Origin of the sequence: Sphingobacterium sp. T2 (assembly GCF_000814685.1) — a bacterium.
In the GTDB taxonomy this organism is placed as follows: Bacteria; Bacteroidota; Bacteroidia; order Sphingobacteriales; family Sphingobacteriaceae; genus Sphingobacterium; species Sphingobacterium thermophilum.
Genome location: NZ_JXAC01000081.1, coordinates 1 through 52,447 on the forward strand (window position 1 = coordinate 1; position 52,447 = coordinate 52,447).

Consider the following 52,447-nt stretch of genomic DNA (forward strand, 5'->3'; position numbering starts at 1 on the left):
GAGATTGTTAAAACTCAAAAGTGTAATCCGAGTTAAGAAATATAAGTCTTATAAGGGAGATGTAGGTATAGCGGCGGCAAATATTCTACAAAGAAATTTTAAAGCTGACAACCCATATGAGAAATGGGTTACCGATGTGACTGAATTTAAAGTTGCTGGAAGCAAATTATATTTATCACCTATTATGGATTTATTTAATGGGGAAATTATAAGTTATAATATATCTACATCTCCTAACTATAAACAGGTTGAAGACATGCTAGATAAAGCGCATCAAAAGAAGAAAAAAAGAAGGACAAAGATCATATAAAGACTATATTACATTCCGATCAAGGAACATTATATAGGCTAAAAATATATCAAAATCTATTAAAAGACAATGAAATTATTCAGAGCATGTCCAGAAAGGGAAACTGTCTAGATAATGCTATTATAGAGAACTTTTTTGGGGTACTAAAATCAGAGTTGTTTTATTTAAAGAAATATAGGTCAATACTGGAATTAACTAAGGATATTATAGAATATATTAAATATTACAACGACAAAAGGATAAGAACTAATTTAAATGGAATGAGCCCGGTAGAATACCGAGCTCATCATATCAAAAATATTGCATAAATTCGTCCAACTTTTTGGGGGCAGTCCATTTAAGGGACCTTTTATTATTTATCCAAATGTTCTTTTCTCAATTTAGAGTTTTTATATCCATACAAGAAATATATAGCCAGCCCTAAAATCAACCATATGATGAAAATTATCCAATTGCTTGCTCCCAGCTCACTCATCAAATAAAGGTTAATCAGAATACCTATAACAGGAAATAAGGAAAAGTTATGTTTAAAAGAGAGTATACTCAACACTAACCAGGTCAACCAGAATACCAAGACCAAAGATTTGTGAAGAATAACCTTACCGGCTCCTAAGGTTTTCCATTCGTTCAGGCTATCCTGTCCGTAGAAATACATCAGCACCAGTCCCACTATAAATCCTAGTCCCACAAGATATTTTCCATTGATGTAGGGCACTTTAAATTTAGACTTTTCAGACAAGCCTGATTTGTCCATATAGAGCACTCCGGCACACACCAAGATAAAAGCAAAGAATGTACCTACCGAAGTAAGATCGACAAAGAAGTCCATCTTAAAAAATAATGCCGGAATAGTCACTACGATTCCTGTCACGATGGTGGCAAAGGATGGTGTTTTGTATTTAGGATGGATGGTAGCAAATCTTTTCCACAACAGTCCGTCACGGCTCATCGTCATCCAGATACGTGGCTGTGCCAGCTGAAACACCAACAAAGCACTGGTAATGGCAATCACCGAAGTAACCGAGATTACACCGGCCATATGATTGAAGCCTACATAGTCAAAAACGTAAGCTAAAGGGTCTTTCACATTCAGTTCAGTGTAGTTGACCATACCGGTAAGCACCAAAGTGATAAGCACATATAATATGGCGCATATCACAAGGCAATAAATCATCGCACGTGGCAGGTCCCGCTGAGGATTCTTACATTCTTCGGCTGTGGTAGAGATGGAGTCGAAGCCAATGAAGGCGAAAAATACTGCTGCTACCCCACTTAGGACGCCTGAAAGACCATTGGGTGCAAAAGGAGTCCAATTCTCCGGCTTAACAAAGAAAGCACCGCCTAAGATTACAGCCACAATGATACCCACCTTGATCAGTACCATGATATTGCTGGCACGCTGTGATTCCTTTATACCTATATAGACTAACCAAGTTACTAAAACAGTGATTAAACCTGCTGGCAAGTCAAATACTATAGGAATATCACCAATACGTGGTGCAGTCTGGTATGCTTCCAAGGCAATGCGGTCTATACCGGTAAGTTGTTCTGCCCCTACCTCCAACATCTTGGCATGTGCATCCAAAGCGTAGCCGGGAGCCATGGTCAGCCACTTAGGTATATGAATACCAAATCCCTCAAGCATGGAGACAAAATACTGAGACCACGATATGGCCACTACCATATTGGATACGGCGTATTCTAACACCAAAGCCCAACCTATTATCCAAGCGAAAAGCTCTCCAAAAGCGACATAGGCATACGTATAGGCTGAACCCGACACAGGGACGGTGCTAGCAAACTGGGCATAAGAAAGGGCGGTAAACACACAGGCGAAAGCTACAAAAACGAACAGCATAGATACCGCAGGACCTCCATTGTAGGCAGCAAGACCTATGGTACTGAAAATACCTGCCCCGACAATTGCAGCGATACCTAAGGATACCAAATCACGCACCCCAAGAATTTTCATCATCCCACTGCCCTTCGCTTCCGAATCCGCAATGATTTGCTCTACACTTTTCTTCCTGAAAAGTTGATTCTTCATATTTGTTAATAATTATTTATCGATCTAACTCTTTAATCTAACTGTTGGGAGATATAATGATATATCTCTCCGAAATCACGTAACTCGTCATGCTGATACTCGTCCAGCTGCACGGCCAAATTTTCTATATGTTCTGCCGTGGGTCTGAAGTCCCATACCCGCCTGCAAATATTAAAAAGAGCATGTGGGATGTTCTCAATCTGAGCGTAGTCAAAAATATATTTTGATTCAACAAATTTATTATAAAAGTTGAGAAATCTATCCACGTCGACGATTTTCAACGTATTTAAGTATTTGGTGAGCATATTGACATCTACACTTTCCAAATGCTCGTACATGCGTCCTACACTCAGCAATTGATGTGCTATGAGCTTGTGGTCCAACAGCAGCTCCAGGCTGATATGCGCCAGAAAACTGGCCCGCACCGGCAAATCTTCTACCGTCTTCTCAATCCTTTTGCGTAGCGCATGGGTATGATCGTAAAAAAATGGAGAGCTGTGAAACAGCCGGTCTACCTCGACATGGTGCACCCACCCTTCCGTAATGGCCTTATAAGTCGATCCAAAAGGAAATTGATCAGCAATCTTATGGATTTGAAAGGAATAATCTTTATCGACATTCTTCAACAAGTCCGGTAATAACCCTCCCAATACCTGCTCGGAAGAAGCAGCATACCGCTCAAAATAATAATGTGATAAAAAGTTCAAACCCTTACTATTTATACAATATTTGTCGTAAGATACATCATAATCTGTTATCTTTGCAATTCTTAATTAAAATTTATATAAATCATATCGCTATGAGTTTTGTAGAAGAATTACGTTGGAGAGGCATGTTACAAGATATCATGCCGGGTACCGAAGAATTACTGAACAAAGAGAAAGTGTCAGGCTACATCGGTTTTGACCCAACAGGCGATTCTTTACACGTAGGTCACTTGACCCAAATCATGACATTAATCCATTTTCAAAATGCAGGCCACAAACCTATAGCCTTGTAGGGGGTGCTACAGGCATGATCGGAGATCCTTCGTTCAAGTCTGCAGAGCGAAATCTTCTGGATGAAGAAACATTGCGTTACAATGTGGAATGTCTGAAAAAACAGCTTTCGAAATTTTTGAACTTCGGCGACAGTGAAAACGATGCCAAAATGGTTAACAACTATGACTGGTTCAAAGATTTCAAATTCTTGGATTTCATTCGTGATGTGGGTAAGCTGATTACGGTCAACTACATGATGGCCAAAGACTCGGTAAAGAAACGTTTGGAAGGCGAAAACGGTCTTTCGTTTACTGAATTTACCTATCAACTCATTCAAGGATATGATTTCTATTATCTCTGGAAACATCATAACTGTAAAATACAGATGGGTGGTTCGGACCAATGGGGCAATATCGTTACCGGTGCCGAGCTTATCCGTCGTCAGGATCAAGGCCAAGCTTACGCCTTGACAACCCAGCTCATCAAAAAAGCGGACGGTCAAAAATTTGGAAAAACAGAATCCGGTGCTGTATGGTTAGACCCTAAGAAAACCTCCCCATTCAAATATTACCAATTCTGGCTGAATACGACCGACGATGATGCAAAAAACTGGATTAAAATCTTTACGCTGAAAACTAAAGAGGAAATCGATGCCATCATTGCCGAACATGAGGCCGCACCTCACCTACGTGTAGTGCAAAAGGCATTGGCTAAAGATATCACCATCCGTACGCACTCCATGGAAGCCTACGAAACAGCCGTAAAAACTTCCGAATTTTTGTTTGGCAACGGCTCTTTAGAGTTCCTAGCAGGCTTAGACCACGAAGGTGTGTTAGAAGTGTTTGACGGTGTCCCTCAATTTACTGTAAGCAAAACAGAACTAGAAGCTGGAATCAACATTCTTGACCTATTGGCCGTAAAGACTCAGGTCTTCCCTTCAAAAGGAGAAGCCAAGAAAATGTTGGTAGGTGGCGGCGTATCGTTGAACAAAGTGAAGTTGAACGATATCGAAAAGACAGTGAACACCTCCGACTTGATCAACAACAGATATCTTGTTGCACAAAAAGGTAAGAAAAACTATTTCTTGATTATAGCTCAATAAGAGTTTAACTTATACCAAAATAGAAAGGCTACAGAAAACTGTAGCCTTTTTTCTTATCTCATAATAATATCATAAGCGCTCTACATTTCTCCAATTCTTTGCTAATTTTGTACCTTTGCAAAATAAAAAGACAAAGGGTAAAAGAGATAGAGATGATAGATAAATCATTATTTGAAGTAATGGCTCCGGCCGGATCTAAGGAAGCTATGGCTGCAGCTATCAAGGCAGGAGCTGATTCAGTATATTTCGGAATCGAGCAGTTAAACATGAGGCACGTCAGACCAACAATTTTTTGATCGACGACCTTCCTGAAATTGCCAAGCTATGCAGTGACAACAACGTTAAGAGCTATATTACTTTAAATACCATTATCTATGATCACGATATCTCTTTGATGCGCCGCATTATAGATAAGGCTAAAGAGGCCGGCATTACAGCTGTCATTGCTTCGGACCTAGCGGTAATGAACTATGCCCGTAAAGTGGGAATGGAAGTACATATCAGTACCCAGTCCAACATTACGAATATTGAGACCGTGGAGTTCTACGCCCAATATGCGGATGTGATGGTGATGGCGCGTGAGCTCACCTTAAAACAGGTTGGTGATATTGTGAAGGCTATTGAGAAAAACGATATCCGCGGTCCTAAAGGTGAACTCGTACAGATAGAAATCTTTGCTCATGGCGCTTTATGTATGGCCGTTTCGGGTAAATGTTATCTGAGCTTACATTCGCATAATGCTTCGGCCAACCGCGGTGCTTGTATCCAAAACTGCCGCCGTACATATACCGTGACGGACGAAGAAGGTATTGAGCTGCAAGTAGACAACGAATACATCATGTCCGCCAAGGACCTCTGTACCATAGACTTTTTGGACAAAATTCTGGAAGCCGGAGTTCGTGTATTGAAAATCGAAGGACGCGGACGTGCGGCAGACTACGTATACACAACGACAAAATGCTACCGTGAAGCAGTAGACGCTTTCGCCGAAGGAACTTATACTCCTGAAAAAATTGAACAATGGAAAGCTAGACTGAGCGCAGTATACAACCGCGGCTTCTGGGACGGCTACTATCTAGGACGTAAGATGGGCGAATGGTCCAACGTTCATGGCTCATTGGCGACAACCCGCAAGATTTACTTAGGAAAAGGGGTAAAATACTTCGACAAAGTAGGTGTGGGTGAATTCTTCATTGAAAGCCAAAGCTTGCAAAAGGGCGACAAGATTATCGTTACGGGGCCTACGACAGGTTATGTAGAAACCGAAGTAGAAGAAATCCGTCTGGATTCAGGAGAAGTAGTTGAAAAAGCCTCTAAAGGACAGACAGTATCCTTCAAAATCGCTGAGAAGATCAGACCTTCGGACAAATTGTACAAAATAGTAGCTGCAAATGCCTAAGTTGATTCACTACAGACAACGTTGTATAGGATGCAATGCTTGTGTAGAGATAGCCTTCAGCCGTTGGCGAATGTCAAAAAAGGACGGCAAAGCCGTATTGCTTGGCGGCATAGAAAAAAAGGGAGTCTACCAAGCGACAATCCGTGAAGAAGAAGTAGAGGACAATCTTCGTGTAGTAGAAGCCTGTCCTGTAAACATTATAAAATTGGATGGAGTCTAAAAAATGTCTTTCTCATCGAGAAAGACATTTTTTACCTTGCCTTGATACATTACTTCTTACCTTTGTTAAATGATTAGTAATAGAGAGCTTTTCCTGAAAAACACAGCTCAAACCTCCGATAGTCCAAGACTTATTGAAATCGAAAAAGCCGAAGGTTCCTATCTCTATGGTCCTCAAGGACAGAAATATCTGGATCTTGTGTCGGGTTTCAATGTCAGCAATATAGGTCACCGTCATCCTAGGGTGATTCAAGCCATCAAAGATCAGCTAGAAAAATATTTGCACGTTACCGTGTACGGTGAGTTTGTACAAGCTCCACAGGTGCAGTTTGCTACCAAGCTTTTGGAAAATCTACCTGATTCTTTCGGTTCGGTATATCTCACCAACTCGGGAGCCGAAGCTGTAGAAGGCTCCATGAAAATTGCAAAGAAATATACGGGAAGAAGACAGATTATAGCAGCAAAAAATGCCTACCACGGCAGCACTCAAGGTGCATTGAGTCTAATAGGCAATGCAGAGTACCATAAAGCTTATGCTCCTCTCCTGCCGGAAATAGATTTTATAGAGTATAACAAGCTTCAGGATCTAGAATGCATCACCGAGAAAACGGCTGCCGTATTTGTGGAAGCAATCCAAGGAGAGGCCGGCGTACGTGTACCATCGGTAGAATATATGCAGGCCCTACGCAACAAATGTAACGAAACCGGAGCTCTGCTCATCTTCGATGAAATTCAAACAGGATTTGGTCGTACAGGCCGATTGTTTGCTTTTGAACATTTCGGTATTGTGCCGGATATCCTCATGCTTGCTAAAGGTATTGGTGGTGGCATGCCATTGGGTGCTTTCGTAGCGCCAAAAGCAATTATGGATGTCATCAAATCTAATCCTATGCTCGGCCATATCACTACTTTTGGCGGGCACCCTGTATCTTGTGCGGCAGCATTGGCTTCGCTGAATGTGATTTTAGAAGAAAAACTTATCGAAAAGGTAGAACAGAAAGCTGCTCTTTTTCGCAAGGAGCTTGCTCATCCCAAAATCAAAGAAATAAGAGGTCTTGGATTGATGATGTGCCTACAAGTTGAAAACTTCGATCAAGTTTATAACATAAGCAAATACTGTGCGGATAACGGCGTAATGATAGACTGGTACCTGCACTGTGAAACAGCCTTACGTGTGGCTCCTCCTCTCACCATCAGTGAAGAGGAAATCATGGAAGCCTGCAGAATAATACGCGCCGCCATTGATAAATTCTGTTAACATCCATATTTTAGGGTTAATAAACCTTAATCTATGAAAGACAGAAGAAGTTTTCTCAAACAGACTTTAGCTGCTGTAGGTGTTGCTGCAGTGGGAAGTAATATGGCTAAAACCGAAGAATTTATCGTTAAAGATACTAAGATAAAATTACAGCAGAATGATATTATCCTCTTTCAAGGAGATTCTATCACAGACCATGGGCGCAATAGAGAACATCTAGGACCCAATGACTTAGAAGGAATGGGAAAAGGATATGCAGCACAGGCTGCCCGAACCCTATTGCACAGATTCGCTTCAAAGAACCTACAGATTTATAATAGAGGTATTGGAGGACATAAAGTTCCGCAGCTGCAAGAAAGATGGCAGAAAGACTGTCTGGACATAAAACCTAACGTGTTGAGTATCCTTATCGGCGTGAACGACTACTGGCATAAGCGTGACGGCAAATACCAAGGCACAGCAGCGGAATATAAGTCCCAATACCGAAAGTTGTTGGACTATACCTTAACACACTTACCTCAGGTGAAGCTTATCATCGGTGAGCCTTTCGGTGTAAAAGACGTAAAATACGTTGACGACTCTTGGTATCCGGAATTTGCAGATTACCAACGTGCGGCAAAAGAAATAGCTAAAGAATACAACGCCATTTTTATCCCTTATCAGAGCATCTTCGACAAAGCACAAAAAGAAGCCGAAGGAAAATACTGGACGTACGATGGTGTTCACACCTCCATGGCCGGCATAAGCCTTATGGCAGAAGCTATTGTAAATTGCTTTAAATAAAGAATTTATTTTGTTCCATAATTAATGATAAGTTAACATTAGCTTCATACTTTTGAATAATTTATCTTAAGTATGGAACATTTTCTTTATTTGGTAATCATTACTTTAGCGGTATTGGCCATCATAGACCTGATGGTCGGCGTGAGCAATGATGCTGTAAACTTCCTGAACTCCGGTTTGGGTTCCAAAGCTCTTTCATTCCGCACCATCATGATCCTAGCAACAGCGGGAATACTATTTGGTGCCGTATTTTCCAGTGGTATGATGGAAATTGCCCGTAGCGGCATTTATGTTCCCAGCATGTTCTCCTTCAATGATGTCATTGTCATCTTTTTAGCGGTGATGATGACAGATATTATCCTGCTGGACATTTTCAACTATTTCGGACTTCCAACCTCTACCACCGTTTCCATAGTGTTTGAGTTATTAGGTGGAGCGGTCAGCCTAGCCGTCTATAAGATCGTTACCAACAATGACAGCTGGACGACCCTGCCCAATTATATAAATACGGAGAAAGCATCGGAAATAGTCGTCAGTATATTGCTGTCGGTAGCCATCTCCTTCACCTTGGGGATGATTATTCAATATCTCTCTCGTGTCATTTTCACCTTTCAATTCGACAAGAGAGATAAAAAAATTCGGTTCTTTTTTCGGGGGGATTGCATTGGCGTTGATTTCTTATTTTATCCTCATCAAAGGATTAAAATCTGTAAGTTTTATTAGCCAGGACGCCCAGGTCTGGATTCATGAGCACGAGCTTATGCTTTTAGGCGGTAGCTTTATATTCTTCATCATACTAAGTTTTGTTTTTATCAAACTTCAATTAAATATCTTCAAAATCATTATCGGCGTCGGCACGTTTGGTTTGGCTCTTTCTTTTGCCGGCAATGACTTGGTGAATTTTATAGGGGTTCCCATAGCAGCCATTCAATCTATAGAAATCTTCAAATCGTCGGGAGGAGATCCGAACACCTTTATGATGACTCCTCTTGCCTCTTCGGATATAGTAGCCCCTATGTGGATACTTTTCATCAGTGGGCTTATAATGGTATTTACTTTGTGGACTTCCAAGAAGGCCAGAACCGTTATCGAGACGGAGATGAGCTTAAGCAGTCAAGATGCTTCTACCGAAAAGTTTGAGCCCAACCTACTGTCTAAATGGATAGTGCGCTTCTTTGTCAATTTGGGAAATCTACTTTCGTACATTGTCCCTCGTTCCTTGCAAGTAAAATTAGACAGACGTTTCGACAAAGTTACCTCCATAGAAAAAACATCTTCTGATGCTCCCATGTTTGACATGGTACGTGCTTCAGTAAATCTTACTGTGGCCAGCAGTCTTATCGCCTTAGGAACCTCTCTTAAGCTTCCTCTGTCAACGACGTATGTAACGTTTATGGTAGCTATGGGTACGGCCTTTGCGGACCGTGCGTGGGACCGTGAGTCCGCCGTTTATAGGGTTTCAGGTGTGTTTCATGTCATCGGTGGATGGTTTGTTACGGCAGGATGTGCTTTCTTAGGCGCTTTCATCATCGCTTATCTTCTCAAGATCGGAGGCATAATAAGTTTTGTCTTGGCATTGATAGCCTTGGCTATTCTATTGCTTCAGAATGCTCGAAGTCATCGCCGTAAGATTGCAGAACAAGCAACAAAAAAGTTGCAGCTGGAAAAATCAGATATCCGTTCGCTGCAACAGGTTACGGAAGCTAGCGCCACGCAAATTGCAGAGGTCATAGCCAAAACCAACCTTTTTTATCAAAGTGTCATTGACGACCTTGTAAAAATGGACCTTACCAACTTGGCAAACCATAAAAAGCTGATCAAGAAATTAAACAAGGAGTTGGACTCTACCAACGACAATCTTTATAAGTTTATCCGTAACCTAGACGATACTTCTGCCAAGGCAAGCCGCTACTACATCATCTCTTTGGGGTACTTACAGGATATTGTGGAAAATCTCTATAACATCGGCAGCAATGCCCACAATCATGTGGACAACAATCACAAACCACTCCGTGAATCCAAAGGAAAACACTTGTTTCTCGTGGGCGCACAGCTCAGTGATTGGTATGCTGAGATATACAACATGTATAAGCGTTTAGATTTTACCAATATAGACACCGTCATCAAAAAAACGCGACAAGATACAGCAGACGATAAATACCCTTATGGATCAGGAAATAGAATATATACGCACTAGCGACACAAGTCCTAAAAATACCAAACTCTATTTCGCCATATTGCTGGAAACAAACGAAATGATAAGCTCTACCTTCAAACTTTTGCGCTTGCATAAGGAATTCCTAGAATTCAAAAGAGCCAACAGCAACTGATAATCCATACACATACACTATCGAACCGCATTATTTCAGAGAGAAATAATGCGGTTTTTCTTTTTCGTTAAGTCTTAAGTTACATCTTGACAATATTTATTTAGATTATTAATTTGGAGACTTGTTAATCAAATTTAGACTTAACAACATTTTTTAAACGGTATTAGTTTGGACTATTAATTCAGTTTAGATTATGTTAACCCAGTTATCAAACTTAAAGAACTATCGAATCATTAGAGCTTTATTCGTCTTAGTATGTCTTGTTTTGGGTGTTTCGGCACACACCTTAGCTCAGAATCAAAACAAAAAGAAAAGTGCTTTTACATCACGCTTACTCAATGTTGCCGGTACGACCAATGAAACTTTCCGGTATAATAGCACATTGACCAACGGTAAGCCTTTTACGCAAAACTACAGCCTCTCGGCGAAGCTTCCGGCAGGATGGCAGGTTATATTCCGTGCGGAAGGTGTTTCCGTTACAGCACTACAGGTAGATTCAAACGCTACCAAAGATATCACAATAGAAATTACATGCCCTGCCACTACTAAACCGGACACATACAAAATCCCGGTACAGGCTATTTCTTCTGCCGACACATTAACCTTGGACTTAGAAGCTGTGGTGCGCGGTTCTTATGGATTGGAAATCACCACACCTACAGGTCGTCTTAGCGACCAAATCGTAGCTGGGGGCAGCAAAGAAATATTATTGGAAGTAAAAAATACCGGAACACTTCCTCTAAACACATTGGAGCTTTCTTCACAACTACCTACAAAATGGGAAACAAGCTTCTCGCCTAGCAATATTGAGCAGCTGCAGCCAGGACAAAAAGCAGACGTAAAGGTTACTTTGAAAGTTCCTGATAAGACCATTGCCGGTGACTATGTATCGAAAATGATTGTGAGAACGAGCAATCATGAAACCACAGCAGAAGCAAGCATCCGTATTACGGTAAAAACTTCTATCCTTTCAGGATGGATTGGTATTCTGATCATCCTAGCTGCTGCAGGTTTAATTTATTATCTCATCCGCAAATACGGAAGAAGATAATATAAAACACATAGTCAAACTTAAAACCATATATCGCATGAACAATCCTATCATTGAGTTGACGGATTTAACGAAGTGTTATGGGAAAAAGACCGCGGTCGACAGACTGAACCTTAAAATATATTCCGGAGAAATATTTGGATTGCTGGGTCCTAACGGGGCGGGAAAGACAACCAGCATCTTGATGATGTTGGGGCTTACGGAGCCCACCTCTGGCACGGCCACCATTTGTGGTTACAATGCTACGCGCAATCCTTTGCAGGTTAAGAAGCTCGTAGGCTATCTACCAGACAATGTGGGGTTCTATCCAGACATGACCGCTGTAGAGAATCTATGCTTCATAGCTCAGCTGAACGGGTTAGCGGAAGAAGAAGCTAAAAAGTCTGCCAAGGAGCTTTTGGAAGTGGTAGGACTGGAAGCTAACAGCGACAGCAAAACTGGAACTTTCTCACGCGGGATGAAGCAACGATTAGGACTTGCGGAAGTGCTTATCAAGAAGCCTAAAGTGATAATTCTGGATGAGCCTACACTAGGAATAGACCCTAGCGGTGTCAACGAATTCTTGGAGCTTATCCAACGCCTAAGCCGTGAGCAAAAACTTACCGTATTGATGTCTTCACATCATCTCCATCAGGTGCAGCGCGTATGCGACCGCGTAGGGATATTCGTAGACGGCAAGATGATCGTGGAAGGACCGATAGACTCGTTGGCACAAAAGCTACAGATGCACGAAGGTTTCAAAACCGTAATTCAGCTTGCTAGTGAGATCGAAAACCCTACCGTACTTGAAAAAGCACTTCAGGATATTGAAGGATATAAATCTTTATCGGTAAAGCAAGATACCCTGCATGTACTGGCATCTAAAGATATCACCGCGGAAGCAGTACGCGCTTTAGTATATCAAAATGCCAACATCGTTTCGGTACAAAGAAACGGATATTCCTTAGATGATATCTACAGCAAATATTTCGAAAGTAGTAATCAGAGAGAAGTGAAACATGAAAGAAAACGTAAATAATTTTTTTAAAAATATCTTCAACCCTGATGGGAGCTCTACGGGAAAATCGGCATTCCCTCCTACCCCCATGAAGGTGCTTATTCGCAAGGAAATAGGATCTCATATCCGTAGCTGGCGCTTTATTATCCTCATCGCACTTATCGTGCTTACCTTCGGTGCCTCCCTCTTCGTGTCCTTTTCGGGGCTAAGAGAAACTATCAACAATGCCCAAGATCCGGATAGTGCTTTTGTATACCTAAAGCTCTTGACTACCAGCGATAACTCTATTCCTCCCTTTCATATATTCCTCAACTTCTTAGCTCCCTTACTGGGTATAGCCTTAGGATTTGATGCTATCAATTCTGAGCAGAATGGGGGGACGCTGACACGTCTTGTGGCACAACCGCTTTATCGTGACAACCTCATTCTTAGTAAGTTCTTCGCTCCTCTTATTATCGTAAGTGTGCTTTTTACTTCACTATGTATGCTTATGATAGGAGCCGGAATTATTACAACAGGAATTAATATAGAATGGCAGGAAGTGGTCCGTATTAGTGGATTCATTATCATCAGCATCATCTATGTAGCTTTTTGGTTGAGTCTGTCGATACTGTTGTCCATAGTTTTCCGTTCAGGGAGCCACCTCTGCACTGACAGCGATAGGAATATGGTTATTCTTCACCGTATTCTTTCCTATAGTAATCAACCTTATCATACGACCTTTCATCCCAAATCCGAATTATATTTCGGAACAGGAATATTTAGCGTGGAATAACCTTATCTTGAATCTATTGCGTCTGTCGCCAAGCCAACTGTATACGGATGCTACGACGACAATTCTGATGCCTTCCGTACGAAGCCTTGGCCCTGTATCAATAGAACAAATGATAGGTGCTATACCTTCACCGCTTTCGTTCAAAGACAGCCTGATGATTATATGGCCTCAGCTGACAGGAATTACAGCAGCCATGATGGTGTGCTTTGCGCTGTCCTACTTCGTATTTATGCGAAGAGAAATACGTTGTTAAGCAACTTTTCCTTTGGAAAATACTGTAAATAAAAAAGCGATGAGTAATTCATCGCTTTTTTCATATCTAAAATCATGACTATTAACCATTTGAAAGTGCAGCTGCACCTGAAACGATCTCTGTAAGCTCCGTAGTAATGGCAGCCTGACGAGCTTGGTTGTATGAAAGCTTAAGCTGACGCAATAGATCTCCAGCATTTTCTGTTGCTTTATCCATCGCAGTCATACGAGCACCATGCTCTGAAGCATTAGAATCCAATACGGCTTTATACAGCTGGATTTTAATAGCCTTAGGGATCAATTCTTCAATGATTTTCTCTTTTGAAGGCTCAATGATATAATCCAACTCTACAGTATCTTCTTTCTTCTCTTCCGGCAATAGAGGTAACAGTTGCTCAGAAGTTAAAATCTGTACTGCAGCATTACGGAATTGGTTATAAACAACCTCTACACGGTCGAAAGTACCTTCTTTGAATTCTTGCATGATGAATTCAGTAACCTGAGATACGTTTTCGAAGTTAAGGTTGTTTAACAGATCGTTATGATTACCGATAACGTTGTAATTACGTTTAGCGAAGTAATCGTGACCACGTTTACCAATAGCGATGATGCTAACATCACCTTTTGAAAACTGATCCGCATATTTAGATGCGATCAAATTGTTGGTAGTTTTTATAACGTTGGTATTGAAAGCTCCGGCCAACCCTCTATTGGAAGTAATAACGACCAACAACACCTTGTTTGGTTCTCTATCCTGAGTATATGGAGAATCGTTACCTTCAACAGAAGCCGAAACTTGCGCAAGAATATCTCTTAACTTATTGGCATAAGGGCGCAACTGAATGATAGCATTCGTAGCACGCTTTAGTTTCGCTGCAGACACCATCTTCATGGCTTTAGTAATCTGCTGCGTTGATGTTACCGAGGTAATACGGTTTCTTACTTCTTTTAAATTTGCCATATTTTAATAGAGATTTGAGTAAGGAGTATTGGTATTGAGTAAAAAGCTACTCTTTACTCAATACTCTATACTCTTATCTAATTAATATTTTGAAGCTAATTCTTTAGCTACTTTTTCTAATACTTCAGTTAACTCATCCGAGAATTTACCAGCTTTTAGAGCTGCTAACACTTCAGGATGACGTTGCTCTAATTGCGTTAAGTATTCCTCTTCGAACTGACGTACTTTCTCTACAGGAACGTTACGCAATAAGCCTTTAGTACCAGCGTAGATGATAGCAACTTGCTTTTCTACAGGTACCGGAGAGAATTGACCTTGTTTCAAGATCTCTACGTTACGTACCCCTTTATCCAATACCGCTTTTGTTGCTGCGTCCAAATCCGAACCGAATTTAGCGAACGCTTCCAACTCACGGAATTGCGCTTGGTCAAGTTTCAATGTACCGGCAACTTTCTTCATTGATTTGATTTGTGCGTTACCACCTACACGAGATACCGAGATACCTACGTTGATCGCAGGGCGGATACCGGCATTGAACAAGTTAGACTCTAAGAAGATCTGACCGTCAGTGATGGAAATCACGTTTGTAGGGATATAGGCTGATACGTCTCCCGCCTGAGTTTCGATGATCGGCAACGCTGTCAATGAACCACCACCTTTTACCAAGTGTTTGATAGACTCAGGCAAGTCGTTCATATTGCGAGCAATCTCATCCGATGAGTTGATTTTCGCTGCACGCTCTAATAGACGAGAGTGTAGGTAGAATACGTCACCAGGATAAGCTTCACGGCCAGGAGGACGTCTCAACAACAAAGACACCTCACGGTAAGCTACCGCTTGTTTTGATAAGTCATCATACACGATCAATGCAGGACGACCTGTATCGCGGAAGAACTCACCGATAGCAGCACCTGCCATTGGAGCGTAGAATTGAAGTGGAGCTGGATCAGAAGCTGAAGCAGACACTACAATAGTGTACGCCATAGCCCCTTTTTCTTCAAGGTACGTACGATGTTTGCTACAGTAGAGTTTTTCTGACCTACAGCTACATATATACAATATACTGGATTACCAGCATCGTAGAATTCTTTCTGGTTGATGATAGTGTCGATACATACCGCAGTTTTACCAGTTTGACGGTCACCGATCACTAACTCACGTTGACCACGGCCGATAGGAATCATAGCATCAATCGCTTTGATACCTGTTTGCAAAGGCTCATTTACCGGCTGACGAAAGATTACACCCGGAGCTTTACGCTCAATAGGCATTTCATATGTCTCACCAGTGATAGGTCCTTTACCATCGATTGGTTGACCCAAAGTGTTTACAACACGACCAAGCATACCCTCACCTACCTTAATAGATGCGATACGGTTAGTACGTTTGATGGTATCTCCTTCTTTAATTTCATCAGAAGGACCCAAAAGAACAACACCTACGTTGTCTTCTTCTAAGTTTAATACAATACCTTGCAATCCATTTTCGAATTCAACCAACTCACCTGATTGAACCTTTGTTAAGCCGTAAACGCGAGCGATACCGTCTCCGACTGTAAGCACGGTACCTACTTCCTCTAGTTCGGCCTCTGACTTAAAGCCTGACAATTGCTCTCTAAGAATTGCCGAAACTTCATCTGGTCTTACCTCTATCATTTTACTTCGTATAAGGGGTTTTAGATTCTATTACTTTACTGAAAGTCAGGTTGCTTATATACCTTGACTAATGAAATGTCTTTCTAATTTTCTCAATTTGCCGGCAACGCTTTCATCCAGCTGTCTGTCACCAACTTTAATGATAAAACCACCGATCAAAGAGCTGTCTACCTTATTTGTCAAGACAACACTAGCATTGATTTGTTCGGCAATTTTATTACCTAAAGTTTGGATATTCTCTGAAGACAATGGCTGTGCCGATATTACTTCAGCTTTTACGATACCTTTCAGCTCATTGTACTGACGTACAAACTCCAAAGTGGTATCGAAGATAATGTTACCACGTCCTTTGCGGACCATGATGTTGAAGAAACTGGAAACCTCAGGGCTTACCTTTCCTTCAAATATAGCTTTTAAGATATTTTGCTTCTTGTCTAACTTGATGATAGGATTAGCCAATATAGCTCTCAATTCCGAATTTGACTTGATTACTTTGGCAACCTCCTCCATTTCGGATTTCACCTGCTCTAATATCCCTTTCTCCTGCGCCAAATCCAAAATAGATTTAGCATATCGTGAAGCAACTTTGAATACTGACATATCTGTGCGTTAAATTTGAGTAACCAATTATTAGTTAAGTTTTACATCTTTCAACAAGTCCGCTACATAAGCTTCTTGTTTTGCTTGGTCTTCAAATTCTTTTGTCAAAACTTTACGAGCGATTTCCAAGGACAAGGTAGAAACTTGATTTTTTACCTCTGCCAACGCTTTCAACTTTTGATCTTCGATTTCACGTTTAGCAGCCTCGATCAATTTTGCACCTTCAGCTTGTGCAGTTTCTTTTGCTTCAGCAACGATCTTGTCTTTAAGTACTTTTGCTTCTTTCAAGATAGCGTCACGCTCTTCACGGGCTTCTTTCAATAATTGCTCATTTTCGTTTGTCAAACGTGCCATTTCTAACTTAGCTTTCTCAGCAGAAGCTAAAGCGTCAGAAATACCTTTCTCACGTTCTTCCAAAGCATTCACGATCGGCTTCCAAGCAAATTTTCCTAAGATGAAAATAACAATCAATAAAATGATTAGTTGCCAAAAGAACAAACCGTATGAGAACTGATTAAGTAATGCTTCCATTATATCTACTTATAAAATATGTTTCTATTTTCCTTCTAAATTTTTTGTCGTTTAAAACATGACTTACAACCAACCGTTGCAAGTCATGTTTAGTTCTTCTGATCAATTGGATTATTTACCTAAGATTAGGGCACCAAATGCTAAACCTTCTACCAAGGCACCAATGATGATCATTGCAGTTTGAATTTTACCTGCAGCTTCAGGTTGACGTGCGATAGCTTCCATAGCTGATCCACCGATTTTACCTAAACCTAAACCTGCACCGATTACGATTAAACCTGCTCCAATTAAATTGTACATAGTGATTTATTTATAGAATTTAACAAAAAATTTCCAATTAATGATGATCGTGGGAATGCTCTTCTACCGCCATACCGATAAATAATGATGACAGCATGGTGAAGATGAAAGCTTGCAAAAATGCAACCAACAGCTCCAAGAAGAACAACACTAATGTCAACAACATCGAAACACCGATACTTCCAGGGATTGTCAATTCTCGCTGGAATAAATATACGATAGCGATCAATCCCATAACTACGGAGTGACCTGCCGTAATGTTAGCAAAAAGACGCAACATCAACGAGAATGGCTTAGTAAACATACCTAACACCTCGATAGGCGCCAACACAAATTTGAAAGGCACAGGAACACCCGGCATCCAGAAAATGTGCTTCCAATAATCTTTGTTTGCTTTAATATTAGTGATGATGAAGGTGAATAAAGCCAAACATAGAGTCACTGAAATATTACCTGTAACGTTAAAACCTATAGGAGTCAAGCCCAATAAGTTCAACGTGAAAATCAAGAAAAATACAGATAATAGATAAGGCATAAACTCCTTGTAACGGTGACCGATATTTGGAATAGCCATTTCATCACGCACATATAATACGAGAGGTTCCAACACACGACCTACCCCTTTAGGCAGGTTGTTCGAACCTTTTTTGTAAGTCTTCGCCAATGATGTGAATCCCCAGAACAACAATAATGTTGCTACCATCAATCCTACTACGTTTTTAGTAATGGAGAAGTCCCAAGGTTTGGCATTAGTCGGATGGTGATGTTCATCAAAAGTCAATGAACCATTAGCATCAGTTTTATAAATTTTGCCGTGATAGTTAACATAATATTGTCCATCTACCTCAGCTACACCATTTCCTTCGTGAAATTTACCTGAAGAGAATACTTTAAGACCGTTATCAATCAGAATTACAGGTAATGGGAAACCAACGTATTCTTCTCCTTTTTTGAATAGAGTAAAATAGTGATCGTCTTGTAAGTGGTGTTGAATGTGCTCGTTAACTTTTTCAGCTTCAGTCTTCGGAGCATCGCCATGTCCGTGCGCCTCTTCCGCTCTTGTAGTGAAAGGATTGACAGCAAATAATAATACTGCTAGAATTAAAAGTGCTCTTCTAAGATTCACCATTTTAGATTACTATTGATAATGAAAAATTTTGTGCAAAAATACAACTTTATTTGGCATATAATATGTTTTGTGAAAACTTTTTTTGTGAAAAGTTTAAGCTTCCATATTTCCCTCATTAAGAGCACTCAGCGCCACATAAACCTCGAAAAACAAGAAAAACAAAAAAGGTTGCTAAGAAATTATATTCAATAAAGTCATTTTCAAATTTATTTAAGCCATCCTTGATATAAATATAGCTGGCTATGGCCTGTATCACCACTAGCCCTAAGAATATAAATCCTAGATTTTTGGGCATGGACCACTGCGCCAGCAAGGTCAGCACCACCACAGCCACACTGCTCACAAAGCAAAAGCTATACATCTGAGACAATGTGTAGCCTGTCTGACTCCACAATCCATCAGCATCTATACCTTTAAGAATTAACATATGTGCCCAAAAAGCAGCTATAGCCACCACGGCAAGGCGAAGTAAATACTTGATATAATTATTCATCTTTTCCAATACGGTTAGCTTGTCTTATAAATTGATAAAGTGAAACGACAATTCCTAACATGGTTAGTCCTTTGGTCCACCACCCTCCTTCCACAGCATACTTCACATCCAGCCAATCCCCCAAACGGTAAAACAAATAGATTGTAACCCCCATCTGAAAAGGCATAGAAGTAAATACAATCCATTTGTTGAGCTTGGACTTTTGCTTTCTGTTTTCCAAAGTATCAAAATTTTGTTACAAAGATATTACTATGAAGCTTATCCCGAAAAAAATCTAGGGCTTTATTTCTAAAACTTTCTGACCAATCCGGATTTCGGGATATGAGTACTCTTCCCCTAGCATAAGTTTTATCTCCGAAGCGGATTTACCTGAGTTGCGTTTTAATACATCTACTTATTTTTTTTAGCTTTTCTGGCTCTATCAATTCCTCCGCATCGATATCCGTACCAACAAAATGGATTAAATGACCATAGACCGTGCCTTCTACCAATCCTCTCCTTTTGGCTATTTCAGCGATATCCATGCCATCTTGATACATGTCCAACGTGATACGTTTGGTATCCTTCTCTCCTTCCTCTTCCTTGTCGTTCATCTGCATCGGATTCATTCTTTTACCGTTCCTGTCACGATCATCAAGGGGATAGTCCTGAAGGACTTGATCTTTAGTAAGGGCCTCCGCTATGGTAAGGCAATGTTTAAGAATCTCATACTTCCTTTTGAAATCCAGCAGTAAAGCCTTCAGTTCTTGGATATATTTTTTTGTACGCTTACGCACTTTCCACTCATCGATGTGTTTTTCGGTAGCTTCCAAAAGTTCAGTCTCCATTTTCGGAAGAAACCACTGCACGGCAGCCGTAGTACGCTCACATATTTTCGTATAGTCTAATGCCTCTTTGTCGGCCAGCAGAGCGTGTAGCTGATGCATAAATTTGTGGGCGACGCGTTCCTGCTCTGCTAAAGACTGCCGTAAACACTGAAAAAAGGCTAATATTCCCTCTTTATGGTCTATATTTCTATCGGGTAAGGTTTGGAAAAGCTCGTCAACCGCTTCTGTAAGAGCTGTCCAGCGGAAGCTCTGTAACAATATCTGTCCCAGATATGCTCTCTGACTTTCTTTCAATACGCCATCCATCTCTTCCTCGCGCATCAACTGCTTCATAAAGTCCACCACTTGATAATCCGTACGGATGACATGCGGCGCAATCTTAGAACGCAACACCAGTCCTTCCAATCCCGTAAGCCTACTTAAGGCTACATAAACCTGTCCGGCAGCAAAAGAAGTTCCTGCATCAATAATAGCTTTGTCAAAGGTCAACCCCTGACTTTTATGGATGGTGATGGCCCAGGCCAACCGTAATGGGTATTGTGAAAATGTACCCAACACCTCTTCTTCAATCTTATCTTCTTCTTTATTATACTTATATTTTATATTCTCCCACGTTTCGCGGCGCACCACTACATCTTCCGACCCATCGGCAAAGCCTACCGTAATCTGATGCTTATCTATATTGATTTCTTTTACCGTACCTATCTTGCCGTTAAAATATTTGCGTTCGTCGCCAGTATCGTTTTTTATGAACATGACCTGCGCTCCAACCTTCAGGGTTAGCAACTCTTCTGTAGGATAGGCTCCCTGTTGAAAATCATCCTTAATTATGGCCTTGAGGTTATACATCTTACCGGGAAGCTTAAATAGCTCCTCCTGATTAATTTGTTCGGCCAGCCTATTGTGTGAGGTCAAAGTGATGTACTGTTCTTCGGGCTTAGGGATAAAATTTTCCCTATATCGTGCATTGAGCTCGTCCAAATCTTCTGCCGTCACCCTGTTGTTGCGGATATTATTGAGGATAGAAATAAACTTTTCGTCGCGCTGTCGATAGATATGCTGCAGCTCTATCTTCACCAGCGGTGTAGAGCGCAGTACCTTAGCATCAAAGAAAAAAGGACTGGTATAGTGATGACGCAACACCTGCCACTCCTGATCTTTCACCACGGGAGGCAGCTGATATAAATCTCCTATTAAAAGGACCTGCACCCCACCGAAAGGACGCATATCCCGACGAACAGACTTCAAGATCACATCTATAGCGTCCAACGTATCGGCCCGCACCATAGAAACCTCATCGATAATCAGAAGATCGAGCTCCTGAAGAATGGCTCTTCGCTGCCGCGTCAACTTTATCGTCGAAAACAGCCGATTTTTGTTATAGATATTGTTGTCTTGCTCATCCCACTTTAGCTCATAATCCTCTATAAACACTCCGAAAGGCAGCCAAAAAAAGAGCATGTAAGGTCGTACCTCCGGCATTCATGGCTGCCACTCCTGTAGGGGCTGTGATAGCCATCTTCTTATAGCAGTTTTCTTTAATATATCTAAGGAATGTCGTCTTCCCTGTACCGGCCTTACCCGTCAAGAAGATATTTTGATTCGTCTGATTGACGAAGGCTACAGCTTTCTGAAAGATTGGATGATGATCTAATTTCTTATTATCCATATTTATACAAAGGTACGGCAATATGGATGAAAGAACTATTTTATATTAATATTTAAATTCTCGAAAATATTATAGATATTAGATATATAATAGGTACAAATACGTAAAACTTAAAACGACTACAATATGGCATATCTTGATAAGAGTGAATTGTTCAACCAAATTCAAGGAAAACTTACGGACAAGGGCTTTATCATAGAAGAAATAGATCAGACACGTCCTTGGGGCGGCTTTTTTGTTATCGCCGAAAATCAGGCTCAACAATTTGCCAACGAATTTTTTGACGGCATGGACACACAAGATTTGAAAATATCCGGAAAGCTAAGCCCGAAAATTTTAGTGGTAGCCCCTAACAAGCGCCTTTCATGGCAATATCACCACCGTCGCGCCGAAATCTGGCGTGTAGTACGCGGCGAGGTAGGCGTGGTGACCAGTCCGGACGACGAAGAACATGAATTGAGAATTTTGAAAGAAGGAGATTATATCCGTCTGGCTCAGGGAGAACGTCACCGTCTTGTAGGCCTTGACAACTACGGCGTAGTAGCAGAAATCTGGCAGCACACAGATCAAGAAAATCCTTCCGATGAAAACGATATCGTCCGCGTGCAAGACGACTTCGGAAGATCTATATAAGGCTAATAAACTCTCTGCATAGAAGAGCCGAAACAATTATTGTCCTTCGGCTCTTTTTCTTTCTTCAGTTTATCAAAGGCTTCCCTATGGAAGACACTAAAAGAAATCACAAGTTTTTTATATTTTTGTTACGCATTAATTTTAGGCTAAACCATGACGACATATAACGAAGATAGTATCCGCTCATTAGATTGGAAAGAACACATACGCTTACGTCCGGGAATGTATATCGGAAAGCTGGGAGACGGCTCAGCGTATGATGACGGTATCTATGTATTATTAAAGGAAATTGTCGACAATTCCATCGATGAGTTCGTAATGGGAGCCGGAAAGACGATAGATATAACCGTAACGGAAAATAAAGTTTCGGTACGCGACTATGGCCGTGGTATCCCGTTGGGATCTGTGGTGGACGTAGTATCCAAAATCAATACCGGAGGTAAATACGACAGCAAAGCTTTCCAAAAGTCTGTGGGACTTAACGGTGTGGGTACTAAAGCGGTGAATGCCCTCTCTACGCAGTTTACCGTTCAATCTTACCGTGACGGCAAGACCCGCATAGCTTCCTTCAGCAAAGGAGTATTGGTGTCCGACGAACAAAAGGACACCACACAGCGTAACGGTACTGCCGTAACTTTCTGTCCTGATGAGACCATCTTCAAACACTATAAATATCGTATTGAGTTTGTAGAAAACATGATCTGGAATTATGTTTTCCTCAACTCAGGGCTGACCATCAATTTCAACGGGAAGAAGTTCGTATCCCAGCATGGACTGAAAGACCTTCTCGAAAGGAATATAGACCCGGAAAGCATGCGTTACCCAATCATTCATCTGAAAGGAGACGATATCGAAATTGCCATGACCCACGGTCAGCAATACGGGGAGGAGTATTATTCATTCGTAAATGGTCAGCATACCACACAGGGTGGTACACACCAGGCAGCTTTCCGAGAAGCTGTGGTGAAGACGATTCGCGAATTTTACAAAAAAGATTTTGACGCCTCCGATATACGAGCTTCCATCATCGGTGCTATAGCAATCAAAGTGCAGGAACCGGTATTCGAGTCGCAGACGAAAACAAAACTGGGATCGCAGAGCGTCGGCCCTGAAGGACCTACAGTACGTACCTTCGTCAACGATTTTGTGAAGAAAGCGCTGGACGACTACCTCCACAAAGAACCGGCTACAGCCGAAGCTCTATTAAAACGCATCTTACAGTCCGAAAGAGAACGTAAAGATATCGCCGGCATCAAAAAGCTCGCCAATGAACGAGCTAAAAAAGCGTCACTGCACAACAGAAAGCTACGCGACTGCAAAATACATTTTGGAGATAAGCACGAAAGAGCACTGGAAACCACCCTTTTCATTACGGAGGGGGATTCTGCTTCGGGATCCATCACTAAGTCACGAGATGTGATGACCCAAGCGGTATTCAGCTTAAGAGGTAAACCCCTTAACTGTTTTGGTTTGACAAAAAAAGTGGTTTATGAGAACGAAGAGTTCAACCTACTTCAACACGCTCTGAATATCGAAGACGGACTTGAGGGACTACGTTATAACAATATTGTCATCGCTACGGATGCCGATGTGGACGGTATGCACATTCGACTACTGATGATGACTTTCTTCCTTCAATTCTTCCCCGACCTGGTAAAGGCAGGACACGTTTATATCCTGCAGACACCATTATTCCGTGTTCGCAACAAGAAAGAAACCATTTACTGCTATTCAGATGAAGAACGCGTAAATGCCATCAAAAAGTTGGGAGGAAAGCCGGAAATCACACGATTCAAAGGATTGGGTGAGATATCTCCTTCCGAATTCGGACAGTTTATCGGCGAAGATATGCGTCTTGAACCTGTAATCCTCACCAAAGAGAACAAATTACCTCAGGTGTTGGAATATTACATGGGGAAAAACACACCAGACAGACAGAAACATATTGTCGAAAATCTACGTGTGGAAATAGACCGGGAGGAAGAGCTCATTCAAGCAGCAGTATAAAATTCAAAATAGTGACGAAGCCTCCATTTTTTGGAGGCTTTTTTGGTTATATTCGACATACAACAACCTAAACTACATGACACAGACACTCATCCTTATTCAGTGCCAAGATGCCGTAGGACTCGTGGCAAATGTATCTAATGTATTAGCTAAGCACAAGCTCAACATCGTCACCATGCGTGAGTTTGTGGATATTGAACACGGTAAATTCTTCCTCCGTGTAGAATGCACAGGGAACGTCGAAGAATCCAATGGTCTCTACAGCCACCTCAAAGCAGTCTTGCCTCCCAATGCGGAGATAAAGATTAACCCTTCCCACAAAAAGCGACTGGCGATTCTAGTCACCAAAGAGCATCATTGCTTGGCCGACATCTTAGTACGTCACTATTTCAACACACTCAATGGAGAAGTGTGCGCCGTCATAGGTAACTATGACAACCTCCGTGATTTCACCGAACGCTTCGATATTCCGTTTTTCCATATTTCACATGAAAACAAATCCAAAGAGGAATTTGAACAGGAAATAAGCCTGAAGCTAAGAGAAGTCGCTCCCGACTATATTGTATTGGCCAAATTCATGCGTATCCTCTCACCGAAGTTTGTTTCCGAATTTGAAAATAGGATTATCAACATACACCATTCATTTCTTCCCGCTTTCATTGGCGCCAACCCCTACAAACAGGCTCACGACAGAGGTGTGAAGATCATAGGAGCCACGGCGCATTTTGTTACGAATGACCTCGATGAAGGTCCTATCATCGTGCAGAGCACCAAAAATATAGACCACAGTTATGATGTACAGAAGATGAGAAGAGCAGGGCAGGAAATTGAAAAGGCTGTGCTCGTAAGAGCTATTCAGCTGATTACGGAAGATCGTGTCATGCTCAACGGCAACAAGACCATCATCTTCAAAGCATAAAAAAAAATACCCCTAAGCGTATACTAAGGGGTATTTTGTATTCAGAATATCTTATTTTGCAAATTTTCTAAACTTACCGAACACCCCTAATGGCAGCTTAGGGCCGGCAGTAGCCTGTAGATAAAGTTCCCCTATTTCGAGGTTTTCTACCTGTGGATAAGCCATAGTAATAAGGTTTTCTACGATTACCGAAGAAAAGCCCAAAGAATAGGTGTTCAATATCAAGAAATGCTCTTTAGGATCCAGCAGCTGCACCACATCCTGCATCATCTCCATGATATGGTCTTCCAGTTTCCACTTTTCACCTTTCGGACCGTGGCCATAGGCCGGAGGATCAAGGATAATACCGTTGTATTTATTGCCGCGTTTTACCTCCCGTTTCACAAACTTCAAAGCATCTTCCACCACCCAGCGGATGTCCGATAACCCGGACAGTTCCTGATTTTCGTTGGCCCAAGTTACCACCTGCTTGATAGAATCCACGTGAGTGGTGTCAGCACCGGCAGCACGCGCTATCATGGAAGCTCCCCCTGTATAAGCGAAGAGGTTCAGCACACGGGGCTTAGGTGTTTTGAAGGATTTAATGGATTCTGAGATATAATCCCAGTTTACGGCCTGTTCAGGAAAGATGCCACATGTTTGAAGGATGTCAATCCTAGACGGAACTTTATGGTACATCTTTGTTTTTATATTCTATATGCCAGCGATCTACGGTTTTGGGATTTTTCTTGATCCAATCGCCGCTGGTTGCTGAACGTCCTTTGAATTTGATATGATAACGCTTATTCCATTCGGCATCACCCAAACCTTTCGGCCATACCGCCTGAGGCTCCGGACGAATCAAGATAAGGTTTCCGAAACGTTCTAATTTTTCAAAATCACCACAGTCGATCAATTCATAATCTTTCCAGTGTTGTGGTGTCAATAGCTGAATATTCGTTGGAGTTGACAATGTGCTTTTCTTTTATTTTTGCAAAGGTAAAGAAAAATAGCGAACTAAGCAGGTTGAGACTCTTACTTCATCACATTCCTTGCAGCCTTCATCAACGGGCTGGCAAAGACAAAATCATTCAACTCCTCTACATCCGAATGCAGCATATCCTGGTTGGAGCCTTCCCAGAATTTTTGACCCTTATATAGAAAAAGAATATACTCTCCTATTCCCATTACCGAGTTCATGTCGTGTGTTACCACCACCGTAGTACACTGATATTCTTGGGTGAGCTCTTGTATAAGCTCATCAATTAAGATGGATGTTGCAGGATCCAGTCCCGAGTTAGGCTCATCGCAGAACAGATATTTTGGGTTCATACTTATAGCACGGGCAATGCCTACACGCTTCTTCATACCTCCCGACAACTCCGAAGGATAAAGCTTATTGGTATTCTTCAGGTTCACGCGTTCCAAACAGAAGTTAGCCCTGTCCCTCTTCTCTGACTTACTCATATCCGAAAACATGTCCAGTGTAAAAATGATATTCTGCTCTACGGTCATGGAGTCAAAAAGAGCAGAATTCTGGAAGAGCATGCCTATCTCCTTACGGATGGGTACCTTCTCCTCAAAATTCATGGACGTAAATTCCTTGCCATCAAAAAACAACCTGCCCCTCATCGGGTTTATGAAGACCTACCATACATTTCAGCAAAGTACTTTTTCCGGATCCCGACCCTCCAATGATAAGCGACACCTTCCCCGGCTCAAATACAGCATCAATACCTTGCAATACCGCATTGTCTCCAAAAGATTTATGTATATTCCTAATTTCTATCATGCCTTCGCTACTATAACATTAATGCTGTAATCAAATAATCTGTTGACCAAAATCGTGATACATCCTATTACTACAGACTTGGTTGCCGCGGCTCCCACCTCTAGCGCCCCACCACGCACAAAGAAACCTTTATATGCAGGCACAGATGTGATGATAAAGCCATATACTACGGCCTTGACGAGGGCTACCGCCACGGTATACCCCTTAAAAGCTGTCTGAATTCCGGCAACATATTCTGTAGGAGTTACTGCATCAGTCAAAGCACCTCCGACAAGACCTCCTACCAAGCACAGCCTATAGCAACAATGACTAAGACAGGAATCATCACCACTCCCGCTATAATCTTAGGCAAGATCAGATAGCCGGCAGCATTTATCCCCATAATCTCCAGAGCATCAATCTGCTCGGTAACACGCATAGAGCCGATTTGAGAGGCTATGGAAGACCCTACCTTACCCATAAGCACTAACGCCGAGATTGTAGGCCCCAACTCTAGAATATTGGAATCTCGGTTGATTTGCCCTAATCACCGAATTAGGAATAAAGCCGGAGTCCAGCTGATAAGCAATCTGCATGGTCATTACGGCTCCTATAAAGGTGGAAATAATAAGTATCAACCCCAAAGACCCTACCCCTATATCGTTCATCTCATAAAGAATCTGCTTCCAATATACTCTCCACTTTTCGGGTCTTTTGAAAACCTTCTTAAGTAAAAGTAAGTATTCACCAAAATAATAGAAGATCATATATTCACTTACGGTTTACGCTAAAATACATATTTATCACTGAATTATATAACCGCTGAATGTCATAAATTGTTTATCGAAACTCGCAAATTCATGACATTTACCGAAAGTAATACTTACTTCGCCGAAAAATATTATATATAATATATTTTCTTGTGTAGATTAGCGAAAGAATCAGGATATTAGATTAATTTTTAGGTATGAGAGGGACAATATCGACAGGAATTTGGTTAGTGTTTTTCGGAATTGTGGCTTTACTGCACAATTTTGATGTGGTGCATTTCAACTTTTATGCTATACTCAAATACTGGCCTTTGATCATTATCTCCGTTGGAATAAACTTAATGTTTCAATATAAAAACTTTGGAACCGCGATAATCATTGCTGCCAACGTAGCTATATGTGCATTTTTGGCAGTAATAGGTTACACTTCGGAAGAAAAGTTCAACTGGAAAGATAAGATTAACTTTGAAAGTTCGGTAAAAACCAAGGGGAACTCTCCGAACAGTGTAATCATACCGTTAAAAGATTCTGTATCTAATCCGGAATTTTCCTTTAATATTAGTGCAGCTACCATAACTATAGATAGCACTACCCATCATTTTCTAGAAGCAAAATCTACCAACAAAAGCATAGGTTTCTCTTTGGAGAAGAAAAGAAACAGTATTGAGCTTGATGGTAGCATCACCAATAAAAAGGCCAAAGATAATTTTGTCACCTTGGCTTTTCATAAAGATTTTGTGTGGGACTTATCCTTCAACATTGCTGCGTCTCGCTTCGATGCCGACTTCAGCAGCTGCCAATTCTCCAATTTGGAGTTGAACGGCGCCGCAGCAGATATTCAATTAAAGTTGGGAAATCCCGTTAAGCGAGAAACCACTATAGAAGTCAATACAGCGGCCTCGGCCTGCAAAATTTCCATTCCGAAAGATGCTGCCTGTGCTGTCGAGATGGCTACCATCCTTTCCTCTAACAAACTGGATGGATTTACCAAAGTGGATGACCAGTGGCAGACAGCAAACTTCAACTCCGCTTCCCAAAAATATATTATTGAAATCAATGGGGCTGCCAACTCACTGACCATAGAGAGATATTAAAATAGGTTAGTAATAAACCTATAAATACCTACCTTTGTACTTGTAATGGAAGCACAACAACGTTTGACATTGCCTGGAGGCTATTGTAACTCCAAGCTTATATATTCCCGTTTCAAAACAAGGGAAATCTATATTGGCGATGTACCTATGGGCGCAGATAACCCTATACGTATCCAAAGTATGACAACTATCGATACGATGGACACGCTAGGTACGGTAGAACAAACCATACGCATGGTAGAAGCTGGCTGTGAATATGTGCGTATCACGGCCCCAAGCATCAAAGAAGCTGAAAATCTCGCCAACATTAAAAAGGAATTACGTGCCAGAGGATGCAACGTACCGCTGGTAGCAGATATACACTTTACCCCTAATGCCGCGGAAGTGGCCGCTCGTATCGTAGAAAAGGTACGTATCAATCCCGGCAATTATGCTGACAAAAAACGTTTCGATCAAATAGATTATACAGACGAAGCATATCAGGCTGAACTAGATCGTATCTATAAAAAGTTTGCCCCTTTGGTGGCTATCTGTAAAGAGTACGGAACAGCAATGCGTATAGGTACCAACCACGGTTCCTTATCTGACCGCATCATGAGTAGATATGGAGACACACCGGAAGGCATGGTAGAATCCGCCATGGAATTTATACGCATATGTGAGGACCTAAAATTTCATAACCTCTGCGTGTCGATGAAATCATCCAATCCGCAGGTAATGGTTCAGGCTTACCGCCTCCTGGTAGAAAGAATGGTGGCAGAAAACATGAACTACCCATTACACCTCGGGGTGACAGAAGCAGGAGACGGTGAAGATGGACGCATAAAATCTGCCGTAGGTATTGGAACGCTGTTGGAAGATGGTATTGGAGACACAATACGTGTCTCGCTGACCGAAGAACCGGAAAAGGAAGCACCGGTAGCCATAGCCTTGGTAAATCGCTACAGTACACGTAAGACACAGGCGGCCCAGGAGAACAGAGAAATCCTAGCTTTCAGCGCCGAGCAGAAAACGACCCCTTACCATACAAGAGAAGTCAACGCCTTCATCGGCGGATCCATGGTTCCACGTGTAATCATAGATATTTCATCCCGCAACCTAAAAGATCCTTTTATCCTTTCGGATGTAGGATACAAATATGATGCGCTGAATGACAAATACCACATGGGAGACCAATCGGTGGATTTCGTATATCTTGCCGATGAATTGCCTTCATTCACCATGCCGGGTAACCTTAAACAACTTTATAACTACAAAACTTGGCTCCAACTCTCCAACAAAACGAATATACACCCTATCTACTCTTTGGCTGAATACAATACTGCAGAGATTAAAGATCCGGCATTAAATATAGTACGTCTTCGCAACGATGAGCTAAACAGCGAAGAGTTCAGCAACCTTAGCATTGACCATACACTGGTATTTGTCGCGGAAACCGACCATGTTCATGGCATGGCTGATCAGCGCCAGTTTTTTGCCAATCTGCAGGAAATAGGATTAGATATTCCTGTTATCATCAAACGTTCTTATGCCAGAGAAGAATTTTCAGGACCCGTAGGTGATGCGATGAATCCTGAAGAACCAATCTCAAAGATACAGCTATACGCCGCCACTGACTTTGGCGCCTTGCTTATAGATGGTTTAGGCTCCGGCATATGGATAGACTCTCCTGCTACGCCGACGGACAAGCTTGCCTCTATTTCATTCGGTATTTTGCAGGCTACCCGCTCCCGCATTTCCAAGACAGAATATATTTCCTGTCCGAGCTGCGGACGTACCCTGTTCGACCTACAAGAAACTACCCAGATGATTCGTTCGCGAACCAGTCACCTCAAAGGGCTTAAGATTGGCATCATGGGATGTATAGTGAACGGCCCCGGCGAGATGGCCGATGCAGACTACGGCTATGTAGGTGCCGGACCAGGTAAAGTTACCTTATACAGAGGTCAGCAAGTGGTTAAACGTAATGTAAATTCTGCCGACGCCTTAGATGAACTCATCAACATCATCAAAGCGGACGGCAGATGGATAGACGAAAATTAATTCTACCTATACTAATAAGACCTTAGAAAATTTCTAAGCTTATTAGTATCACTTTCTCCATTGAGGATATTCAATCTTAAATAATTTACGTTGAATATGCAGACGTAGATAAATATAGAAACAAACGGATATCAAAACGCCTATACTTCCCATGATATAAAGCGCATTTTTAAGCCCTACAGCTTCAGCCATAGCACCCGTTAACAAACTTCCTATTGGGAAGATTCCTTGAAAAGCCATCACATAATAAGACATTATACGCGCCCTAAAAGCCGGTAAGGAATGGGTCTGTATATAGGTATTGATACTGGAGTTTTGCATCATCATGGCGAAGGATACCGCTACAGTAGATAAAATGGCAGAAGGTAAGAAATGTGAATAAGCAAGTAACAACAGCGACACGCCCATGATCAATGCCGAAAACATTACTCGATAGCGAAGATTCTCTCCAGACTTGAGACTCGCCATCCGTATAGCTCCAATCATAGCCCCTAATCCAGCCGCCGACTCAAACCACGAAAAGGTTGCTTCATCTCCATGGAATAGATCACGTGCAACAGCCGGCAATAGAGAAGTATAAGGAATGAACAAATAGGACTCGAAAATGTCATGATAATAATCAAAGAAGCAAGATGAGGAGATCGCTTCAGATAATCAAAACCATCCTTCAACCCTTGCATATGAGAGCTGCCCTTGGATAAGATTATTGGCTTCTCCTTCACTTTCATCAACGACAAAGTTGTCAAAACCGGAATAAAACTCAGGAAATTAACAAAGAAACACATCAGTTCACCATAGGCACTCAAAAGAAAACCTCCTATGGCGGGCCCTACCATACGTGCCGCATTAAAGACGGAGGAATTCAACGCAATGGCATTGGGCAAATCCTTTCTATTATCAACCAAGGAAGACAAGAGAGCCTGTCTGCCCAACACATCGAAAGCATTAATCACCCCTTGTGTAAAGCCTAGCACGCACAACCACGTTACTGACTCCCAACCGACAAATACTACTAATGTCAACAGCCCCGCCTGTAACATCAGAAGCACCTGCGTCCATACCACCAGCCTGTATTTAGAGCGCCTGTCTACAAAAGATCCTATAAAAGGCGACAGCACCAACGAAGGCAGAAGAGAAATGAAAGAGACAAAGCCTAACCAAAATACAGAGTTCGTAAGTTCATATACCAGCCAGCTTATGGCTATGCGCTGCATCCATGTACCTAGAAGGGATAATGACTGTCCTATCGTATGCAGCCTAAAATTAGGATAATGCAACGACCTGAAAATTTCCATGCAAGCAATATATCTCTAAATATTGAATAATTAACTACATTTGTAACAGCTAAATTTATAGATAGTTTTAAATTTATTACATTTCAACAGATTAGAGCATGAAGTTTTTTATCGACACAGCCAACCTAGATCAAATCAAAGAGGCACAAGACTTAGGCGTATTGGACGGGGTAACAACCAACCCTAGCTTAATGGCAAAAGAAGGCATAACAGGAGAAGAAAATATTCTAAATCACTACAAAGCTATTTGCGACATCGTAGATGGCGACGTAAGTGCTGAGGTAATCTCTACCGATTACGAAAACATGATTAAAGAAGGTGAAAAATTAGCATCTTTAGACCCTAAGATTGTGGTTAAGGTACCTATGATTAAAGATGGTGTTAAAGCTATCAAATACTTTAGCCAAAAAGGTATCAAAACTAACTGTACGTTGGTATTCTCTGCAGGTCAGGCCTTATTAGCAGCCAAGGCGGGAGCTACCTACGTTTCACCTTTCGTTGGCCGTTTGGACGACATCTCTGTAGATGGCTTAGGCCTTATCGAAGAGATCCGTCTTATCTATGACAACTACGGATTCCAAACACAAATCCTTGCCGCTTCCATCCGTCACAGCGCACATATCTTAAGCTGTGCGAAGATCGGCGCCGATGTGATGACAGGTCCTTTGTCGGCTATCACCGCTCTTCTAAAACATCCTTTAACTGATAGCGGCTTGGCTCAGTTCTTAGCAGACCACGCCAAAGCAGCAGGCAAATAAAACGAAATTACACGCATATTGTGAAACCCTCCAACACTCCATTGGAGGGTTTTCTTTTACCCTTAAAATTTAGTATTTTTACATCATGAAAACTGCAGCACACGAAGTAAATAGGACAGCTACTCAAGCTGATTTTACCCAACTTTTGAAGTCGAACGGACTAAAAGTTACCAAACCGCGCCTTCGTGTTCTGGAAGTAATATCTGACAAAAAGACAGCCATCAAACAACCCGAATTGGAGAAGGTGTTCGGCTCCGAAATAGACCGCGTGACCTTATACCGCATCCTGGCATCTTTCGAAGACAAGGGAATACTCCACAAAATTTTTGACCTGCACGGCACTGCCACCTATGCCATATGCTCATCCAAATGTACCGAACATCACCACCACGATCAGCATGTTCATTTCATTTGTTCAGTATGCAACAGTGTGTACTGCCTTGACGAAATTTCCATTCCAAAGATTAACGTTCCACAAAATTTTTCCCTTCATTCTATAGGCATTAATGCAGTAGGTATCTGCAGCAACTGCCAGGAAGAAATCACCGAAAATAAATAGCTTTCCACTTTTCTTACAACCTGAAGACTGAAAATCTTGCACATTCTTCAATATCGTGCAAAAAAGGTCTTTAATATGAATTTCATGCCTAAAAATCACGCCTTTATTTTAGCTAAATAGAATTATAAATCTTTATTTTATAATTATTTAAATCAGCTAAAATAAAACATTAAATTGACACATATAATTATCCAAAACAACTTGACAAAAAACAAACAACAAACTAAAACACTGACAATCAAGCTATTACAAAATAATATTTTAGCATAAAAACTAAATAAATAACTATTTATCAATACATTATTAAAACTAAAATAAACACTAAATTCATAAACAAAACTTTACCTTCATCCAAAAGCTTAACAAAGGCTTAATATGAATATCTGGTATCAATTTTGTATCTTTAGAACCAACTAGAATAGAATACCTATCTGCCCAAATGAAAGTAGCCCCTCTCCTACTCTTGGTTTAAGATAGAAGAAATGAACAACAGAAAACTTCAATGAAGAACAAAAAAGAAAACCCATATAAAGAAGTCTTAACAAAACTGATTATTGACGTCTTTGAGAAAAACGGTAATCAGCTAATGAACTACAAACAGGTAGCGGCAAAGCTTAACATCACGGATGCAGAGTCAAAAGCCGCTATTGCAGACATCCTCAATGACGCCTCCAAAGAAGGCTTCTTCCAACAACCCGAAAGAGGGAAATTTAAATTACGACAGCTTAACGTTTACATAACAGGAACTGTCGATATGACAGCTGACGGATCAGCCTACATCGTGCCAGACGACGAGCTTGAAAACGACATCTTCGTAGCTCCAAGAAAGCTGCGACAAGCTCTCCATGGAGACTATGTTAAAGTGCACGTTTACGAACGTAAAAAAGGAAAGAAAAGAGAAGGTGAAGTGGTGGAAATTTTGCAGCGTGCAAAAACCGATTTCACCGGAACGATAGAGATCTCGAAGAACTACGCCTTTTTCCTTCCGGATGACAGGAAAATGCTTAATGATATCTTCGTGCCTTTGGCCAACCTCAACGGCGCCAAGGATGGAGAGAAGGTAGTTGTCTCCATCATCGAATGGCCAAAAAATGCCAAGAACCCGATAGGTACGGTAAAGGCTGTACTAGGAAAAAAAGGAGAGAACGACACCGAAATGAATGCCATCCTTACGGATTTCGGTTTTCCACTAAAATTTCCGGATGAGGTAGAAAAGGCAGTCCAAGCTATACCGGACGAAATTCCGACAGAAGAGATAGCAAAACGTCGTGACTTCAGAGACGTCCTCACCTTTACAATAGACCCTTTCGACGCCAAAGATTTTGACGACGCCATCTCCTTCCGTGTGCTGGACAATGGCAATTACGAAATCGGAGTACACATCGCGGACGTGACCTATTACGTCACGCCGGACTCTATCTTAGATAAGGAAGCTTTCAGCAGAGGAACCTCCGTCTATTTGGTTGACCGTGTTATCCCGATGTTGCCAGAGCGCTTGTCCAACGATTTATGTTCATTAAAACCCAATGTGGATAGGCTTACCTTTTCTGCCGTATTCGAGATGGACGATAAGGCCAACGTGTTGAATGAATGGTTCGGCCGCACCATCATCCATTCGGACCGCCGCTTCACTTATGAGGAAGCTCAAGAAATCATCGAAACAAAAGAAGGGGATCACGCCGAAGCTATACTCAAATTAAATGAACTGGCTCACATCTTGCGTGAACGCAAATTTAAAAATGGCGCAATAAGCTTCGAAAGTGAAGAGGTGAAATTTCACTTGGATGAAAACGGAAAACCTTTAGGTGTCTACACCAAGATCCGAAAGGATGCACACAAACTGATAGAAGACTTCATGTTGCTAGCCAACCGCAAGGTGGCAGAATTTATCGGCAAACGCGGAAAAGGAAAGAACAAGCCCGGCTTTGTGTATCGCTTTCACGATGTACCTAATACCGAAACACTGACCAGCTTCTCCACCTTTGCTGCCCGTTTCGGCCATAAGCTCAATCTACGCACTGAAAAGGAAGCAGCAAAATCCCTAAATGCACTGATGACACGTATTGAGGGCACAAAAGAACAAAACCTTTTGACCTCCTTGGCGATTCGGTCCATGGCTAAAGCTATATATACAACCAAGCGTCATTCGCACTACGGACTAGCTTTCGACTACTACACCCATTTCACATCACCTATACGTCGTTATCCAGACGTAATGGTACATAGACTTCTTCAGTTCTACTTAGAAGGAGGCAAAAACATTAATATAGAACAATACGAAAAGATGGCCGAACATTCGTCACAAATGGAAAAGAAAGCAGCCGAAGCCGAAAGAGCGTCCATCAAATACAAACAAGCCGAATTCTTACAAAATCAGATTGGCGTTGAATACATCGGTATTGTTTCTGGTGTCACAGAATGGGGAATGTACGTGGAGATCGAAGAAAATAAATGTGAAGGTATGGTTAGATTGAGGGATATTACAGATGATTTCTACATCCTCGACGAGAAAAATTACGCTATCATAGGACAGCGTAAAGAAAAAAGTATATCAGCTGGGAGACGAAGTACGTATCAAAGTGAAAAAAGTAAGACTTAGAAAAAAGACAGATAGATTTTACGCTTATCAGCTAATAAAGAAATCCTAAGCCGAGGCTTAGGATTTCTTTATTTAGGTCATACACCTATTTTCTCCATTTAAAAACTGTTCCGTTAAATCCAGAAACGGAATCCGGTAAAGTTTCCAAGCTTATATGCGAATGGAAAGCCGGTTCATACCCCGTTATTTCTACCGCCTCTATTCCTTTTCTTTTAGGGAGGGTGATGAGTGCGTATGCTTTCGTCGCCGGAGCCGTATGCCCCAGCAATGGTCTAGGCCCTCCACCAAGACATCCGGCATGCAGCAGCACCAGCTCTTCCTTTGTCGCCGGATAGTAGGCATGCTGATGTCCGGAAATATACATATCCACACCGTGTTTACGGAGAAATTCAAGCGTAGCATCCGCCTCGTTAAGTACCTCCCCTTTCTTATTTTTTGAAGCAACGATAGCATAGAGCGGAAGATGGCCAAGCACGACGCGCGCACGGGCTTGCTTAGCTATAGGCTGTTCCAACTGCACTGCCATCCACTGCTTCACGGACTCAGGAATCACTGCCGAAGAGGCATCCCAGCTTATGAAAAACAACATTATCTTTCATATAGGAGTAATAGTATGGATAGTAAGTGTCATCCACAAAAACAAGATTTGTCTTTTGCTTATTCTTAATCCAAAACGAGGAAGCTGCCGCCCTATCAAGCTTATAGCTAGGAGAAGCATCGTGATTGCCCACAGTAAAACCAAAGGGTATGCGCAACTGAGCAATAGGTTCCAACACATACTGACCGAAAGCCAGCCACATTGAATCCAGACGCGAAGCCGTCAACAAAGCTTTCTGCCCTGCGACCATATCTCCCCCACATAAAATAAGATCCGGCTTAATATCCTTAATACGCGCCACCACATCATGGACCTCCTTACTGTAGGTGACCGAACCATAACTATCGTTCAGATCTGAAATCAAAAGAATTTTCAGTTTACGATTTTTACTTTCTTTGCGTAGGGACTGTGCCACAGCGAAGGTACAGCCCAGACAAAGTATTAGACTTACAAGTATTCTGTGTAGACTCATACTTCAAAAGTAACCATTAACGTCCATATCTTATCTTTCATACAGAATTTTTCAACACTATTTTCCAAAAAAGACAAGTACACCTTAACTTTGCACATCATTTTAACGAGAAAAAAGAACAGACAATCCCTACAGCAGCTAATGCTTGAAAAGTGCGGTTTATGTCTAAAACTTTTTTCTACACAACACTTTACATTTACATTTTTTCTATATATCTTTGCGGACTTAAAAAAGGATTTTAAACAAAAATTTAAAACGAAAGGTAAATGCCTACTATTCAACAATTAGTTAGAAAAGGTAGAGTAGCTCTGGTTGATAAGAGTAAGTCACCAGCGTTGGACTCATGTCCACAGCGAAGAGGTGTGTGTACACGTGTATACACTACTACCCCTAAGAAACCAAACTCAGCAATGCGTAAAGTAGCTCGTGTACGTTTAACAAACGGTAAAGAGGTGAACGCGTACATTCCAGGTGAAGGTCACAACTTACAAGAACACTCGATTGTATTGATCCGTGGTGGTCGTGTGAAAGACTTACCAGGTGTGCGTTACCACATCATCCGTGGTGCACTAGATACTTCAGGTGTAGCAGGTCGTAACCAACGTCGTTCGAAATATGGAACTAAACGTCCTAAACCAGGACAGGCGGCTCCAGCAAAAGGTAAAAAATAATTAAACGGAGGAAAAGAAAATGAGAAAAGCAAAACCAAAAAAGAGAATCATTTTGCCTGATCCAAAGTTTAACGACGTTCAGGTAACGAGATTTGTAAACAATATGATGTATGACGGTAAAAAATCCATCGCATACTCTATTTTTTACAACGCTATAGATTTAGTAGAACAAAAAACTCAAGAAAACGGTTTAGAGGTTTGGAAAAAAGCTCTAAACAACGTTATGCCTTCAGTAGAAGTTAAATCTCGCCGTGTAGGTGGTGCTAACTTCCAAGTTCCTATGGAAGTACGTCCTGAACGTAAAATTTCCTTGGGAATGAAATGGTTAATAACTTACGCTCGTAAACGTGGTGAGAAAAACATGTACGAGAAATTAGCGGGCGAAATCATTTCAGCTTCTAAAGGTGAAGGTGCAGCTGTTAAGAAGAAAGAAGATACGCACAAAATGGCGGAAGCTAACAAAGCGTTCTCACACTTCAGATTCTAATAGTGAAAACAGACATTCAAATATAGGCACACCGACCCTGGATAATAAAGCAAATTTATTATCAAGGTCGGTGTACTTATTTCCAAAAACAGTTTAAAATAAAAGCCCCCTAAGGGAAACTTTAATCATATGGGAAAAGATTTAAAATTAGTTAGAAATATTGGTATCGCTGCCCACATCGATGCTGGTAAAACGACAACTACAGAACGTATTCTTTACTACGCCGGTGTAAACCACAAGTTGGGTGAAACCCACGAAGGTTCTGCTACAACAGACTGGATGGCACAAGAGCAAGAGCGTGGTATCACTATTACTTCTGCGGCTGTAACAGTATTCTGGAACTACCGCGGTAAAAAATACCAAGTGAACATCATCGATACACCAGGACACGTGGACTTTACCGTAGAGGTAAACCGCTCTTTACGTGTATTGGATGGATTGGTATTCTTGTTCTCTGCTGTAGACGGTGTAGAACCTCAATCAGAAACAAACTGGCGTCTTGCAGACAACTACAAAGTACCTCGTATCGGTTTCGTAAACAAAATGGACCGTTCTGGTGCGGACTTCTTGAAAGTTGTTAAGCAAGTAAAAGACATGTTAGGCTCTGAGGCTGTAGCTTTACAGTTGCCTATCGGAGCTGAAGATGACTTCAAAGGTGTAGTTGACTTGATCAACAACCGTGGTATGGTTTGGAATGAGCACGACAAAGGTATGACTTATACAGAAGTGCCTATTCCTGATGACATGAAAGAAGAAGTTGCTATCTACCGCGAAAAATTATTGGAAGCTGTAGCTTCTTACGATGAGTCTTTGATGGAAAAATTCTTCGAAGATCCTGATTCTTTGACAGAACGTGAAATCTTAGACGCATTACGTAAAGCGGTATTAGACAACGCTATCGTACCAATGGTTTGTGGTTCTTCGTTCAAAAACAAAGGGGTACAAACTATGCTTGACTTGGTAATGGAATTATTACCTTCTCCAGCAGACCAAGATGCAGTAAAAGGTACGGACCCTAGAACAGAACAAGAAATCAACCGTAAACCTTCTGAGTCTGAGCCTTTCGCCGCCTTAGCATTCAAAATCGCTACTGACCCATTCGTAGGTCGTTTATGTTTCATCCGTGTGTATTCTGGTGTGCTTGAATCAGGTTCTTACGTATTGAACACTCGTTCGGGCAACAAAGAACGTATCTCACGTATCTTCCAAATGCACGCCAACAAACAAAACCCTATCGAAAGAATCGGTGCTGGTGACATCGGTGCGGTAGTAGGTTTCAAAGATATCAAAACTGGTGATACTCTTTGTGATGAGAAAAACCCTATCGTTCTTGAGTCTATGGTATTCCCTGAGCCGGTTATCGGTTTGGCAATCGAGCCTAAAACTCAAGCTGACGTAGATAAATTGAGTATCGCATTAGGTAAATTAGCAGAAGAAGACCCTACATTCCAAGTATTCTCTGACGAAGAGACTGGTCAAACAGTGATCAAAGGTATGGGAGAGCTTCACCTTGAAATCTTGATCGACCGTCTGAAACGTGAATTCAAAGTAGAGGTTAACCAAGGAGCTCCTCAAGTAGCTTACAAAGAGTCTATCACAGGCTCTACCGAACACCGTGAAGTGTACAAAAAACAAACTGGTGGTCGTGGTAAGTTCGCGGATATCAAAGTGGTTATCTCACCAGTGGACGAAGATTGGGATGTTACAAAGAGCCCTCTTCAATTCGTTAACGAAATCGTGGGTGGTGCTATTCCTAAAGAATACATCCCTTCTGTACAAAAAGGTTTCGAAGCTGCTATGGCAAACGGTGTATTAGCAGGATACCCATTGTCAGGCATGAAAGTTCGTTTGATCGATGGTTCATTCCACCCTGTGGACTCTGACTCATTATCATTCGAATTGGCAGCAAAATTAGCTTACCGTAACGCCTTACCAAAATGTAGCCCAGTGTTGATGGAGCCTATCATGAAAGTGGAAGTGTTGACTCCAGAAGAAAACATGGGTGATGTTATGGGTGACTTGAACCGTCGTCGTGGTCAAATGCAAGGCCTTGACTCTCGTAACGGTTCTCAAGTGATCAAAGCTCACGTACCACTATCAGAAATGTTTGGTTACGTAACTCAATTACGTACTATCACTTCAGGTCGTGCAACTTCTACAATGGAGTTTGATCACTATGCTGAAGCTCCTCTTAACATCCAAGACGAAGTGGTAGCTAAGTCTAAAGGTAAAATAAAAGATATCGAAGACTAATAATCTAGATATTTAAAGGATAACCGACCTCCTATTGCAAATAGCTCTAATAGGAGGTCATTTAAAACAATAAAGTAAAATGAGCCAAAGAATTAGAATCAAATTGAAATCTTACGATTACAATTTAGTTGACAAATCAGCTGAGAAAATCGTAAAAACAGTAAAACCTACAGGTGCAGTAGTATCAGGTCCTATTCCTCTTCCTACTGAAAAGAAAATCTACACTGTATTGCGTTCACCACACGTTAACAAAAAAGCACGTGAGCAATTCCAATTATGTTCTTACAAAAGATTATTGGATATCTACTCATCAAATGCTAAAACTGTTGACGCGTTGATGAAACTTGAATTACCTTCAGGTGTTGAAGTTGAAATTAAAGTGTAATTGAATTAGATTTCAATATCCAAAGAAAAACCTTCTCTTGTGGAGAAGGTTTTTCCATTTCTACACAACCGAACTTAGTCGCAACCTTCAGGCCCACAAGAAGGAGCTTCTTCTGACTGTTCTATTTCAAAAGTACTATTGTTTGCCTTCCACTCTGTTACAGCTTTTTCCAATGTTTTCTCGAAAACCTCTATGGGCTGGGCACCGGAAACTCCAAACCTACGGTTGTACACAAAAAAAGGAACTCCTTGAATTCCAAGTTGCCGCGCCTCGTGGATATCCATCTTCACCTCATCATCCAGACGTCCCTCTTGCAGCGTCTTCTCAAAATCGTCTGCCGACAATCCTACCTTATCCGCAATGTCTTTTAAAACTTCCAAATCGTCTATATTTTTCCCTTCGGTAAAATAACTTCGAAACAGAAACTCTTCGACATCATTCTGCTTACCGAAAGCTTTTGCATAGTGGGTCAGCACATGAGCCCGGAAAGAATTTGCAACTATCGACTTATCGAAATTATAGACAAGACCTTCCTGTGCAGCCATCTGTGTGACCTGTGCATTTAGCGCTTTAGCTTGCGCTAAGTCTATACCTTTATGTTGAGCCAGATATTCGTCAATATTCAAAGAAGGATCCGTTTGTAGGTAAGGATTCAGCTGAAAGCTCTTCCATTCTATTTCCACCATATCCTTGTAAGGAGAATGCTCCAAAGATTTTTCAAATCTTCTTTTACCGATATAACAGAAGGGACACATCACGTCACTCCATATCTCAATCTTCATTTTATGCATAACAAATTCTATATATCCTAAAAATACGAAGAGCAAGAGAATAATCCGTCAGTCTAATGTATAAAAAAAGCCTTACTCCAGCATGAGAAGTTTTCTTAAAATAGATATCCTATTCCGATGCTAAGAGACCTATTCTACAATCTCTCTGTGGCATTAAATCCACATTCATCAGCAAGCTGTTAGCCAGTTTATACCCTCAAAGCAAGTTAATACCTGCTTCAAAAGACTCTTACATCGAATGGTCAAAACTTTCATTCTCTGTCACAGTTCTACTGTCATCAAATTTCGTGTGACATAGCTCTCTATTTTTCTCTTTTTCTACCCTTATTCTGCAGAGAAAGTCTCAACTTCACAGCAATTCCCCCTAAATCCAAATGGATATATCCCGTCACCCAAACGTGTTAATCTCTCCAATGATTTTTTACTAATCTATGGCGCAAAAATGACGTTCTTACTGACCTTTATTGGTAACTTCGTATATGGAAAATTTAAAAGGAAAGTTCGCTCTTATCACGGGCGGAGGAAGAGGATTAGGTAAGGCAACGGCCCTAGCTTTTGCTAAAGAAGGAATCAACGTAGCTATCACAGGAAGAAATCAAGCTTCCTTACAAGAGACCGTCAAAGAAATCGAAGCGTTGGGTGTGAAAGCGGCGTACAAAGCCTTTGATATTAAAAACTTCAATGAGGTATCCAAAGCTGTAGAAGAACTGAACAAAGAGTTTGGCTCATTCGATATCTTGGTAAATAATGCCGGAATTGGCGTATTCGCCTCTGTGATGGATATGGATGTAGATACTTGGACAGATATCATCAACACCAACCTATTGGGCACCTATTTTGTGACAAAAGCCGTATTACCACAGCTTATTGCAAAAAATGAGGGAGACATCATCAACGTTTCATCTACCGCCGGCTTGAACGGTGCTGCCACCACCTCAGCCTACAGTGCTTCAAAATTCGGCGTCATAGGCTTCTCGGATTCTTTGATGCGGGAAGTACGTAAGCACAACATCCGTGTCTGTACTTTGATGCCTTCTACCATCGCTACCGACATGTCTGTAGAACTCAAACTGACCGACGGCAATCCCGAAAAAGTATTGCAGCCGGAAGACTTCGCCGAACTAATTGTCGCTAACCTTAAGCTGCCTCGCAGAGCTATGCTTAAATCGGCTTCCCTTTGGTCAACAAACCCATAGCAAAAAAGACGGTTATCCGTCTTTTTTGTTTTCTACCTCTCTGATCTCCACAATTTCGGGATATAGTTCACTACGTAAGATCTTATACGAATGATCGGAGGAGTCTTCCTCTCCCAATAGAAAGCCCCACGGCTTTAGATCGTAAATCCTGTCAAAGACAATCTTCATAATCGCCAATATCGGTATGGCCAAAAACATTCCCGACACTCCCCAAATCAACTCCCCCATAATGATTGCCAACATCGCAAAAAGAGAATTTACCTTCACCTTGGATCCCACGACTTTAGGAACCACAAAGTTGCTATCTAATAAAATGAACGACAATCAGTGCTATAACCACGAAAAGCACATGGGTCAGAGAAGAGGTTGCAAAGGTAATGAGAGAAATCATCAACATGGCAGCAAAAATCCCTATATAAGGCAATACGTTGATGACACCGGTAATCAACGACAGCATAAGACTATATTTCACACCTATGATACTCAAAGCGATAAAGGTCATGGCCGCCACAATAAGCATCTGCAAAATCAAGCCTATAAGATACTTTTTCACCACATACTGTATCTCATGGGCTATTTCAAGGATAATAGCCTGATGTTGAGGCTTATTCAGCAAGAGAAAGAAACGCAGGATATGTCTTCTATACAAAAGAAGGAAGAAGGTATATAAAAAGGTAAACACCATCAGAATAAAGACCGAAGAAAGCGATAGCAAGGCTATCCCTACAATAGCCGTACCCTGATTGATGGATTTATTGAGTGTTTGCGACAAATATTCGGATTGCTTGTTATATCCTATGTTGAATGTCTGACGTATCCATTCTTGCAAAGATTCTATCCCTCCGATAATCTGCTTCTCGAAGGCTGGCCAGTCATCTTTCAACAAGGTTAACTGTGACCCTATAAGGGTAAACAGTCCCCCTACAAATGCAGAAAAAAGAATCAATGAAACCAATGCGGCCAAAGTACGATGGAACCTGAGCTTCTTTTCAAACCAGTTGCACACAGGTACCAACAACAGAGCAAACAACCCACCCAATATCAAAGGCACAATAATCGTCTGACCAATACGCATAAGATATCCTATAGCGATAATACTGATCATTATTGCCGCAAGTTTTAAGTAAAAAGGCAGAGAAAAAAGTCTACGCATAGATGTATAGGCATTTAAAAGAAATCATGCTTCCTTAATCCCTATAAATCTACATAAAGTTTGAAAAACAGAAAGTATTTTTATTTTAAAGAAAGAATAGTTTTTTTCAATGGCCTATAACAGAGAATAGCCAGCAGGATGACCATTCCGAAAACAAATAGACCCCTGAAAATTTCAGTATCCGCAAGAAGAAGAGCTTGCTGTGCTACTTTATTCTTTAATGTCGTTGAAGAAAGACGCAACGCATCATTATATAAATATTGCGAATAATATTTCCCAAATATGGCGAACCACTGTTCTTGAAACACAGGACGCGTCACATCCATATTATGGGCCAGCAGAAACTGATATTTCGTAGAAAGATAAAATACAAGATTCTGCATCAGGGCAAAACCGAAGGTGCTGGTCCAGAAACGTGTAGCGGTACCTGCTTGGGAGGCACTACTCGAAATGCTAGGATGCACCGCCCCAATCATGAAAAAAACCAAGAGGAGTCATCAAAATTCCTTGTCCTACCCCTTCTATAAATAAGGCAGGACCAATGGCACGAACCGTAGTATCCGGATAAAAAAGATAACTAAACCATAGCATCACTCCTGCCAGTATGGCAAAGGCTGTAATAAATATTTTCTTATACCCCACTCCTCTTGTAAAAAGAAAATAGGAAATCACAATCCCCAACAGACTACCTGCAACATTGAAATATTGAACCTTAAGCACATACTCCCAAGGCCATTTCCAAACTGTGCCCATCACTTGATATATATTGCTCATGCCTGATCGCAACACATAAAAGCAGAAGAATAGTATTACTCCCCCCAACACGCGCTCGGATTTAAATACCTCAAAATGATATAATGGTCTCTTGCTCGTACGCTGATAAAATAAGAATAAGGCACAAAAAAGCATACAACTCACCAAAGCCAGTATTATTCTTTCGGACTCCAACCAGTTATATTTCTTCCCATACACCAAAAAATAGGCACCCGAAATAAGACCTATAGCCAGTAAAACAACACCGGCAAGATTTAGTTGGTATAAAGGTTTCTTAGGAAAAATGCGGTGAGGACGGAGCAGAAGCAGATAAATACAAAGAGCTAGCAGATGAAAACCTATAACCGTGTAGATAATGAAATTATGACTGTAGTGGTCGATAGCGTATTTTACCAACGAAGTGGAATATTTATCACCCGTAAGCATGAACGAATACAACACACTGTAGGCTACAAACTTGGCATTGGGGCTTTTTAAGGTCTTCATCAAGACAGGAATCATAATACATCCCTCGAACAAGGATAAAGGTCCCTGAACAATCCTTAATGCTAATAGCAGTTGCGTCTGTCTTGTGCACGTCATGGCAAAAAGGACAAGGATATTGAGTGAAGTCATCACCAACAGGTAAAGCCCGCACATTCATTGCCCCGAAAAGACGACTATGCAGAAAGAGAGCACAGACAATAAGCGCATACCCCAAAGAAAACATAAACTGCAAATCCTCCACTTCCATCTACTAAAAAGGAAGCAGTGAAGGTGCTGTTCAAGTTAAACATGGACAACAGCATCAAATGGGGAAACATTGCCAATGCCAAGAGAGCTACTGCCACCTTATCAGGAACCCAAGACTTGATCAAGCTACTTGTTGTGCTCATTCTTTATATTTTCTGTGCTGCTACGGTTACATTCATCCCTGCTTTCAACTTATCCTGCTCCGGCGAAGCGAGCAATACGATTTTCACTGGAAAACGCTGTTCTATCTTCACAAAGTTGCCCGTAGCATTATCCGGTTTAATCAAAGAAAACTCAGAGCCGGCAGCAGGCGAAAAAGAATGGATCTTTCCTTTGAAAATTATATTCGGAAAGGCGTCGGCGCGGATCTCTATTTCCTTACTCGTGTCGATCTCCCCTATTTGGGTTTCCTTGAAATTTGCTACGATCCATTTCTCTTGCGAGACAACCTGCACTAAAGCCTGTCCTTCTTTCACCAGCTGTCCCACCTGTATGTTACGTGTTCCTACCCATCCGTCATAAGGGGCTATGACATATGTAAAGCTCAACGCAAGCTTAGCATTGTTGACCAGCGCTCGATGTTGAGCCACCTGACTTTTTACGGGAGCAATCTTGGTCTGTTCGGCGAATGCATTCATCGTTGCTGTCGACAGCTGATTTTGCAAAGCCTTAAAATGTGCCTGTGCCTGTCTATATTTCGCTTCTACATTTTCAAACTGTTGTTGGGTGGCTGCCTCCTGTTCCACTAAATTTTTGAAACGCATATACTCCTGCTCGGCACGCCATACTTCAATTTTAGCTGCCTCCACATTAGCTTGGATGGTTTGCAAGTCGCTAGCCTTAACCTTCACCGAACTCTCATATATATCCACCGACTCTGAGGTGCTGGCGAGGCTTGCCTCCGCCATATCCACCTGATTTTTAAACTCCCTATTATCAATGACTACCAACGTATCCCCCTTATGTACATATTGGTTTTCTTCGAAGCGGACCTCCTGAATATATCCCGACACCTTGCTAGCCACGGGTGTAATATACTGCCGAACCTGAGCATTGTTTGTACTTACATGAGTACGCGCAAAGAGGTAAAACCACCCCAAGACGAGTACCCCTGCTCCCACTAATGTCCAAGCTATAAGAGTCAAGATGCTGTTTGTTCGTTTTTCTAATTTTGTCAACTGTGCTGCCATATTTATATTCTTCCTAATACGTATTGTAATTGATAGTATTTCAATTGCCTATTGATTTTCAGTGAAAGAAGATTGGATTGTGCTTCCAGATAGGCATTATCGGCATCAATAAGCTCCGTAATCAAACTTAACTGATTGCTATATTTAAGACGCACGATACGATAGTTTTCTTTAGCCTGGTCTATTGCCTGCTGCGCGATACCAATCTTTCGGGTAGCTTCCTCCAGCTTCTTTTGGGCGGCAAAGACCTCATGCCTAAGCTGTTCTTCCTTCTCTTCTACAGTCAGTTGTGCCATCTTGAGCTGCTCATTGGCCATATTTACCTTGGTCTTGTTCTTATAAAGATTAGATAATGGCATCTTAAGGCTTATCCCTACCGCGCCAAAGCGGTAAAGGTGTTCTACCGGAGGAAAAAACATAAAATTCGGATAATTATAGCCATATTCTCCGCCAGCAAAAACTTTTGGAAGGACGTTGGCGTGCACTAACTTCTTATCCAGCTCCTTCTGCTCAGCCTCTTTCTCTGCTATGTGTAGGGATTCGCTATTATTTCTAGCCTGAGCTACAAGATCCTCAAGTACAGAAACTATCGGGATGTCGGAAAACAGTCCTTCCGTATCGATATGCATCTCCACTTCTTCTGGCAAAGCCAATAGAATCTTAACCTCATGCTCCAGAATAGTCAAATCCTTCTCTAAATCATAATACAACATCTGATGGTTAGAAAGTTGCAGTTTCGTGCGCAACACATCGTTGTTGGTCACCACGCCATTCTGTCGCAGCTTCTCCGATTGGGCTATGACCAAGGAGTCCTCTCGCATCTTTTCTAGGATAAGCTTCTTCTGTTGCTGAAGGTGTAAGCCATGAAGATAAGCTGCAATAAGCTGCATCTTCACATCACGTTCAGCCTTACGATAATGTAAATCTTGGATTTCAATATCCAGATGCGCCTTCTTCTCTTCGTATTTGAGCTTTCCTCCCGTATACAATGGTATTTCGGCGTCAATCGTAAAGTTATACTTAAATCTCGGGGTCTCATACATTGTGGAAGGATGCCCCAACCCCTGCTCGTATTGATGAAGGTTGTCCAACACCTGTACATTACTGTTGAAAGCCACTTCCGGCAGTTTATCCTGACGTATATCTTCCGCCCTTATAGTGGTAACTTTATTTTCTATAGACTTAATCTGAAGTTTTTTGTTGTGCTGTAAAGCTAGGGTTATGGCGTCTTGAAGTGTTAGCCGTTGGAAAGTCTGCGCCATCAGGGGGAATGCTAAACTTCCCCAAAGTATCATTCCTATAAATAGTGGATACCTAATTTTTAATCTCATAAATGAACTGATGCTATACTAAAAACTTATAACGGCACAAAGTTAGAACACCTCAAAAAGCATAACTTTATAAAATAAGAAAAACATTTGCTCATTTACGCCAACAGATGGTACCTTTGTTTATAGGAACTGAAACATGAGAGCAGATATCAAGGAAATACTAAAGGAGCTAGATAGCGATGGCATTGACTTTTATGTCAACCATATGCAGTTGGCTGCCGTGGAAACGGCCATGCACAGCCACCATAAGGGACAGTTGCTCTATGCCGAAGGGGGCATTGTACATATCTTCATTCAAGAGAAACATTGGTATCTTCCAGCGCGTTGTTTTATGTGGATTCCTGCGGAAGTGCCACACTCCATTCTTACCTATAGTAAGAAGGTGGAGCTTTACAACATCTATTTCAAGATTATGAAGGAAGATAGTTCTTTTTTTAGTCGACCAAACATTTATTTCGCCAACGACCTGCTTCGTGAGATGATTTTATATACTAAATCGTGGTTCGGACGCATTGAGAAATCTGATCCTGCAAAGTACTATTTCCTCCGCGCTATAAAGGAAAATCTTCCGCAGATCGAATCTACGCGCTTGCCCATTCTTATGCAACACCCTTTTCCTAAAGATCCCAAACTGTTGGAGATTGCACGTTTCCTCAACAGCAACCTGGAATCCAACTTCACCATCGAAGAGGTGGCACAACGGTTTGGCCTCAGCACACGCACCTTGTCTCGAAAATTTAAAGAAAATCTGGGAATGAACTATGTGCGCTTTCTACGTTCTTTGCGTATCACCAAAGCTTTCGAACTCATCTCAGAAAGACAGCACAACATGTATGAGATTACCTTGATGGTAGGCTACAGCTCCCTATCTGCCTTTAGCAATATTTTCTTTAAGGTGGCAGGAATACGTCCTACCGAATATGCGAAACTGTTGGATAAGAAAAACAGCTAAAATACTGGTATTCATAAACAAAAAAAGCTTCAAGGAAACTTGAAGCTTTGTAGCGGGGAGCAGGATCGAACTGCCGACCTCAGGGTTATGAATCCTGCGCTCTAACCATCTGAGCTACCCCGCCCTTTCGGTGATGCAAATATAGCAACATCCTTTCACATTGCAAGTATTTTTTTCATTTTTCTTTCACAAAAAATGGCCCTAAAAGCCCAATACAAGCACAAAATATTAGAAATGAAGCACCTACAAGGATAATTTTCAAGATTAAAAACTTTTTTTTTATTTTACAGTAATATTTGCTCCAAAATATGTATTTTACAGCTATCATTCTTAGTTATAAACTTAAAATAAACGGAAAGAGATATGGCAAGAAAAAGCTAAACTTCACCTCGAATATATCATCAACTCATCACCTCGTATCTTATATCCATATCTCATCGAGCCTAACGAGTTAGCACAGTGGTTTGCCGACGATGTCAACTACCATGACGGCATCTACGAGTTTATTTGGGACAATGAGTCTCATCGCGCGAAGCTTGCCGCATCAAAAGAAAACAAAAGCGTTAAGTTCAAATGGCTGGACGATGAGCCTCACTATTTTGAAATGGAAATCCTTCAAGACGAGCTTACCAACGATGTAGCCTTAGCCATCACCGACTTTGTCAAAGAGGAAGACTTGGAAGAAAGAAAGAAAATTTGGGACAACTCAATTAGCTATTTGCAAAGTGTTATTGGTGCATAAAAATCCGTATCTTTGTAAATAAATTCTTATTCGGACAGTTGAGAGAAGAATAAGGGGCTGTTTACATGAAAAAGATACATATCTTAATACTGCAAGCATTCATTAGGCCTTTCATCGTTACTTTCTGTATCGTCATGTTTGTCCTATTGATGCTTTTTTTGTTTAAATATATTGATGACCTTATCGGTAAGGGATTAGATTGGACTGTCATCATGGAGCTTATCGGTTATCAATGTGCCGTACAGCTATCCATGGCTTTGCCGCTATCTATGTTGCTGTCATCCATCATGACATTCGGCAACTTGGGTGAAAGCTACGAATTGGTAGCCATCAAAGCGGCAGGGGTGTCGTTGCGCAAGGCCATGACGCCACTTTTTGTCTTGGTGGGAATTTTCGCTGGCTCTTCGTTCCTATTTTCAGACTATACGCTACCGGTGGTTAACCTCAAGATGGGTTCCCTCCTATATGATGTGACCAAGAAGAAGGCTGATTTCTTGATCAAGCCGGGAGTATTTAACAACTCCATCGACGGATATGCCATCCGTGCAAAAAGTAAGTCCAAAGATGGGACGGAGCTGTACGACCTTACCATTTACAACAAAACGTCAGGAAACCCAGGAAGCAATGTATTGGTGGCCGATACCGGATACATGTACAACTCGAGGGACCAACGTTATCTTATCCTCAAACTCATCAACGGGGTACAATACCAAGATTCCCGCAAGCAGAATGCTACGAACTACGATCCCCGTCAGCAGTTCATCCGCTTCTACTTCAAAGAGACGGAAACAAAATTCGATGTTTCGGATTTCGGCATGAAGCGCACCGACGAAAACCTGTTTAAGCAACATCATCAAATGATGAACTTGCGTCAACTTGCTGCCAAATCCGATACCACAGAAAGGGAAATAGATAGTCTATCGAGGGTATATGCTATGGAGCTGAAGCAGAACCTTACATTCACATCCTCCTACTACAATACCGGAGTGGTCGAGAAAGCCCAACTTGAAGGTAAAGGCGACAAAATCATAGACTATATCCCACAAAATATGCGCCTATCGGTCATTACGACCGCCATGAACAATATCAACAACTTTAAGGATGCCCACCTTTTCCGTGGTCCTCAGTATAAAGATCTAGTAGATAAAAACATCAAATACTATGTCGAATGGCACCGTAAGTTCACGCTGGCCGTCTCCTGCCTTTTGCTCTTTGCCATAGGAGCTCCCCTGGGAGCCATCGTGCGCAAAGGAGGATTGGGAGCTCCCGTAGTCATGTCCATTATATTCTTCCTGATTTATCATATCATCTCTACGGTTGCGGAAAAGTCGGCAAAAGATGGCGTGATAACTCCTTTTTGGGGCATGTGGATGGCTATCATCATCCTGACGCCGCTGGCAGCCTTCCTTACCTATAAGTCTACGACAGACTCCGCTATCTTCGATGCTGCCCAGTACAAAATCAAGGTCCAAGCAATCATGGAGTGGCTGCGCAGCAAGTTTAACATCAAGAAGAAACAACCTCAATAAAGGATTATTTTGACGTTGCTATTATACATTTTTCATAAAATCTGAGTTACTTAGCATAAAATTTTTATATCAATGGATATTAAATTAAACACCATAGAAGAAGCTATAGAAGATATCAAAGCAGGCAAGGTGGTCATTGTCGTAGATGATGAAGATCGCGAGAATGAGGGCGATTTTGTGACGGCAGCACGCAATGCTACACCGGAAATTATCAATTTCATGGCTACACACGGTAGAGGATTGGTTTGTGCTCCTCTTACCAAAGAGCGCTGCGAAGAGCTGAAGCTTCATCCTATGGTAGGTCAAAACACAGCCGTATATGAAACGAATTTCACCGTTTCGGTAGATCTACAAGGTTATGGATGTACTACGGGTATTTCGGCTTCTGACCGCTCGAAAACCATTCAAGCTTTAATAAACCCTAACACCAAACCGGAAGAACTTGGACGCCCAGGACATATCTTCCCTCTAATCGCTATGGATGGCGGCGTATTACGTCGTACAGGACACACCGAAGCAGCCGTAGACCTAGCACGTCTGGCAGGGTTCGAACCGGCAGGAGTATTGGTAGAAATCCTAAAAGATGATGGAGAAATGGCTCGCTTACCCGAACTGATGGAAGTAGCCAAACGTTTCGACCTCAAAATCATCACCATCAAAGATCTAATCGAATACAGACTAAAATACGATACACTGATCAAGGAGGAAGTTACCGTACATCTACCTACAGAATTCGGCGACTTCAACATGAAAGCCTTCACTCAAAAAAATACAGGAGAACAGCACTTGGCTATCTATAAAGGTGAATGGAAAGAAAATGAACCCGTATTGGTGCGTGTGCATAGCTCTTGCGTGACGGGAGATATCTTCGGTTCCTGCCGCTGCGATTGTGGTCCTCAGCTACACAAAGCTATGGAGATGATTGAAAAAGAAGGCAAAGGTGTCATCGTGTATATGAACCAAGAAGGACGTGGCATAGGCCTTATCAACAAGCTGCACGCCTAATAAGTCTCCAAGAAAATGGTGTTGACTACTGTAAGATGCCAACCCTACAGCTTGGATTCAAAGCCGATCTCCGAGACTATGGTGTAGGAGC

The 52,447-nt window shown here is 41.5% G+C and carries 51 protein-coding genes, 1 tRNA gene and 7 pseudogenes; 30 read left to right on the top strand and 29 right to left on the bottom strand.

Going from position 1 to position 52,447, the window contains the following annotated elements:
* A pseudogene (locus SD31_RS18610) lies at positions 1 to 618 on the top strand (IS3 family transposase); the annotation flags it as partial.
* A gap of 44 nt (positions 619 to 662) precedes the next feature.
* Here SD31_RS18610 and SD31_RS06020 read toward each other — a convergent pair.
* Positions 663 to 2,357: an amino acid permease gene (locus SD31_RS06020; protein WP_039053466.1), complete on the bottom strand. Its 1,695-nt coding sequence runs from the start codon at positions 2,355 to 2,357 to the stop codon at positions 663 to 665.
* Between the two features lie 32 nt (positions 2,358 to 2,389).
* A complete protein-coding gene (locus tag SD31_RS06025) occupies positions 2,390 to 3,064 on the bottom strand; it encodes a hypothetical protein (RefSeq protein WP_052258708.1) in 675 nt (224 codons plus the stop codon).
* A gap of 92 nt (positions 3,065 to 3,156) precedes the next feature.
* On the opposite strand from SD31_RS06025, the pseudogene tyrS reads away from it, so the two are divergent.
* From tyrS to SD31_RS18615, 12 genes and pseudogenes are all read left to right on the top strand, one after another.
* A pseudogene (tyrS, locus tag SD31_RS06030) lies at positions 3,157 to 4,439 on the top strand (tyrosine--tRNA ligase).
* A gap of 292 nt (positions 4,440 to 4,731) precedes the next feature.
* Positions 4,732 to 5,838, top strand: a complete 1,107-nt coding sequence (locus SD31_RS06035; RefSeq protein ID WP_231561234.1) for a peptidase U32 family protein — start codon at positions 4,732 to 4,734, stop codon at positions 5,836 to 5,838.
* On the top strand, positions 5,831 to 6,058 hold the full coding sequence (locus tag SD31_RS06040; protein WP_039053467.1) for a ferredoxin: 228 nt from the start codon (positions 5,831 to 5,833) through the stop codon (positions 6,056 to 6,058). Before SD31_RS06035 ends, SD31_RS06040 begins: the two co-directional genes overlap by 8 nt.
* Before the next feature lie 69 nt (positions 6,059 to 6,127).
* The gene (locus tag SD31_RS06045) at positions 6,128 to 7,315 is read left to right on the top strand and encodes an aspartate aminotransferase family protein (protein ID WP_039053468.1); all 1,188 of its coding nucleotides are present in this window, start codon (positions 6,128 to 6,130) and stop codon (positions 7,313 to 7,315) included.
* Between the two features lie 33 nt (positions 7,316 to 7,348).
* Entirely contained in the window at positions 7,349 to 8,098 is a 750-nt protein-coding gene (locus SD31_RS06050) for an SGNH/GDSL hydrolase family protein (RefSeq protein WP_039053469.1), read from the top strand.
* A 72-nt stretch (positions 8,099 to 8,170) separates the two neighbouring features.
* Positions 8,171 to 8,821, top strand: coding sequence for an inorganic phosphate transporter (locus tag SD31_RS17165; RefSeq protein WP_197053558.1), 651 nt, complete (start codon positions 8,171 to 8,173; stop codon positions 8,819 to 8,821).
* 37 nt (positions 8,822 to 8,858) lie between these two features.
* The gene (locus SD31_RS17170; protein ID WP_197053559.1) at positions 8,859 to 10,295 is read left to right on the top strand and encodes a hypothetical protein; all 1,437 of its coding nucleotides are present in this window, start codon (positions 8,859 to 8,861) and stop codon (positions 10,293 to 10,295) included.
* Positions 10,264 to 10,428: a hypothetical protein gene (locus tag SD31_RS17175; protein WP_197053560.1), complete on the top strand. Its 165-nt coding sequence runs from the start codon at positions 10,264 to 10,266 to the stop codon at positions 10,426 to 10,428. The genes SD31_RS17170 and SD31_RS17175 overlap by 32 nt, the downstream gene beginning before the upstream one ends.
* A gap of 193 nt (positions 10,429 to 10,621) precedes the next feature.
* Positions 10,622 to 11,479: an NEW3 domain-containing protein gene (locus SD31_RS06060; RefSeq protein WP_039053470.1), complete on the top strand. Its 858-nt coding sequence runs from the start codon at positions 10,622 to 10,624 to the stop codon at positions 11,477 to 11,479.
* A gap of 37 nt (positions 11,480 to 11,516) precedes the next feature.
* Positions 11,517 to 12,497: an ABC transporter ATP-binding protein gene (locus SD31_RS06065; RefSeq protein WP_039053471.1), complete on the top strand. Its 981-nt coding sequence runs from the start codon at positions 11,517 to 11,519 to the stop codon at positions 12,495 to 12,497.
* Entirely contained in the window at positions 12,478 to 13,251 is a 774-nt protein-coding gene (locus SD31_RS06070) for an ABC transporter permease (RefSeq protein ID WP_231561235.1), read from the top strand. The genes SD31_RS06065 and SD31_RS06070 overlap by 20 nt, the downstream gene beginning before the upstream one ends.
* Before the next feature lie 7 nt (positions 13,252 to 13,258).
* Positions 13,259 to 13,504 (top strand): hypothetical protein, encoded by a 246-nt coding sequence (locus SD31_RS18615; protein ID WP_231561236.1) that lies wholly within the window; start codon positions 13,259 to 13,261, stop codon positions 13,502 to 13,504.
* 81 nt (positions 13,505 to 13,585) lie between these two features.
* Here the strand turns inward: SD31_RS18615 and atpG are convergent, their stop codons facing one another.
* From atpG to SD31_RS19990, 10 genes and pseudogenes are all read right to left on the bottom strand, one after another.
* Positions 13,586 to 14,464, bottom strand: a complete 879-nt coding sequence (gene atpG / locus SD31_RS06075; protein ID WP_039053472.1) for an ATP synthase F1 subunit gamma — start codon at positions 14,462 to 14,464, stop codon at positions 13,586 to 13,588.
* A gap of 81 nt (positions 14,465 to 14,545) precedes the next feature.
* A pseudogene (gene atpA, locus SD31_RS06080) lies at positions 14,546 to 16,119 on the bottom strand (F0F1 ATP synthase subunit alpha).
* Positions 16,120 to 16,173: 54 nt separating this feature from the next.
* Positions 16,174 to 16,719 carry a F0F1 ATP synthase subunit delta gene (locus tag SD31_RS06085; protein ID WP_039053473.1) on the bottom strand — a complete coding sequence of 182 codons (546 nt, stop codon included), beginning with the start codon at positions 16,717 to 16,719 and terminating at the stop codon, positions 16,174 to 16,176.
* Positions 16,720 to 16,749: 30 nt separating this feature from the next.
* Positions 16,750 to 17,250 (bottom strand): F0F1 ATP synthase subunit B, encoded by a 501-nt coding sequence (locus tag SD31_RS06090; protein ID WP_039053474.1) that lies wholly within the window; start codon positions 17,248 to 17,250, stop codon positions 16,750 to 16,752.
* 111 nt (positions 17,251 to 17,361) lie between these two features.
* Positions 17,362 to 17,550 carry an ATP synthase F0 subunit C gene (atpE, locus tag SD31_RS06095; protein WP_039053475.1) on the bottom strand — a complete coding sequence of 63 codons (189 nt, stop codon included), beginning with the start codon at positions 17,548 to 17,550 and terminating at the stop codon, positions 17,362 to 17,364.
* 37 nt (positions 17,551 to 17,587) lie between these two features.
* Entirely contained in the window at positions 17,588 to 18,679 is a 1,092-nt protein-coding gene (gene atpB, locus SD31_RS06100) for a F0F1 ATP synthase subunit A (RefSeq protein ID WP_039053476.1), read from the bottom strand.
* Between the two features lie 115 nt (positions 18,680 to 18,794).
* Positions 18,795 to 19,172, bottom strand: a complete 378-nt coding sequence (locus tag SD31_RS06105) for a hypothetical protein (protein WP_039053477.1) — start codon at positions 19,170 to 19,172, stop codon at positions 18,795 to 18,797.
* The gene (locus SD31_RS06110) at positions 19,165 to 19,392 is read right to left on the bottom strand and encodes an AtpZ/AtpI family protein (RefSeq protein WP_039053478.1); all 228 of its coding nucleotides are present in this window, start codon (positions 19,390 to 19,392) and stop codon (positions 19,165 to 19,167) included. Before SD31_RS06110 ends, SD31_RS06105 begins: the two co-directional genes overlap by 8 nt.
* 145 nt (positions 19,393 to 19,537) lie before the next feature.
* Positions 19,538 to 21,460: a helix-turn-helix domain-containing protein gene (locus SD31_RS19985; RefSeq protein WP_262506553.1), complete on the bottom strand. Its 1,923-nt coding sequence runs from the start codon at positions 21,458 to 21,460 to the stop codon at positions 19,538 to 19,540.
* Complete coding sequence (locus SD31_RS19990) at positions 21,414 to 21,668, bottom strand: AAA family ATPase (RefSeq protein WP_262506554.1); 255 nt, start codon at positions 21,666 to 21,668, stop codon at positions 21,414 to 21,416. Before SD31_RS19990 ends, SD31_RS19985 begins: the two co-directional genes overlap by 47 nt.
* A gap of 126 nt (positions 21,669 to 21,794) precedes the next feature.
* On the opposite strand from SD31_RS19990, the gene SD31_RS06120 reads away from it, so the two are divergent.
* The 3 genes from SD31_RS06120 (at position 21,795) to purU (ending at position 25,227) form a co-directional block, all read left to right on the top strand.
* Complete coding sequence (locus SD31_RS06120) at positions 21,795 to 22,301, top strand: phosphoheptose isomerase (RefSeq protein ID WP_039053479.1); 507 nt, start codon at positions 21,795 to 21,797, stop codon at positions 22,299 to 22,301.
* Positions 22,302 to 22,454: 153 nt separating this feature from the next.
* Positions 22,455 to 24,308, top strand: coding sequence for a DNA topoisomerase IV subunit B (locus SD31_RS06125; protein WP_039053480.1), 1,854 nt, complete (start codon positions 22,455 to 22,457; stop codon positions 24,306 to 24,308).
* A 76-nt stretch (positions 24,309 to 24,384) separates the two neighbouring features.
* The gene (gene purU, locus SD31_RS06130) at positions 24,385 to 25,227 is read left to right on the top strand and encodes a formyltetrahydrofolate deformylase (protein WP_039053481.1); all 843 of its coding nucleotides are present in this window, start codon (positions 24,385 to 24,387) and stop codon (positions 25,225 to 25,227) included.
* 51 nt (positions 25,228 to 25,278) lie between these two features.
* Here purU and SD31_RS06135 read toward each other — a convergent pair.
* The 4 genes and pseudogenes from SD31_RS06135 to SD31_RS06145 form a co-directional block, all read right to left on the bottom strand.
* Positions 25,279 to 26,179, bottom strand: a pseudogene (locus tag SD31_RS06135) (class I SAM-dependent methyltransferase).
* 62 nt (positions 26,180 to 26,241) lie between these two features.
* On the bottom strand, positions 26,242 to 26,796 hold the full coding sequence (locus SD31_RS06140; RefSeq protein ID WP_316929790.1) for an ABC transporter ATP-binding protein: 555 nt from the start codon (positions 26,794 to 26,796) through the stop codon (positions 26,242 to 26,244).
* Between the two features lie 19 nt (positions 26,797 to 26,815).
* Positions 26,816 to 26,998, bottom strand: a complete 183-nt coding sequence (locus SD31_RS20735; protein ID WP_316929791.1) for an ATP-binding cassette domain-containing protein — start codon at positions 26,996 to 26,998, stop codon at positions 26,816 to 26,818.
* 10 nt (positions 26,999 to 27,008) lie between these two features.
* Positions 27,009 to 27,744, bottom strand: a pseudogene (locus tag SD31_RS06145) (MlaE family ABC transporter permease).
* Positions 27,745 to 27,944: 200 nt separating this feature from the next.
* On the opposite strand from SD31_RS06145, the gene SD31_RS06150 reads away from it, so the two are divergent.
* Both SD31_RS06150 and ispG read left to right on the top strand, forming a co-directional pair.
* A complete protein-coding gene (locus SD31_RS06150; RefSeq protein ID WP_039053482.1) occupies positions 27,945 to 28,841 on the top strand; it encodes a LiaI-LiaF-like domain-containing protein in 897 nt (298 codons plus the stop codon).
* A gap of 45 nt (positions 28,842 to 28,886) precedes the next feature.
* Positions 28,887 to 30,884, top strand: coding sequence for a (E)-4-hydroxy-3-methylbut-2-enyl-diphosphate synthase (ispG, locus tag SD31_RS06155; protein ID WP_039053483.1), 1,998 nt, complete (start codon positions 28,887 to 28,889; stop codon positions 30,882 to 30,884).
* A 48-nt stretch (positions 30,885 to 30,932) separates the two neighbouring features.
* Here ispG and SD31_RS19995 read toward each other — a convergent pair whose 3' ends face one another.
* Together SD31_RS19995 and SD31_RS20000 are read right to left on the bottom strand one after the other, a co-directional pair.
* Positions 30,933 to 31,475 carry an MFS transporter gene (locus SD31_RS19995; protein ID WP_262506555.1) on the bottom strand — a complete coding sequence of 181 codons (543 nt, stop codon included), beginning with the start codon at positions 31,473 to 31,475 and terminating at the stop codon, positions 30,933 to 30,935.
* Positions 31,376 to 32,179 (bottom strand): MFS transporter, encoded by an 804-nt coding sequence (locus SD31_RS20000; RefSeq protein WP_262506556.1) that lies wholly within the window; start codon positions 32,177 to 32,179, stop codon positions 31,376 to 31,378. The genes SD31_RS19995 and SD31_RS20000 overlap by 100 nt, the downstream gene beginning before the upstream one ends.
* Positions 32,180 to 32,277: 98 nt before the next feature.
* Here SD31_RS20000 and fsa point away from each other — a divergent pair, with 98 nt between their 5' ends.
* The 3 genes and pseudogenes from fsa to rnr all read left to right on the top strand — a co-directional run bounded on the left by fsa (position 32,278) and on the right by rnr (position 36,130).
* The gene (gene fsa, locus SD31_RS06165) at positions 32,278 to 32,937 is read left to right on the top strand and encodes a fructose-6-phosphate aldolase (protein ID WP_039053484.1); all 660 of its coding nucleotides are present in this window, start codon (positions 32,278 to 32,280) and stop codon (positions 32,935 to 32,937) included.
* 85 nt (positions 32,938 to 33,022) lie between these two features.
* Complete coding sequence (locus SD31_RS06170; protein WP_039053485.1) at positions 33,023 to 33,496, top strand: Fur family transcriptional regulator; 474 nt, start codon at positions 33,023 to 33,025, stop codon at positions 33,494 to 33,496.
* 502 nt (positions 33,497 to 33,998) lie between these two features.
* A pseudogene (rnr, locus tag SD31_RS06175) lies at positions 33,999 to 36,130 on the top strand (ribonuclease R).
* A 50-nt stretch (positions 36,131 to 36,180) separates the two neighbouring features.
* Here rnr and SD31_RS20005 read toward each other — a convergent pair.
* Together SD31_RS20005 and SD31_RS20010 are read right to left on the bottom strand one after the other, a co-directional pair.
* On the bottom strand, positions 36,181 to 36,684 hold the full coding sequence (locus tag SD31_RS20005; protein ID WP_082021843.1) for a metallophosphoesterase family protein: 504 nt from the start codon (positions 36,682 to 36,684) through the stop codon (positions 36,181 to 36,183).
* Positions 36,638 to 37,165, bottom strand: coding sequence for a metallophosphoesterase (locus tag SD31_RS20010; RefSeq protein ID WP_082021844.1), 528 nt, complete (start codon positions 37,163 to 37,165; stop codon positions 36,638 to 36,640). The genes SD31_RS20005 and SD31_RS20010 overlap by 47 nt, the downstream gene beginning before the upstream one ends.
* A gap of 266 nt (positions 37,166 to 37,431) precedes the next feature.
* Between SD31_RS20010 and rpsL the strand changes: the two genes are divergently transcribed.
* From rpsL to rpsJ, 4 genes are all read left to right on the top strand, one after another.
* The gene (rpsL, locus tag SD31_RS06185; protein ID WP_039053486.1) at positions 37,432 to 37,836 is read left to right on the top strand and encodes a 30S ribosomal protein S12; all 405 of its coding nucleotides are present in this window, start codon (positions 37,432 to 37,434) and stop codon (positions 37,834 to 37,836) included.
* Positions 37,837 to 37,855: 19 nt separating this feature from the next.
* Positions 37,856 to 38,323: a 30S ribosomal protein S7 gene (gene rpsG, locus SD31_RS06190; protein WP_039053487.1), complete on the top strand. Its 468-nt coding sequence runs from the start codon at positions 37,856 to 37,858 to the stop codon at positions 38,321 to 38,323.
* 129 nt (positions 38,324 to 38,452) lie between these two features.
* A complete protein-coding gene (fusA, locus tag SD31_RS06195) occupies positions 38,453 to 40,576 on the top strand; it encodes an elongation factor G (protein ID WP_039053488.1) in 2,124 nt (707 codons plus the stop codon).
* 79 nt (positions 40,577 to 40,655) lie between these two features.
* On the top strand, positions 40,656 to 40,961 hold the full coding sequence (rpsJ, locus tag SD31_RS06200; RefSeq protein ID WP_039053489.1) for a 30S ribosomal protein S10: 306 nt from the start codon (positions 40,656 to 40,658) through the stop codon (positions 40,959 to 40,961).
* Between the two features lie 74 nt (positions 40,962 to 41,035).
* Here rpsJ and SD31_RS06205 read toward each other — a convergent pair whose 3' ends face one another.
* A complete protein-coding gene (locus SD31_RS06205; RefSeq protein ID WP_039053499.1) occupies positions 41,036 to 41,743 on the bottom strand; it encodes a DsbA family protein in 708 nt (235 codons plus the stop codon).
* 488 nt (positions 41,744 to 42,231) lie between these two features.
* Between SD31_RS06205 and SD31_RS06210 the strand changes: the two genes are divergently transcribed.
* Entirely contained in the window at positions 42,232 to 42,948 is a 717-nt protein-coding gene (locus tag SD31_RS06210; RefSeq protein ID WP_039053490.1) for a 3-ketoacyl-ACP reductase, read from the top strand.
* A 12-nt stretch (positions 42,949 to 42,960) separates the two neighbouring features.
* Here the strand turns inward: SD31_RS06210 and SD31_RS18635 are convergent, their stop codons facing one another.
* The 7 genes from SD31_RS18635 to SD31_RS06235 all read right to left on the bottom strand — a co-directional run bounded on the left by SD31_RS18635 (position 42,961) and on the right by SD31_RS06235 (position 48,128).
* A complete protein-coding gene (locus SD31_RS18635; RefSeq protein ID WP_231561237.1) occupies positions 42,961 to 43,242 on the bottom strand; it encodes an AI-2E family transporter in 282 nt (93 codons plus the stop codon).
* Between the two features lie 7 nt (positions 43,243 to 43,249).
* Positions 43,250 to 44,101 (bottom strand): AI-2E family transporter, encoded by an 852-nt coding sequence (locus tag SD31_RS06215; RefSeq protein ID WP_231561238.1) that lies wholly within the window; start codon positions 44,099 to 44,101, stop codon positions 43,250 to 43,252.
* An 80-nt stretch (positions 44,102 to 44,181) separates the two neighbouring features.
* Positions 44,182 to 44,577, bottom strand: a complete 396-nt coding sequence (locus SD31_RS06220) for a hypothetical protein (RefSeq protein ID WP_039053491.1) — start codon at positions 44,575 to 44,577, stop codon at positions 44,182 to 44,184.
* Entirely contained in the window at positions 44,555 to 45,514 is a 960-nt protein-coding gene (locus tag SD31_RS06225; RefSeq protein ID WP_197053561.1) for a hypothetical protein, read from the bottom strand. The genes SD31_RS06220 and SD31_RS06225 overlap by 23 nt, the downstream gene beginning before the upstream one ends.
* Before the next feature lie 20 nt (positions 45,515 to 45,534).
* Positions 45,535 to 45,750 carry a hypothetical protein gene (locus SD31_RS16515; RefSeq protein WP_156138235.1) on the bottom strand — a complete coding sequence of 72 codons (216 nt, stop codon included), beginning with the start codon at positions 45,748 to 45,750 and terminating at the stop codon, positions 45,535 to 45,537.
* Positions 45,751 to 45,753: 3 nt separating this feature from the next.
* Complete coding sequence (locus SD31_RS06230) at positions 45,754 to 46,797, bottom strand: HlyD family secretion protein (protein WP_052258711.1); 1,044 nt, start codon at positions 46,795 to 46,797, stop codon at positions 45,754 to 45,756.
* Positions 46,798 to 46,799: 2 nt separating this feature from the next.
* A complete protein-coding gene (locus SD31_RS06235; protein ID WP_197053562.1) occupies positions 46,800 to 48,128 on the bottom strand; it encodes a TolC family protein in 1,329 nt (442 codons plus the stop codon).
* 136 nt (positions 48,129 to 48,264) lie between these two features.
* Here SD31_RS06235 and SD31_RS06240 point away from each other — a divergent pair, with 136 nt between their 5' ends.
* Positions 48,265 to 49,080: an AraC family transcriptional regulator gene (locus SD31_RS06240; RefSeq protein ID WP_039053494.1), complete on the top strand. Its 816-nt coding sequence runs from the start codon at positions 48,265 to 48,267 to the stop codon at positions 49,078 to 49,080.
* A 50-nt stretch (positions 49,081 to 49,130) separates the two neighbouring features.
* Here SD31_RS06240 and SD31_RS06245 read toward each other — a convergent pair.
* Positions 49,131 to 49,204 (bottom strand) — tRNA-Met (locus SD31_RS06245).
* Positions 49,205 to 49,441: 237 nt separating this feature from the next.
* Here SD31_RS06245 and SD31_RS06250 point away from each other — a divergent pair.
* The 3 genes and pseudogenes from SD31_RS06250 to ribB form a co-directional block, all read left to right on the top strand.
* Positions 49,442 to 49,822: an START-like domain-containing protein gene (locus tag SD31_RS06250; RefSeq protein ID WP_039053495.1), complete on the top strand. Its 381-nt coding sequence runs from the start codon at positions 49,442 to 49,444 to the stop codon at positions 49,820 to 49,822.
* A gap of 65 nt (positions 49,823 to 49,887) precedes the next feature.
* A complete protein-coding gene (locus tag SD31_RS06255; RefSeq protein WP_039053496.1) occupies positions 49,888 to 51,351 on the top strand; it encodes an LptF/LptG family permease in 1,464 nt (487 codons plus the stop codon).
* Positions 51,352 to 51,423: 72 nt separating this feature from the next.
* Positions 51,424 to 52,447, top strand: a pseudogene (gene ribB, locus SD31_RS06260) (3,4-dihydroxy-2-butanone-4-phosphate synthase); the annotation flags it as partial.

Bases quoted from the DNA above. Each gene is read 5' to 3' on its own strand.
- SD31_RS06050 (WP_039053469.1), top strand. From the start codon at position 7,349: ATGAAAGACAGAAGAAGTTTTCTCAAACAGACTTTAGCTGCTGTAGGT.
- SD31_RS06140 (WP_316929790.1), bottom strand. From the start codon at position 26,796: ATGAATTTTGAGGAGAAGGTACCCATCCGTAAGGAGATAGGCATGCTC.
- SD31_RS06210 (WP_039053490.1), top strand. From the start codon at position 42,232: ATGGAAAATTTAAAAGGAAAGTTCGCTCTTATCACGGGCGGAGGAAGA.
- SD31_RS06215 (WP_231561238.1), bottom strand. From the start codon at position 44,101: ATGCGTAGACTTTTTTCTCTGCCTTTTTACTTAAAACTTGCGGCAATA.
- SD31_RS17175 (WP_197053560.1), top strand. From the start codon at position 10,264: ATGGATCAGGAAATAGAATATATACGCACTAGCGACACAAGTCCTAAA.
- SD31_RS06240 (WP_039053494.1), top strand. From the start codon at position 48,265: ATGAGAGCAGATATCAAGGAAATACTAAAGGAGCTAGATAGCGATGGC.
- SD31_RS17165 (WP_197053558.1), top strand. From the start codon at position 8,171: ATGGAACATTTTCTTTATTTGGTAATCATTACTTTAGCGGTATTGGCC.
- SD31_RS06085 (WP_039053473.1), bottom strand. From the start codon at position 16,719: ATGTCAGTATTCAAAGTTGCTTCACGATATGCTAAATCTATTTTGGAT.
- SD31_RS06120 (WP_039053479.1), top strand. From the start codon at position 21,795: ATGGCATATCTTGATAAGAGTGAATTGTTCAACCAAATTCAAGGAAAA.
- SD31_RS06230 (WP_052258711.1), bottom strand. From the start codon at position 46,797: ATGGCAGCACAGTTGACAAAATTAGAAAAACGAACAAACAGCATCTTG.
- SD31_RS06045 (WP_039053468.1), top strand. From the start codon at position 6,128: ATGATTAGTAATAGAGAGCTTTTCCTGAAAAACACAGCTCAAACCTCC.
- ispG (WP_039053483.1), top strand. From the start codon at position 28,887: ATGGAAGCACAACAACGTTTGACATTGCCTGGAGGCTATTGTAACTCC.
- rpsG (WP_039053487.1), top strand. From the start codon at position 37,856: ATGAGAAAAGCAAAACCAAAAAAGAGAATCATTTTGCCTGATCCAAAG.
- SD31_RS06225 (WP_197053561.1), bottom strand. From the start codon at position 45,514: ATGTGCGGGCTTTACCTGTTGGTGATGACTTCACTCAATATCCTTGTC.
- SD31_RS06235 (WP_197053562.1), bottom strand. From the start codon at position 48,128: ATGAGATTAAAAATTAGGTATCCACTATTTATAGGAATGATACTTTGG.
- SD31_RS06090 (WP_039053474.1), bottom strand. From the start codon at position 17,250: ATGGAAGCATTACTTAATCAGTTCTCATACGGTTTGTTCTTTTGGCAA.
- SD31_RS06220 (WP_039053491.1), bottom strand. From the start codon at position 44,577: ATGATTGGGGCGGTGCATCCTAGCATTTCGAGTAGTGCCTCCCAAGCA.
- SD31_RS16515 (WP_156138235.1), bottom strand. From the start codon at position 45,750: ATGAGCACAACAAGTAGCTTGATCAAGTCTTGGGTTCCTGATAAGGTG.
- SD31_RS06065 (WP_039053471.1), top strand. From the start codon at position 11,517: ATGAACAATCCTATCATTGAGTTGACGGATTTAACGAAGTGTTATGGG.
- SD31_RS19990 (WP_262506554.1), bottom strand. From the start codon at position 21,668: ATGGATAATAAGAAATTAGATCATCATCCAATCTTTCAGAAAGCTGTA.
- SD31_RS06060 (WP_039053470.1), top strand. From the start codon at position 10,622: ATGTTAACCCAGTTATCAAACTTAAAGAACTATCGAATCATTAGAGCT.
- SD31_RS20005 (WP_082021843.1), bottom strand. From the start codon at position 36,684: ATGTTGTTTTTCATAAGCTGGGATGCCTCTTCGGCAGTGATTCCTGAG.
- SD31_RS19985 (WP_262506553.1), bottom strand. From the start codon at position 21,460: ATGCTCTTTTTTTGGCTGCCTTTCGGAGTGTTTATAGAGGATTATGAG.
- SD31_RS06070 (WP_231561235.1), top strand. From the start codon at position 12,478: ATGAAAGAAAACGTAAATAATTTTTTTAAAAATATCTTCAACCCTGAT.
- SD31_RS06125 (WP_039053480.1), top strand. From the start codon at position 22,455: ATGACGACATATAACGAAGATAGTATCCGCTCATTAGATTGGAAAGAA.
- SD31_RS06170 (WP_039053485.1), top strand. From the start codon at position 33,023: ATGAAAACTGCAGCACACGAAGTAAATAGGACAGCTACTCAAGCTGAT.
- fsa (WP_039053484.1), top strand. From the start codon at position 32,278: ATGAAGTTTTTTATCGACACAGCCAACCTAGATCAAATCAAAGAGGCA.
- SD31_RS06150 (WP_039053482.1), top strand. From the start codon at position 27,945: ATGAGAGGGACAATATCGACAGGAATTTGGTTAGTGTTTTTCGGAATT.
- SD31_RS20000 (WP_262506556.1), bottom strand. From the start codon at position 32,179: ATGGAAATTTTCAGGTCGTTGCATTATCCTAATTTTAGGCTGCATACG.
- atpE (WP_039053475.1), bottom strand. From the start codon at position 17,550: ATGTACAATTTAATTGGAGCAGGTTTAATCGTAATCGGTGCAGGTTTA.
- atpB (WP_039053476.1), bottom strand. From the start codon at position 18,679: ATGGTGAATCTTAGAAGAGCACTTTTAATTCTAGCAGTATTATTATTT.
- rpsL (WP_039053486.1), top strand. From the start codon at position 37,432: ATGCCTACTATTCAACAATTAGTTAGAAAAGGTAGAGTAGCTCTGGTT.
- SD31_RS06040 (WP_039053467.1), top strand. From the start codon at position 5,831: ATGCCTAAGTTGATTCACTACAGACAACGTTGTATAGGATGCAATGCT.
- SD31_RS06205 (WP_039053499.1), bottom strand. From the start codon at position 41,743: ATGAAGATTGAGATATGGAGTGACGTGATGTGTCCCTTCTGTTATATC.
- SD31_RS06020 (WP_039053466.1), bottom strand. From the start codon at position 2,357: ATGAAGAATCAACTTTTCAGGAAGAAAAGTGTAGAGCAAATCATTGCG.
- SD31_RS17170 (WP_197053559.1), top strand. From the start codon at position 8,859: ATGCTTTTAGGCGGTAGCTTTATATTCTTCATCATACTAAGTTTTGTT.
- SD31_RS06255 (WP_039053496.1), top strand. From the start codon at position 49,888: ATGAAAAAGATACATATCTTAATACTGCAAGCATTCATTAGGCCTTTC.
- purU (WP_039053481.1), top strand. From the start codon at position 24,385: ATGACACAGACACTCATCCTTATTCAGTGCCAAGATGCCGTAGGACTC.
- SD31_RS20735 (WP_316929791.1), bottom strand. From the start codon at position 26,998: ATGATAGAAATTAGGAATATACATAAATCTTTTGGAGACAATGCGGTA.
- fusA (WP_039053488.1), top strand. From the start codon at position 38,453: ATGGGAAAAGATTTAAAATTAGTTAGAAATATTGGTATCGCTGCCCAC.
- rpsJ (WP_039053489.1), top strand. From the start codon at position 40,656: ATGAGCCAAAGAATTAGAATCAAATTGAAATCTTACGATTACAATTTA.
- SD31_RS20010 (WP_082021844.1), bottom strand. From the start codon at position 37,165: ATGAGTCTACACAGAATACTTGTAAGTCTAATACTTTGTCTGGGCTGT.
- SD31_RS06105 (WP_039053477.1), bottom strand. From the start codon at position 19,172: ATGAATAATTATATCAAGTATTTACTTCGCCTTGCCGTGGTGGCTATA.
- atpG (WP_039053472.1), bottom strand. From the start codon at position 14,464: ATGGCAAATTTAAAAGAAGTAAGAAACCGTATTACCTCGGTAACATCA.